The following is a 57671-nucleotide window of genomic DNA, read 5'->3' as shown; positions in this document are numbered from 1 at the left end:
AGCGACGGCGCGCTCCATCGCGTCGAAGAACGGCGCTGTGGTCGAATCGCAGCTAAAGATGTAGAACTCAATGTTGACGTGGTGCTTCGCGCTGTCGATCGCCTCGGTCATCGCGGCGAGCGACCCGTTGTAGTCGCCGAGCAGCGCTGCCTTGTTGCCGCCGAGCAACGGAAGCGCACCGAGGTTGCGGTTGAGCTGCACCAGGGACGAGAACCAGGCTTGCGGGTTCGGCCGCAACTCCTGTTTGGGAAGGTTCTCGGAGGCTATTCGAATGAACTCGTTGATGTCCGCCTGCACCTTGCGCCTGTACCTTGGCAGCTTGGGGTTGCCGATCAGGAGAAAGGCGAGCACTCCCACGTATGGGATCAGGAAGATGGCGAGAAGCCAGGCCATCCCGGCTGTGGGCCGCCGATTGCGCGGAACGACGATGACCGCGATAACCCGAATGACGAAGTCGACCAGGAAGAAGAGGACGATGGTCCAGTCATTCCAGAGCCACTCCCAGAGTCGCGTCCAGGCGTCTGACCACAATGACGCAACGTCCACGAACCGCTCCTGTCATCGGGTGCCGCACCCAGCCTATCCGCCGAAGGCGACGCGGCCGGTCACGCTCCGATGCCTAAGCGTCGAACGACGGGCCATTCGCTGCGCCGGCTGCGGGCGGCAGGCCGAGGCGTGCGCGCTCGGAGGCCTCGATCTTCGCGTATGCCGCACGTTCGTTCCGATCCGAGCGGATGATCGAGCGCATGATGACCCAGAAAGCCACTCCGACAAGAACGGTCGGGGCGAGCGACCAGAGCGCGTTTATCCAGAAGTTGTCCATGACATCGTCAAGAGTACCCCCATTTTCCCGAGCGGATGCTGTGGGCTGGCTAGGTAAGAATGCCCCAGATTCCGCTGGCAAGCAGGTAAACGCCAACCCCTCCGACGATGACCCAGATCGCTATGCGGTTTCCGGACGGCTTTTTGGGATCCTTCGGATCGATCACGTCTTTCGGGAGAAAGTCATTCATTATTTCACCAGGGGGAACAGGATGGTTTCGCGGATTCCGAGTCCGGTGAGAGCCATCAGCAGACGGTCGATGCCCATGCCCATGCCACCGGTCGGCGGCATGCCGTGTTCGAGCGCTCGAAGGAATTCCTCGTCGAGTCGCATGGCCTCGACGTCACCGCCGGCGGCCAGCCGCGCCTGTTCGACGAAACGCTCACGCTGCACAACGGGATCGACCAGCTCGGAGTACCCGGTTGCGAGTTCGAAGCCGCGGATGTACAGGTCCCACTTCTCGACGACGCCGCTCTTCGAGCGGTGGGCACGAACGAGCGGTGAGGTGTCGACCGGGAAGTCCATCACGAACGTCGGAGCGACGAGGCCGCCCTTCACGAAGTGCTCCCACAGTTCCTCGATGTACTTGCCGTGAATGGGGTGCGGCACCACGATGCCCTCACGGTCGGCGAGCGCCTTGAGTTCGTCGAGCGGAGTCTCAGGGGTGATCTTTGTCCCAACAGCCTCGCTGAGGCTCTCGAACATGGAGATGCGCGCCCACGTTCCGCCGAGGTTGTACTCGGTGCCGTCGGCCCAGGTCACGGTGTGTGAACCGGCAACGGCCATCGCCGCGTCCTGAATCAGTGTCTGGGTGAGGTCGGCGATGGAGTTGTAGTCGCCGTACGCCTCGTACGCTTCGAGCATGGCGAACTCCGGGCTGTGCGTGGAGTCGGCTCCTTCGTTGCGGAAGTTGCGGTTGATCTCGAAAACCCGGTCGATGCCGCCGACGACGGCCCGCTTGAGGTACAGCTCGGGCGCGATGCGCAGGAACAGCTCGGTGTCGAAGGCATTCGAGTGCGTCTTGAACGGTCGGGCCGACGCGCCTCCGTGCATGACCTGAAGCATCGGGGTTTCGATCTCGAGGAAGCCACGCTCTGTGAAGGTTGCGCGGAGGCTCGACACGGCCTTCGACCGCTGGATCACGTTCTGGCGGGCCTGCTCACGAGCGATGAGGTCAAGGTAGCGGCTGCGGACGCGGCTTTCTTCGCTGAGTTCGTTGTGCAGGTTGGGCAGCGGCAGGATCGCCTTCGATGCGATCGTCCACTCGTTCACCATGACAGACAGCTCGCCGCGGCGGCTGGAGATCACCTCGCCAGAGACGAAGAGGTGGTCGCCGAGGTCGACAAGTTCCTTCCACTCGGCGAGCGACTCCGCACCAACCTCGGCGAGCGACACCATCGCCTGGATGCGGCTGCCGTCGCCGGACTGCAGGGTGGCGAAGCAGAGTTTCCCAGTGTTGCGGAGGAAAACTATGCGTCCGGCGATGCCGACCGTCTCCCCCGTGGTCTCATCGGCTTCGAGGTGCCCGAACTTCGCGCGAACCTCGGGGATCGTCGTCGTGACCGGAACAGAGACCGGGTATGCCCCGCCTGCAGCATCCGATGCGCTCGCGATGAGGCGCTCGCGCTTGGCCAACCGCACGGCCTTCTGTTCGAAGATCTCTTCAGCGGTGGGTTCGGTGGCCTCTGCAACGGGTGGGGCTTGGGTCATTACGGGACGTCTCCTTTTGGGGTCAGTTCAGTTTACTCGGGCGTGGCGGCATCCCCGGTGTGGTTCAGGAAACGGCGAGAGTGCGGTTGTCAATCAGTCGCGTCGTTCCAACCCGAGCGGCGATCAGCAGCACGGCCTGGCCAACGTGTGTGTCGTCGACAGGAGAAAACGTTTCCGGGTCGACGGCCGCCAGATAGTCGAGGTCGATCGAGGTTTCGCCATCGAGAACCGAGTGCGCAGCGGCCAAAGCTGCATCGACGCCCGAGCTCTGCGAGAACTCCGCAGCGTCGAGCGCCGCTGACAGAACAAGCGCCGAACGTCGCTCACCTTCGGAGAGGAACGCGTTCCGGCTCGAGAGCGCCAGTCCATCGTCTGCACGCACGATAGCGACTCCATGCACCTCGACCGGAACGTTGAGATCCTTCACCATTCGCTTCACCAGGAACAACTGCTGACGATCCTTCTCACCGAATACCGCGACATCCGGCGAGACTATGTGAAAGAGCTTCGAGACGACGGTCAGCATGCCGTCGAAGTGACCAGGACGGGTGCGCCCTTCAAACGTGAACCCCACCTCACCGGCGGTCACCCGTGTACTCGCGTCGCCGTCCGGGTACATCTCGGCGGGTGTTGGTGCGAAAACGAGGTGCACGTCGTGCTCGGCGAGCCGAGCGACGTCCGCATCGAGCGTGCGCGGGTAAGCGGACAGATCCTCGTGGGGGCCGAACTGCAGCGGGTTCACGAAGATCGAGACCACGACGATTTCACCGAGCTTCTTTGCTTCGTCGACGAGACGAAGGTGCCCGTCGTGCAGGGCACCCATGGTCGGGACGAGCACGACCCGCGGCGACGAGATCCCGCGAGCCTCGGCCTCACGGCGGGCGTCGGCGATTCGTGCGCGGATATTCGTAATGCTGTCGGTCACTCCCCGATGCTACCCGGTGGTGCGATTATCGATCGTCGGCGTCGAAGTCGAGAGGCTCGATGGCCTCTGGTCTCGATGTCTCGCGCAGCGCATTGTCGACTGACGAACGCACCAGGGAAGAGAGGAACCCGCCCGGGTGCTCCACGCCGATATCCGAGAGGATGCCTGTCGCCTGCGAAACGATGGATCGTGAGAACGCTGTGGCGATTTCGATTGCCTCGGCGTACGCTGCCCTGTCCTCATCGGCGATGATGACCGGCTCTCCACCCATTTCGACAACGAGCGCCTGGCCGATGGGCTGAACGGGTGCCGGTGCGGTGACCGCAAACCAGGTTTCGTGAAGCCGACCGATGTCGATGCTGGTTCCAGTGAAGTCCATGGCCGGGTGGATGGCCAGGGGAATGGCTCCGAGCGCCTGGGCCGGAGCGAGAACCGCTGTGCCGAATCCGGCAGCGGTGTGCATCACAAGCTGGCCGGGCCGCCAGGTCGAGGTCGCGGCGAGTCCGTCGACGAGAGCCGAAAGTTCGGCGTCTGGAACGGCGAGGATCACCAGTTCGCTGCGCTCGATGATCGCTGGGATCTCGAGGATCGGCACCGAGGGAAGGATCGCTTCTGCCCGGTCGCGGCTCTCCTCGGAGACAGCGCTGATGCCGATAATCGCGTGGCCGGCCCCGGCGAGGGCTGCACCGAGAATCGGACCGACGTGGCCGGCTCCGATGATTCCGATGCCGAGTCGACCGGCTCGCGCGCTCACGCGTCGACCTGCTTCTCTGCCCAGCGGTGGGTTCGATCGGCCGCTGACGCCTCGACGGCCGCCAGAGATACGCGCTCGAACAGGCCGATCGCCTCATCCGATCCGATCGCGGGCAGGTTTGCGCTGATCGGACCGGCGACGGTGTGCGCGCGGGCCGTCGCGAGGCGGAAGCCCCGTTCAAGGGGCCCCTGCGACACGGCGATGCTTTGCATCCGTGCGAGCGGCAGCAGGTCGAGTTTGCGCCAGATGACACCGCGCCGAAACAGCAGAAGTCCGTCGTGAACGGCGTAGCCCGTGCGGCGCCAGGCGAATGGGTTGATCCAGCGGGCGCGACGTGGCGCGAGGGTGAACCCGGACCGCTCCGGCTCGCGGAACGCACTGGTCAGTTCGACCAGTGCCGCGTCGGCAGACACGTTGTCGAGCATCAGCTCGAGCACCTTCGCAACGTCGGTGAGGTTACCAACAGGCAGGATCGTTGTGTTGCCTTTGCCGCTCATCGCGGCCTCGGCGCTCAGCCCGGCCTTGTTGATCTTGACCTGCCACCAGTCGAACGGTCGCCAGATCACCGACTGGTAAATCTCGACAGCGTGGATCCGGCCCGGCGGGAGGGTGTCGTTGCTCGTCGAGAGCAGACCGAACCCGACCCGAACGCCGGCTGGTGTCTTGGCGATGCTGTAGCGCAGGGACTTCATCACCGTAGACGAGTAGTAGCTCACAAAACCGATGACGCTCGGCACAAACCAGAGCAGCGACCAGACCTGACCGTTCACAACGGACACGATCATCACAACGGCAAGCACGATCAAAAAGACGGTCCCCGAGCTGAGCACCGTCGACCCGATGAGCCGGCCGATCGAGATGCGCACGACCGACTCAGGCGGCGCCGCGTTGGGGTCGAGCTCCGGGGCGAGGAACTCGTGAACCCGATCGGTGACGAGCCGGTTGAGCGCGGGGTCGTTCGGTGACTCGATGCCATCCGGTCCGACGGTCGGTCGCGCCGCGATGCCGGCCTCGGCCAGTTTCACTCCGGAGGCAAGGGTCAACACGTCGCGGCGAAGGTCGTCTGCGTCCCTCGAGTACAGGTACTCCAGCTTGACGCTGGCGTCCTGGCCCGCGACGCTCACCTCCATTTTGGCGGCGCCGAAGATGCGTGGCAGAAGCTGCCTGTTGATGCCGACGCCCTGAATCCGGTCGAGCTTCGCCTTGCGGTGAGTGCGGAACAGGATTCCGCTTCGCACTTCGACGGCTTCGTCTGTGACGCGGAAGGTATGCATCCGCCAGGACAGGAAGAAGGTTCCGAGCACGACGATGAGAACGATCAGCAGGCCGAGCAGCAGCGGCCCGACGTAACCGTGTTCCCAGACGTAGGTCAGCGGGTCGTACTCTCCCGAGTCGAATTCGCTCGCCCCTGGCAGGAAGATCTCGACGAGCCGCTCGCGCAGGTTGGCGATGAGAAATCCGATGATGGCGAGCATCGCGATACCCCCGCGAAGCAGCGGGGTCGCCGGGTGCAGCCGGTGCCATTCACCATCGGTAAGCGTTCGCGAGGTGCGCTCGTCGTTTGCCATTTGCGCAAGCCCGCTCGTGGCATCCGGAACCTGGACGTAATCCGAGTTCGGCTGCGCAACATTTGGCGGGGGCTCGGCCTGCCAGCGGTCGTCGCTCACAGCCCTGTCCGTCGGCTTTCGGCCACTGCGACGAGGTGGTCGCGCAACGCTTCCGCCTCCTCGATCGGGAGGCCGGGAAGGAGAATTCCGGTCGACGTCGACGCGGTGACGAATTTGAGTTCGGCGAGGCCGAACGCGCGGGCGACGGGGCCGCGGTTGATGTCGATCAGCTGCATCCTGCCGTATGGAACGGCGACGAGGCGCTGCCACATGATGCCGCGGCGGAAGAGGAGATCGTCGTTTCGCAGTTGATAACCGATTGAACGGATGCGACGTGGCGCGAGCGCAGCCGAGACCAGGTCGATGAGAAGGAGCGGGCCGGCCACCCACCAGACCCACAGCTGGTCGAGGACGAAGTGCAGCACCAGGGCGGCGACCAGAATGACCACAGCAGTGATGAGATAGCCGAGCACGTCGACGATGATGAATTTCGGTGACACCCGCCGCCATTCGACGTCGGTGAGATCGAGGTGGCGCGGTGCGGAGCTCGCGGGGCCGCCACGGTCGTCGAGCTGTTCAGGCCGCGCGGTCGGCTGCTCAACCGGCAACTGCGGAATGAGCGTCGGATCGCTGCGCCCCTCACCCGGTCGCGAAGGGTCGAACGCGGTCGCGTCGTACTCGGTGGCGTGATCAGGAAGTGGGAGGTGCTCCGGGTGCGTCATCGTCATCGTCCTTCGGCAGTGTGCACAGGTGTTCGGCAATAAGACCGGCCGCCATGAGGAGCGCGGCACCAACGCATGAGCCTATCGTCAGCCACATCGAGCCTACCCCCGGCAGCACGGGACGGGTCGTGAAATACAGCAACGCTCCGAGGGTCACACCGATGAGCAATGCGCCGACCCGCGACGAGGCGCGGGCGAGTGCGACGATACGCAGGGCCTGGAACGGGTCGACCTGTGTTCGTGATTTGCCGGTGACCGCGCGCCGGATTGGCAGGGAGAAACCGATGAGAATGGCGCCAACCACCACAAGGGTGAGCGGAAGGCTGATCGGCGGAACAACGAGCGCGTTGCCCATCGCCTCTGACCCGAACTCAATGAGGAAGCCGAGCACGAGGCCGAGCACGCCGAGGCCGATGAGCGGCGTCGCGCGGGTGCGGGTCATGCCGAGGCTCCCGCGGCGCGAAGGGACGCGAGCAGGGCGTCGACCCTGCCGTGCCCTGGGAGCTCGGCATCCGGGTCGACCTCGAGCCACGGCGCGAGCACGAAGTCCCGTTCGGCCGCGCGAGGGTGCGGAATGTCGAGGTCGGGTTCGGCGACGATGCGGGTGCCGAACGTCACGATGTCGATGTCGAGCGTGCGGTCGCCCCAGTGCTCGAGTCGAACCCGGCCGAGGTCGGCCTCGACGGTGTGGATGACGTCGAGCAGGGCTCGCGGGCTCAGGTCGGTTCGCACAAGCGCGACGGCGTTGAGATAGCCGGGCGCCGACGGGTCGGGCCCGCCCGGTTTCACGGCAACCGATGCCGCGAATGCCGACACCGCGGTGATTCGCACCCCGGCAGCGGTAAGGGCTTCGAGCCCGGCGGCCAGCGTCGCTTCGCGGTCGCCGAGGTTGCTGCCGAGAGCGAGCACAACAGCTGTGTCATGACCGGGCAACTGCGAGGCCCGGCGCACCGGCGGGTGGATCGACGGCTTGGGGATCGGCGTCATGATGCGGCCTCGCTCCGGGCCTTCCGGTCGGCGGCTGTCCTCACGATGGTGACGGCAACATCGCCGAACGGGACAGGGATGGGCGCGTCTGGTTTGTGCACGGTCACCCGCACGTCCTGAGCGGCCGGGTACGACAGCACCAGGGCGGCGATGCGTTCGGCGACGGTCTCAATCAGGTCGACCGGGTCGGACGCAACGGCAGCGGCGACACGTTCGGCCAGTTCGCCGTAGTGGATGGTCGTCGTCACGTCATCGCTTTCGGCGGCTCTGCGGAGGTCGATGCCGACCGTCAGGTCGATCACGAAGTCCTGGCCGTTCTCGCGTTCGAAGTCGTAAACACCGTGGTGAGCGCGCACGCGCAGGCCGGTGAGGGTGAGAGAGTCGCCGAGGGTCACGCTCCAACTCTAACGGCGGTTCCAACGCCGGCGCGTTAGTTCAGTCGGCGCCCCTGGCGATGAGGGCGTCGGCCAGGTCGTCGGAGTGCCGCAGCGAGAGAACGAGCAGCGGAACCACGAACGCCCGGATACTGACCCGCCCGCCCCGGGACCGCTGGGCGTCGCGCAACTGCTGTGCGAACCCGGCGATCACCGGAACGGTGCGGATGGACAGGGCAAGAACGAGGCTGATCCGTTGCGGGTTGATTCCGGCGAACCGCAACGGTGACAGCGCGACCTCGAAAGCATCGAGAAGAGCAGACGTGCGTGTGGTGAGCGTGACCAGCCCGGCGAGCACGATCACCAGCGTCATCCGGGTGACGTTGGCCAGGGCGACATCGAGCGGCAGGAAGAGCAGCCCGGTGACCGTGACCAGGAGTATCAGCCACCGAATCATCAGGATTTGCCGCGCGAGTTCGCGAAAGCCAAGCCCGGCCAGCAGGTACAGCGTGACAACGAGAACCGACAGCCCACCGAGCAGCCAGATCGATGGCGGCGGCACCGATGCCGCAAGCGCCAGCACAAACAGGCTGATCAGTTTGACGCCTGCGCCCGCCCGGTGCAGAACGCTCGACCCCGGCCGGTAGAGACCGAGAGGCTGCATCAGGCGAACTCGCGTTCGTATCGACCGACCACATCAACCGGGTCGCCCTGCTCAACGAGCCTTCCGCCGTCGAACCGCAGAGCGATATCGCATCGCTCGGCGAGCCGGAGGTTGTGGGTGACGAGAACAATCTGTTGCTCGAGGGCCGAGAACAGGTCGGCGATCCGGCGGGTGTTTGCCGCGTCGAGCAGTGTCGTCGGCTCGTCGGCGACGAGAAGGTCAGGTTCGCCCACAAGCACCGAGCAGAGGGCCAGAAGTTGTTTTTGCCCGCCGGAGAGGGTGTGGGCAGGCGCATCGGCGTGGTCGCCCAACCCGTTTTGGGCGAGAACGGATGCCACGCGGCCCGCGATTTCGGACTTGGACAGTCCACGCCCCCTCAGCGAGAAGGCCACGTCCTCAGCGACCGTCGGCATGACGATCTGCGCGTCCGGGTTGGTGAAGACGAAACCGACGTGGCGACGGAGTTGCTTGCCCTGCCGAACGGGGTCGAGGCCGTGCACACTGAGGCTGCCTGACGTCGGTGCTTCGAGCCCGTTGAGCAGCCGGGCGAAGGTGGATTTGCCCGACCCGTTTGCCCCGATCACGGCGATGCGGTGGGCGTCGAGCCGCGTGCTGACGTTCTCAAGCGCGAGTCGGTTGCCGTAGTCGACCGACACCCCGTTCAGCACGATTTCGCGGGTACTCACCGCACCACCCGAAAGAGTGCTGCGACGCCCATGCCGCCGCCGATCGCTGCTGTCGCCAGCCCGAGGGTGCCTGCGGGACGACCTGAACGCACCAGGCGCGAGAAGAGCCGCACCACGCTGACCGCGCCGCTTGCACCCCAGGGGTGCCCGAGGGCGAGTGCTCCGCCGTCCGCGCACACCCGGTCATCCACGGTGTTCGCCGACGCTAGGCCGATCTCCCAGAGCACAGCGAGTGCCTGCGCGGCGAAGGCCTCAACGATCTCGACAGCCTCGATATCGTCGAGGCGGACTCCGGTTTGTTCGAGCAGGGACTCAATGGCGAACGCGGGACCGAGCCCAGGTGTCGCCGGGTCACAGCCGACGGTGGCACTGCCGATCAGCGCGAGCCCCGGCGCGCTTCCGCGGTCGGCATCCGGAACGAGTGCGACGGTTGCCGCACCGTCGCTGACGCGGCACGAGTTGCCTGCGGTGACCGTTCCGCTGGTGTCTGTCGCAAAGACCGGCGCAAACCGCGCGAGCATCGCCCTGCTCATCGGGCGTGGGCCGTCATCGGTGGTGACATCGCCGATCGTCACGAGTTCGTTGATGAACCGGCCGGAGTTCCGAGCGTCGACCGCCCGATCGTGACTGCGGAGGGCGTAGGCATCCTGCTGGTCACGTGAGATCCTCCGCGTGCCCGCGAGGGCTTCGGCCGCAGGCCCCATATCCGGGTCGGGGAACCCCTCTGGCGCGAACGCGGCACGAGCGTATGCCGTGTTCTTCGCAATACGGGTCGGCGCGGTCGACGCGCTCTCAGCACCTCCGGCGAGCCGCATTGATCGACTGCCAGCCGCAATCTGCTCGGCCGCAACCAGCACTGCTGCCAGGCCCGAGCCGCACTGGCGGTCCACCGTCATTCCGGGAACCGTCACGTCTATCCCTGCGGCGAGGGATGCAACCCTGGCGGTGTTGCCGCCGGGGCCCATGCAGTTGCCCAGGACCACGTCGCCGATTGCTGGCTGGTTGCCGAGCGCCAGCTGCGCGTCGGTCAGCGTCGCGCAGAGGCTCGACGCCGCCAGGGAGTCGACGGAGAACGCCGCCAGACGCTGGCCGACCGTCGCTATCGGTGTTCGCCGCGCGGCGATGACGGTGGCGACGCTGTTACGCAAGTCGGAGCATCCGCTCGGCGAGTGCGTCGCGCGCGATAACCGCGCGTGCAGGTTTGCCGCTCGACGTCAGCGGAAGTTTGGGTGCGAGGTACCAGCGCCGAGGGATCTGGGCGACACCCAGGCGGTCGCGGCAGGCAGCGCGCAGTGCGGCCGACGTCGGCGGGGTGCTGGCATCTTCCGGCTCAATCACGGCACAGACCAGCGAACCGAGCCGGGGGTGGGGTGCGCCGAAGACGACGGAATTCTTCACTCCATCGAGTGTACGCAACACGGCCTCGACGTCTTCGGGAACAACGGTGGCCGCTGCTGTCAGGATCGCTCCGTCGCGTCGGCCCTGGAGGGTGAGGATGCCGTCGACGCTGAGGGTCGCTGAGTCACCGACCGAGGACCACCCGTTCGCGTCGGTGCGGAACGACCCGGTTTCGCCAGGGAGATAGCCAAGCGCCGCGTATGGCGACCGACTCCAGAGTTCACCATCGACAACCCGCAGCTCGACTCCGTCGAATGCGCGCAGACCGTGACCGGCTTCGTCGACGGCCACAAACGACAACTCGGCTGCGCCGTAGTAGCTGACCACGCGAATGCCAGCCTTCTCTGCCCTCGAGCGCAGGGTCGCGTCGAGGTGCGCTCCGCCGATCAGCGCCAGTCGGAGGTGCGTGCGCGCGCCGGCGTCGATGCGGTCGAGGATGCTTCCCAGTGCGCCCGGGGTTCCGTGCAGGGCGGTGGCTGGTTCGCACTCGGCGGCGGACACCGCTGAGTTGGCGGGAAGCATCACCGTCGCACCAGCGTCGAGCACGTGTGCGATCGAGAACATCGACAGGGACGACACGAGGGGAGACGGCAGGAGCACGACGTCGTTTGGGGTGAGGGCCATCAGGCGGGTGAGTGCTGGGAACGATGTCGACCACGAGCGAGCGTCGCGCACAATGACGCGCGGTGACCCTGTGCTGCCCGAACTGAACGTCGCCCACGCGGCGCCTGGGGGGAGCTCGGCGTCGTTGACCGACCGGGCCAGCTCGGCCCAGTGCCCCTCGCTCCAGCGGATGTCGCCAATGGCAGGCACTCCGCCCCGCTCTCGAACGGCAAGCGCTGCGACCACGAGTTCGATCGGATCAACCGACCGCAGCGGGACGAGCTGGCCGTCGACGATGTTGCCCGGCCAGGATGCAACTCGTTCGCGAAGGTCGCCGTAGGTCAGCCGGGCATTCCCGACGACGAGCGCGACCGCGTCGGAGTTCACGGCAACGGTGCGAACTCTGCTGCTCGGGGTTTCCTCGAGAAACTGAACGCCCGGGGGTACGCGCGCCACACCGCCATCACCAAACCTGTCGAGAGGGCGACCTTGACCAGGTCCCCCGGCAGGAACGCCGTGCTGGCGATCGCGGTGACCGAGAGCGGAATTCCGGTCACGAGGGCCTGAAGCGGGATGCCGAAGAGGTAGACGGTGAGCACTCCCCCGACGAACGACCCGACAGCGACGCGTAACCACGTCGGCTTCGTTGCGCCGGCGTGCACGATCAGCCCGGTCACCGCTGCGCCGAAGGCGAAACCGATGAGGTATCCGACCGAGGCGCCGAAGAACACGCCGATACCGCCGCGTCCGCCCGACAGAAGCGGCAGGCCAGCAGCAACAAGCAACAGGAGCGCGAGCACCGAGGCGGCACCTCGCCACCAGCCGAGGATCGCGCCGGCGAGCATCACCCCGAGTGTTTGCAGGGTGATGGGAACGGCGTTGCCGAACAGCGGAATCGCGCCGGGAAGCCCGAGTACAGCGATGATGGCCGTGAAGGTCGCGATACGCGTCAGATCACGAAGGGACGTGTTGTTCTCGGGAGTCACATTCCCAGAGTGCCATCAAGTGGCGACGCGCGCGCTGCTGACCGTCCAATGTGTCGGGGCCGACTTTGTGGACCTCATCCAAAAAGTCCGGCAAGGCGGTCAGACCAAACGACGTCGAGCGGCGAGAGCGATGGTTGTGGCCGGCACATTGTGCACGCGCACTCCCCACAGCCCCGAGTCCGCAAGCAGCGCACTGACGACGGCTGTCGGCAGGTCCCGGTCCGTCATCGGAGCACCGTCGGGAAGCAGCGCGCCGATGAAACGCTTGCGTGAGGCGCCGACGAGCACGGGGAGGCCGATCGACTGCAGTTCCGAGATCCGGGCGAGGATCTCCCAGTTCTGCTCGGCCGTCTTGGCGAAGCCGAGACCCGGGTCGAGAATGATGTTTTCCCGATTCACTCCCCCGGCCTCGAGCGCCGCGAGCCGGTCGACCAGCTCGGCGCGCACGTCGGTCACGACGTCGTCGTAGTGTGCTCGCGAGTTCATGTCGATGCTGTGCCCACGCCAGTGGCTGAGGATGTACGGAGCACCCGTCGCCGCCGCGACCGCGATCATCCCGGGGTCAGCGAGCCCACCAGACACATCGTTGATGAATTCGGCACCGGCGTCGACGGTTGCCCGAGCCGTCTCAGCGTTCATGGTGTCAACAGAGACGCGGATGCCATCGGCTGAGAGAGCGCGGACCACCGGAAGGATGCGACGCAACTCCTCTGCCGCTCCGATCCGTTCGGCTCCCGGGCGGGTCGACTCCCCACCAACGTCGACGATGTCAGCTCCGTCCGCGACGAGTCGCCGACCGTGGAAGATGGCTGAGTTGTGGTCGAGAAAATGGCCACCGTCACTGAACGAGTCCGGAGTGACGTTGAGGATGCCCATCACCAGCATGGGGTCGCCAGCGGCTTCAGGCACGCGAGTCGTCCGTGGTGCTCGATCCGATCATCGCGAAGATCTCTGCGCGACGTGCCGGTTCGGTCAGTTCTCCGCGACTGGCGACAGTCACGGTCGAAGAGGCGGCCTGGCGGGGGCCACGTGCGGTGACGCACCCGTGCACCGCGTCGAGCACGACCAGAACACCGCGAGCCCTGAGCCCCTGCTCGAGAGCATCAGCGATTTGTTCGGTCAGGCGCTCCTGCAGCTGTGGTCTGGACGCGAGCGTGTTCACGACGAGCGGGAGCCTGCCGAGTCCGACGACGCGGTCGCTCGGCAGATAGGCCACATGGGCGGTGCCGAGGAACGGCAGCAGGTGGTGTTCGCAGATCGACCGGAAGGCGATGTCGCGCAACAGCACGACTTCACCGTTTCCGGCATCACCGACCGGCACCGATTCACGCAGGTGTTCGAGCGGGTTCTCGTCGAGTCCGGCGAAGAACTCGGCGTATGCCTCGGCGACCCGCGCCGGGGTTCGTGCGAGCCCTTCACGAGACGAATCCTCGCCGATCGCCGCGAGCAGCTCGACGACGGCAGCCTCGATGCGAGGCTTGTCGACCCCCGCCATCGTCGCTACGCCGTTGCCGGGCGCGGTTCGGACTGAGGCAGAGGAGGCATGCTGGTCTCGCTCTGAACGCCACCGTCGGTCACACCGGGATTGATGGGAGCCTTGGCGATCGGAACTGCGATCGGCGGGCGCTCGGAGATCGGACGGTTGGTCGACGACAGCCACTGCGGGCGCGGGGGAAGCTTCTGAATGTCCTTGAAGATCTCGGCCAACTGGTTGTGGTCGAGCGTTTCCTTCTCCAGGAGTTCGGAGGCGAGCCGGTCGAGGATGTCCCGGTTGTCATTGAGAACCTGCCACGCTTCGTCGTGCGCCTGCTCGATGAGCACGCGCACCTCGGCGTCGACGGTTTCGGCGATCTGCTCCGAGTAGTCACGCTGGTGACCCATGTCGCGGCCGAGGAACACCTCGCCGCTTGACTGGCCAAGCTTGATGGCTCCGACGTTCGAGCTCATCCCGTATTCGGTGACCATCTTGCGGGCGATCCCTGTCGCCTTCTCGATGTCGTTCGACGCACCGGTTGTCGGGTCGTGGAACACCATCTCTTCGGCTACGCGACCGCCCATGGCGTAGGTCAGCTGGTCGAGCAGCTCGTTGCGGGTGACCGAGTACTTGTCCTCCAGCGGAAGGACCATCGTGTAACCGAGGGCGCGGCCGCGCGGAAGAATCGTCACCTTGGTCACGGGGTCTGTGTTGCGCATCGCCGCTGCGGCGAGAGCGTGTCCACCCTCGTGGTACGCGGTGATGAGCTTCTCCTGGTCGCGCATCACCCGGCTGCGGCGCTGTGGGCCAGCCATGACACGGTCGACGGCTTCGTCGAGAGCGCGGTTGTCGATGATCTGCGCGTTCGAGCGAGCGGTGAGCAGTGCTGCCTCGTTGAGGACGTTGGCCAGGTCGGCACCGGTGAACCCAGGAGTCTTGCGAGCGAGGACCTCAAGGTCGACGTTCTCCGACATGGGCTTGCCCTTGGAGTGCACCTCGAGGATCTTGTTGCGGCCCTTGAGGTCGGGTGCGTCCACACCGATCTGGCGGTCGAAACGACCCGGACGGAGAAGAGCGGGGTCCAGGATGTCCGGGCGGTTCGTCGCGGCGATCATGATGACGTTCGCCTTGGGGTCGAAGCCGTCCATTTCGACGAGCAACTGGTTGAGCGTCTGCTCACGCTCGTCGTGTCCTCCACCCATGCCTGCACCGCGGTGGCGGCCGACAGCGTCGATCTCGTCGACGAAGATGATGGCCGGAGCGTTCTCCTTGGCCTGCTGGAACAGGTCGCGGACGCGGCTCGCACCGACACCCACGAACATTTCGACGAAGTCGGATCCGGAGATCGAGTAGAACGGCACGCCGGCTTCACCGGCGACAGCGCGGGCGAGCAGGGTCTTACCCGTTCCGGGAGGGCCGTACAGCAGCACACCCTTCGGAATGCGAGCACCGACCGCCTGGAAGCGCGCTGGCTCCTTGAGGAAGTCCTTGATCTCTTCGAGCTCTTCGATGGCTTCGTCGCTGCCAGCGACGTCTTCAAAGGTGACCTTCGGCGATTCCTTGGAGACCAGCTTGGCCTTCGATTTGCCGAACTGCATGACCTTCGAGCCGCCGCCCTGCATGCTCGACAGCATGATCCAGAAGAACACACCGATCAGAAGCAGTGGGAGGAGCAGGCCGAGTGCCGAGAGCCACCAGCTGGGCTGCGGAACCTTGTCGTTGAATCCGTCAGAGGGAGTTGCCTCATCGACAGCGGCAACGACATCATCTGCACGAGCGGTGATGTAGTAGAACTGCACCATCGTGCCGTTCTCGCCATCGGCCTTCTCAAGCGTCAGGTCGGCACGGTTGTCACCTTCGGTGAGCGTAGCTTCAGCGACCTTGCCGTCCTGCAGAAGTTCAAGCCCGTGCTCCGTGGTCACCTCTTTGTAACCGTTGATGTTGAGCAGGCTGGAGCCGACGAAAAAGACGATGACCGCGATGAGGATGTACGGCAGAGGGCCTTTGAAGATGCGCTTGAAATTCATAGTGCGGATGAGCGAATGCCCAACACCTTTCTGAAGGTTCGTCCGAGACGCCTCGCGACTCGTGGCCTCAAGGTTATCGCCAGAAAGCTGGGCGGCGCCTCTATGTTCGCCGCAAGGAGAAACGTCGGCGTTTGCGGGAGGTTACGAGTAAACGTGCGGTGCGAGAACTGCGACGTCGCGGAGGTTGCGGTAACGCTCGTCGAAGTCGAGTCCGTAGCCGACCACGAAGTCGGTGGGGATGTCGAAGCCAACGTACTTGCAGTCGATCTGAACCTTGGCGGCCTCCGGCTTGCGAAGGAGCGCACAAACCTCGATGGATGCCGCTCCGCGGGAGGCGAAGTTCTCGAGCAGCCACGACAGCGTCAGACCGGAGTCAATGATGTCTTCGACGATGAGAACGTGGCGACCGGTGAGGTCGGAGTCGAGGTCCTTGCGAATCTGCACCACACCGCTCGACTTCGTACCAGCACCATAGGACGAGACAGCCATCCAGTCGATGGAGACGTGCTTCTTCATCGCACGGGACAGGTCGGCCATCACCATGACCGCGCCCTTGAGCACACCGACGAGGAGAAGATCCTTGCCTTCATAATCGGAGTCGATCTGAGCGGCGAGCTCGTCGAGCTTGTCGTGAATCTGCTTCTCGGTGACGAGAATGTCCGTGAGGTCGCCTGCAATATCGCTCGATTCCATGGATTTATCCTACCTCCGGCGCCCGGGCCGAAAATTCGAGCAGCCCGCCGTTCCTGCGGACCGAGATGCCGGGAACATCGATCGGACCCTGCCCGCGCCAGTCGGTCACCAGCGCGGCGATCGCGATCGTGTGCATCCTGGACAGTGACTGGCCGAATTCGCTGAGGGCGACCATCCGGATGATCCGGTTCCGGAGCGCGGCAGGGTTCGCTGCGAGGGCAGAAATCGAGACGGCGATTCCCGCTTCGGCCGGCTCGCAAATTTCCTCGATGAACTCGTCGATCATGGAGTCGAACGCTTCGGTGTCCTCGCGAAGCTGTTCCGCGGTGCGAGCGAGCGCTTCGGCAATGCCTGGACCAAGCTCGCGTTCGAGGACGGGCAGCACCTTCTCGCGCACCCTCACCCGGGTGAATGCCTGGTCAGTGTTGTGCGGGTCGATCCACGGCTCGAGCCCCTCTGCCGCGCATGCGGCGTGGGTACTTTCCCTGCGCACCCCGAGAAGCGGGCGCAGGTACCGCCCGCTCACCGGCGCCATACCCATGAGACTTCCCGATCCTGACCCACGCGCGAGCCCGAGCAGAACCGTTTCGGCCTGGTCGTCGAGAGTGTGGCCGAGAAGAAGAGCGGATGCTCCGGTGCCGGCAAGCGCGGATTCGAACGCTTCGTATCGCGCGGTTCGGGCGGCCGCCTCTGGCCCGCCAGCGTCGGCGACCTGCACCCGCGTTTCGATCACCGGGTTCAAGCCGAGAGCTCGCGCCTGGTTCGCCGCGTGAGACGCGACATCCGCTGATCGTTCCTGAAGACCGTGGTCGACGATCACAGCACCGGCGGAAATCCCCTGCTTGACTGCCTCGAATGCGGTGGCCGCCGCGAGGGCGAGCGAGTCCGGGCCACCGCTCAGCGCGACGAGCACAGTTTCGCCCTCGTTCACGTTGCCGGAGAGCGACTGGCGCACCGCGAGGCGCACCTCGGCGACCGCTTTGTCGAGCGGGGGGCGTCGGAGGTTACTGTTTGTGGGCATCAAGTAACGTTATTCCAGACTTTCACATGGAGGAGAACACACTTATGGCCGAATATGACGTCGTCGTAGAAATCCCCAAGGGCAGCCGCAACAAGTACGAGGTCGACCACGAAACCGGTCGCGTCTACCTTGACCGCGTTCTGTTCACCGCTTTCACCTACCCGGTCGACTACGGCTACTTCGAGAACACCCTCGGCCTCGACGGCGACCCCGTCGACGCTCTCGTGTTGCTCGAGTACCCGGTCTTCCCCGGTGTCGGCATCAAGGTGCGCCCCGTTGGCGTGCTCAACATGAGCGACGAGGCCGGTTCGGACGCGAAGGTTGTCTGCGTTCAGTACAAGGACCCGCGCTGGGCTCACATCCAGGACATCACCGATGTTCCTGAGCAGACCCGCAACGAGCTCGAGCACTTCTTCGCCCGTTACAAGGACCTCGAACCCAACAAGTGGGTCAAGATCGAGGGCTGGGGCGACGCGAAGGAAGCGGAAGCGATCGTCGAGGCTGGAATCGTGAAGCTCCGCGAAGAAGGCGGCCACTAGGCATCCGTTTTTCTGATTGAAAACCCCGCGTCCAAATCTTTGGACGCGGGGTTTCGTCACTTCGGCCCCGGAATTCCGCGGTTTTTGACGCGGGCACGCTCTCGTTTTGCAAAAACCTATCCGAGCACCGTATGCTTACTTCTCGGTAGTTAGAGAGCCCCTCAAAGGCTCGCCGGCCCCATCGTTTAGTGGCCTAGGACGCCGCCCTTTCACGGCGGTAGCACGGGTTCGAATCCCGTTGGGGTCACATAACTACTACACTGAATAAAACTGAATAAGTAAGGCCCTGTAGCGCAGTTGGTTAGCGTGCCGCCCTGTCACGGCGGAGGTCGCGGGTTCAAGTCCCGTCAGGGTCGCTGAAGTGAAGAGCCCTTCCGAAAGGAAGGGTTTTTCACCTTCCAGCGGCATTCTCGCCGTTCGGCTCTGTAGCTCAGTTGGTAGAGCGCACGACTGAAAATCGTGAGGTCACGGGATCGACGCCCGTCGGAGCCACTGAAATCCTCGTAAGGCTTCTACTTGCGGGGATTTCTTTATGCCCTTTTCCGGGCCGTCGACGAGCGGACAATCAGTTTCGGCCGAACGACAAGATTCAGAGTGGGGTCTTCCCGCTCGTCCAGGCGCGACATCACCGATGCCACCGCCGCTCGCCCCAGTTCGGCGAAAGGCTGCGCGATCGTGGTCAGCGCCGGCGTGCAGTACGCGGCCAGCCGAACATCATCGACGCCGACCACCGAGACATCTTCGGGAACGCGGCGTCCGGATTCGTGCAGGGCCCGAATCAGCCCAAAAGCCATTTCATCGCTGGCGACGAACACCGCCGTGACGTCTGAGCGGTCAGCGAGCCACCGTCCGGCCTGATAGCCGGACTCAGGGTCCCAGTCACCGTGGATCATCGGCGGCACCGTTAGCCCCGCGTCCGTCAGCACATCGCGCCAGCCCGCGGTTCGCTCGACGGCGTCAACCCAGTCGTTTGGCCCGGCGATGTGCCAGACGGTGCAATGCCCAAGCGACAGCAGGTGCTCGGTGGCCAGGCGCGCCACCTCGCGCTGGTCGACAGCGAGCGAACGAGCGGTGCGCACGGGTGAACCACCGATTGTCACGGTCGGCACCCGTTTGGTGATCTCCTCGATGCGCCTGTCCTGGGCGCGCAGCGGCACCGCCAGAATGATCGCCTCTGATCCCAGTTTCTCGAGGCGACGCAGCGCCGAGAGGATTGCGTCAACGTCGAGAGTGGAGATCTGCGCCCCCACAACGCTGTAGTCGGCCTCATCAGCGGCCCGCTCGATACTCGACTGCGTCATCGCGCCGGCGTACGATTCCGTGGCCATCGAAACGACACCGATCGTGCGGGTGCGCCCGGACGAAAGCGCCTGGGCCGCCGTGTTCATGCGATAGCCGAGCTGCTCGACCGCGTCGAGAACGCGGCGTCGCTTGTCGTCGGTGACGTAGGGGTGGTTTCGCAGAACCCGGGAAACGGTCTGGGTGGACACCCCGGCGACGCGAGCCACATCCGTCATCGCGGGCGGCCGCGAAACGCGGTTGTTGTGCGGGACCTCCGACACCCTGTGTTGCTCCTCCGCCTTGGCCCCCACCATTGACACAGCATAACGACCGCCCCTAGGTTATGGCTGCCGTATGTTATCGATGCCATACGACGTAGAGCCCGCTATCGGACAACGTCAGTCTGAGAGAGAAGGTCCACGTGAAGTCCTCCATTCCGAGCCGCACAGGACGGGTCCGAAAGCGGATCATTGCCGGCCTCACCGCTGCCGCGTTCGCCTTTGGAGGCCTCACAGCCGCCACCCCGGCGACCGCAGCCGTGACGATGCCCGCCGTCATCCCCTCGATTGACGGCTGGGCCGCAACGACGGGAACGTTCACCGCGGCTGACAATGTCCGAATCTCCGTCGCCACCGCGAACGAGCGGTTGACCTCCATCGCGGGCATTCTCCGCGACGAACTCGCCGTCGACTATCCCGCCGCGTCCGTCGGCTCGGGGGTCGCACCCGCTGGCGGTATCGAACTCCGGCTCGACGCCTCCCGTGCCGACCTCGGCGACGAGGGCTATGACCTCAAAATTGGAAGCAAAATCGTCATCACTGCGGCAAAGCCCGCTGGCGCGTTTTATGGCACACGGACCATCCTCCAGATGCTGACGCAGCAGGACTCCCTTCCCCAGGGTTCGCTCGTCGACGTGCCCGAGTACGTCGAACGCGGCGTCACCGTGTGCGCCTGTGTCATCAACATCTCGCCCGAGTTCATCGATCGCCTGATCGAGGAGATGGCGTTCCTGAAGCTCAATACGATGCTCGTCGAACTCAAGGTGAAGGTTGACGCCTACCCCGAGACGAATACCTGGTCGTACTACACGAAAGACGACATCGAGACCCTCGTCGAGAAGGCGAACGCGCACGGGATCGACGTTATCCCGGAGATCAACTCCCCTGGTCACATGGAGATTTGGCTGGAGAACCTGCCGGAACTCCAGCTCACCAACCAGAACACCGGGGTGAAGGACGAAGTCCGGATGGACATTACCCAGGATGCCGCCTTCAACTTCTACACGGACCTCATCGACGAGTATTCCGAGGTGTTCACCTCCGACTACTGGCACATGGGCGTCGATGAGTACATGCTCGGCAGCGGATACGCTAACTACCCGCAGATCAAGCGCTTCGCCGAAGCACAGTTCGGTGCGGGAGCGACCGAGAACGATGTCGTCGCCTGGTACGTCAACAAGGTCAACGACTACGTGAAGTCGCAGAACAAGAAGTTGCGCATTTGGAACGACGGCGTCATGACCACGAACCGTTTCGTCACCTTTGACACCGACATCATCGTCGAACACTGGAACCCATCGGGGTCGGCCGTGAAACCACAGCAGTTCCTCAACTGGGGCCACCAGATGTCGAACATCTCGAACTCGCTCTACATGGTGCGCGGAAGCTACGGCGTGAACAGCCAGCGGCTGTACGAACAGCGCTGGACTCCCGAGGTCTTCTACGACCAGACCATCACGAGCCGTGGTGACCAGATTCGGGGCGCACGGATGAGCATCTGGCCCGACGGCGGCACACCGAACGAGGCGGAGAATACGACAGAGCAGCGGATGTTCGAACCGCTTCGCTTCGTCGCCCAGGCGACCTGGTCCGGCTCTCACCCCTGGAGCACCTTCGCCCAGTTCCGCACGGCCATGGACACGATCGGACATTCCCCGCTGTGGGATGACGTCGTCCGTCAGCCGCTTGCCAATGGCACGTTCACGCTGACCGGTGCGGGCGGCGAGGGCGCACTCACGGCCGCCGCCGGGAATTCGCTTTCGGTCGCGGCTGGAGTCGGCGAGCGCCTGAACTTCACCCGAACCAATGACGGCTACTACACGATCCGTTCGTCGAACGGGCGATGCCTCGACCTCGCTCGAGACGGCACCATGCGCCTCGACGTTCCGGTGGAGATCGGTGCCAACGTCACGCTCAGCGCGTGCGCCACCACGACACTGCAAAAGTGGCAGGTACGCCAAGTCGCCGGTGGATACACCGTCGCCAACGCGGCGAGCCAGCAGTTCCTCTCGGTCTCGGCGGGGCTGGTCAACGTTCCTGTCGCCGGCGAGGGATTCAAGTCGGTACCGAACGGTCGCGTCGTCCAGACACCTGCCGACTGGGGAAAGACAGTGTGGCGGGCCACATCCACCGCCGGTGGCGCATGCTCGACCAACGACATCCGCCCGACCGCAATCAGCGGCGTATCCAGTGAACAGCTCACCGGCGAACCTGCGCCGAACGGGCCGGCCGCCGCCGCGATCGACGGCAACCCGGCGACATACTGGCACACCCGCTGGGCACCGGCCGCAGCGACTTTCCCGCACTCCATCGTCATCGACCTCGGGTCAGTGACGTCGACGTGTGGCCTGCTGTACACCGGGCGCACCAGCAGCGGTGACGGAGGCACCAACGGTCGCATCGCGAACTATGACGTATACGCGTCGACGACGGTATCAACGGTCGCCGGAGCGTGGGGCGGACCCATCGCGAGTGGGACCTTCCAGAACAACGCAACGGAGCAGCTCGCCGCGTTCCCGACGCAGAACGCGCGTTATCTCAAGCTCGTCGCCAAGACGGAGGTTCGCGGTAACCCGTGGGCATCGGTCGGTGAGCTTGCTGCAGCTCGTCCCACCGCGGGCTGACGGCACTCGCACACAAAATCACACGTTCACCCTGTGAACAGGGAGGGCCCCGCTACATGCGGGGCCCTCCGTGCGTGCACGGACGTATCACGGGCTCCCTGTCGACAAGAGCAGAGGCGGAGTTTATTTGAACGCGACGATCGCTGCGTCGTCGAACCGCTGCCAGCGCCGTCAGTAGACCTCGCGGAAACTGCCAATGACGGTGATCGTCTTGGCGCCGTTGTGATGGGGTTCTTTCTGCTCCTGGCCGGTACTGGAGTCATCCCGTTCCGTCGCAACAGCGCTCACCGCATTTGACGCAGCCGACCGCGATCGAGCACTCGCTAGTGGCTGTCGTCGACGAGTTTGAGCCCGACGATGCAGCCGATCAATCCGAGCAGCAAGAGGACTTTGACCCACGAAACGCTGGTGTCGCCGGTGAACATCGACCACGCGACAGTCAATGATGCTCCGATCCCGACCCAGACGGCATAGGCAGTCCCGATGGGAATGTCCTTCATCGCCCAGGCGAGGCCGCCCATGCTGAGGACGAGTGCGCCGCCGAAGATCACCGACGGCCACAGCTTGGTGAATCCCTCGGATTTGCCAAGCGCGGTTGCCCAAACGGCTTCGAGGACGCCGGACGCAATAAGAATGACCCATGACATGATTGCCTGCTTCTGGCCAGTCTTGTCGCAGTCCGGGTACTGATCCCTCGTCCGGGGCCGGCGGGTAGCCAACCTGAGTACAGCGTAGCGAAGCAACGTGGGCACACCCTGTGCGCCCCGCACCGTCGCTGCGCCCCGTCTCGCCACCCTCCATACCTGAACATGAGGATTCCTCACCCCTCTATCTGGGGGGAGGCGCGGCTGGCCTGCACCGCTACTGTCAATAGTGCACCAAACATGAGCCAACCTCGCATCTTGAATGCGAAATCTTCTTGCTGGGAATCCCGGCGCGCTTCGGCGCCCCGCCCCAGCGGCTTCCGGTGCGCCCAAACGGACCGGGGAGGACGCCATGACATCGAGCATCACGCGCGAGCCGGTGCCCACTCCCCCACACATCGACACTAACGAGCGCGGCAGGTCATGACTGAAGTCAAAACACGCATAGCCATTCCCGGACTCTCCCGCCCCCGCGTCCGCACTCGCATCGACTCCGAGGCGAGGGATCACACACTCCGCCAGGCGTCCGAACGGGTCTGGGCCCGCAACTATCGCCGCAAACTTCGCCTGACCGACATCGCCACCATTGTGCTCGCAGTGACGGTGGCGTTCTCGCTCCGCTTCGGCATCGAGGCGATCCCCACAAGCGCACGCATCGAGGACGCCCAGTACCTGCTTATCTCGGCGACGATCGTGATCTCGTGGTTGATCGCGCTCATCGTGTTCGGCGTTCACGACTCCCGAGTGATCGGTGTTGGCGCCAGCGAATACAAACGCATCATCAACGCAAGCGCGACAGCATTCGGCCTCCTGGCCATCGTCTTCCTCGTGCTCAAGGTCGACATCGCCAGGGGCTACTTCATGCTCGCCCTCCCGCTCGGCACCGTCAGCCTTCTCGGAGCGCACTGGCTCTGGCGCCGCTGGCTCATCTCCCAGCGCAGCTTTGACCACTACCTCTGCCGCGCTCTTGTCGTCGGGGAGCTCGACGACGTCGGTTACGTCATCCGCCAGATCCAGCAGAAATCCGGGGCGGGATACAACGTCGTCGGCGCCGTCGTCTCCAACACAGACGCTCACACGGTCAGCACAGGCACGAAGCCCGTCCCAGTTCTCGGCATGACCGACGTTGCCCAGGTGGCACGCAACGTCGGCGCCGACACGGTGATCATCGCTGGCCAACCCAAGGGCGGCGCCAGATTCATCCGCAATCTCGGCTGGCAACTCGAAGGAACGGCGACGGATCTTGTGCTTGCTTCCCAGTTGACGGATGTCGCTGGGCCGCGAATTCACTTCCGCCCGGTTGAGGGCCTCCCGCTCATTCACGTGGAAATCCCGCAGTTCGAGGGTGGCAAGCACGTTCTCAAGCGCGCTTTCGACATCGCATCGTCCGCGGCGGGAATCCTCGTCCTCACCCCCGTCTTCCTCCTCGTGGCCCTGTTCATCAAGCTCGACGACGGCGGACCGGTCTTCTTCACTCAGGAACGTGTCGGCCGCGGCCAGCGCACCTTCCGGATGGTGAAGTTCCGCTCAATGGTGACCACCGCCGAGAGCGACCTGGCGAAGCTAGCCGACAAGAACGACGGCAACGGTGTGCTGTTCAAGCTCAAGGCTGACCCACGCGTCACCCCCGTCGGGCGGGTCCTCCGCAAGTTCTCGATCGACGAGCTGCCGCAGCTCTGGAACGTGCTGCTCGGCGACATGAGCCTTGTCGGCCCGCGCCCGCCGCTCCCCCGCGAGGTAGAGGCATATGAGGACCACGTGCACCGCCGCCTGTACATCAAGCCAGGGCTCACCGGCATGTGGCAGGTCAACGGCCGGAGCGACCTCAGCTGGGACGAAAGCGTCCGGCTCGACCTCTATTACGTGGAGAACTGGTCACTCACCGGTGACCTGATGATCGTCTGGCGCACCGTCAAGGTGCTCCTCAAACCGGTTGGGGCGTACTGAACATGACCATTCCTTTTCCTGTGCACGAAGCATCCGATCGCCCGGGTCGCCCACCGCACATCGCTGACTCCGCCGACATCGATGGCCTCGCCCGCATCGGCGACGGCACCCAGGTCTGGCACCTGGCGCAGGTCCGCGAGCACGCGCAGATCGGTGCAGGCTGCATTCTCGGCCGCGGCTCGTACATCGGCCCTGGCGTCGTTCTCGGCGACAACTGCAAGGTGCAGAACTTCGCACAGATCTACGAACCCGCCGTTCTCGAGAACGGAGTTTTCGTCGGGCCAGCCGCCGTCTTCACCAACGACGTATTCCCGCGAGCCATCACCGTCGACGGCAAGCGCAAGAACGCTGACGACTGGGACGCCGTCGGCGTGACCGTGCGCACAGGCGCCTCCATCGGAGCGCGCGCCGTCTGCATCGCTCCGGTCACGATCGGTGCATGGGCGCTCGTTGCCGCCGGTGCCGTCGTCACCCAGGACGTGCCAGACCACGCACTGATGGTCGGGGTTCCCGCACGCCGCATCGGTTGGGTCGGCCGCGCCGGGGTGCCACTCGAACCCATCGGGGATGACCTGTTCCGCTGCCCGTCGACGGGGGAAGAATACCGCGAGCACAACGGAGTGCTTACGGCAATCCCCTCGCAGGCGGTAAGAACGGGTCATCTCCGGTCGGCTCATGCCCTGCCCCCCTCGAGGGCAGACGAATGACGGGCCGGGCCTCACGACTCGCACTCGTTGCGATCGTCACGACACTCGCCCTCGCTGTCGCCATCCTGGTGATCTCCACAGTGCTCGACACTCTTCCGGGGTCAGGATCGACCGCGAAGTCGCCGTCGAACTCCTCTGTTTCGAGCGAGAGCACAGCGGATGCCACGCCTGACGATGGCGAGGCTGAGTCACCGTCCGAATCCACCGAAGAGAACTCGGCAACCGAGGAGTCGGGAACCGGTGCACCGAGCGAACGGGAGTCGTCTGAAGTCATGCCTGCGCCGGACGGAAAATCCCCAATCGGGCTTCCTCCTTCGCCGCCGCTGCCCAACCTCGTGTCAACGCCGCTGCCTCCAACGGCGAGCGCAGCCGGTGGCCTCGTCGAAGGTTTTCCGGCCGCCGTTATTCCGTTGAACCCGAACACGGCTGTTCAGTCCAGCTCCGTGGCATCCGCTGAAAATCGACTTCAGGTCACACTCGCCGCGTCGACACCATCAGCCACAGACGCCGTCCTGGAGTTCTACCGGGTCAGCTTCGCCGCCCTTCACCTCGTTGACAGCGTCGCTCCTGCGGCGTCGGGATCGACGGCTCTTCTCTTCACTCGGGGCGGCCCAGACACCGTTCTTCTCACCGTGACACCCGACGGGTCAGGCGGAACAACCTACAGCGTCTTCGGCGCATTCACCGCAACGAAGTAGAGCGAAGCAAGGGGCTATGTACATCTCACTTTCCGACGCGAAGTCGGCGCAAAACACGCCTGAAACACCAGGAAAGCGACCGACGCAGTCGGCGACAACACGAGTGTCGTCTGTCGTGATCGCCCTCGGCATCGTCAGCATGTTCACGGACATCTCGACCGAATCGGTGTCTGCGATCCTGCCGTTGTACATCACCGGCGTGATCGGTCTCTCGACCGTGGCATACGGGGTGATCGACGGTCTCTACCAGGGCATCAGCGCCGTCGTGCGAATCGCAGGCGGATACGCGGCCGACCGGGGAGACCAGCCCAAATGGGTGGCGTTCTTCGGCTACGGTGTCTCGGCGGTTGCCCGTATCGGATTACTGTTCGCGAGTGGGTTCGCCGCACTCAGTGCCGTCGTCGCTGTGGACCGGCTGGGCAAGGGGGTGCGCACAGCTCCACGCGACGCGCTCATCACGGCTTCATCCGAGCCGGACAACCTGGCGCGCTCATTCGGCGTTCACCGGATGCTCGACACCGTCGGAGCCGCGATCGGCCCTCTGCTCGCGTTCGCCATCCTGTTCTTCATTCCGGACGGCTACAGCACAATCTTTGTGGTCTCGCTAGCCTTCGCCATCCTCGGCGTGATCATTCTCGGCATCGTCGTGCCGAACAAGCACCCGCGTGCCGAGCGCGCCACAGCCACAGCTGAACCGAAAGCGCGCTTTCGCTGGCGTGACCTCAACGATCGTCGGCTGCGTCGGCTCCTGCTCACTGCCGGCCTGCTCGGGCTTGTCACCGTCGGCGACGGGTTCATCTACCTCGTGCTGCAGAGCAAGAGCGGATTCGCGGCCGAGTACTTCCCCCTGCTTTACGTCGGGACAAACGTTGCCTTTCTCGCGCTCGCCATTCCCCTCGGCAGGTTCGCCGACCGCTTCGGTCGAGCGCGCGTCTTCATCCTCGGCCACGTCGCCCTGCTTGCTGCCTATGTCTGCGCGGCGGTTCCAGCGACCGGCTGGCAGCTGACGCTCGTCTGCCTGCTTCTGCTCGGGGCGTTCTACGCGGCGACAGACGGCATCCTCGCGGCGCTGGCTTCGCAGGCCACTCCCGTCGAGACACTGGCAAGCGGCATCGCGGCCGCGCAAACGGCCGTCGCCGTGTCCCGGCTGATCGCGTCCGTCGGCTTCGGCCTGTTGTGGTTCTCGCTCGGGCGAGACGCCGCGATGATCGTCGTGGCCTGCGGCCTTGCCGTGTTGATCCCGGTGACAGCATTCATCATGCGCGACTTCCTCAGGTCGGCGAGGCACGCATGACGTCGCGACGACAATGGCTCGCCCTCGCCATCGTGTCAGTACTCCTGCTCGGCGGAGCAGTGGCATACGGCGCGACGGCGTACGCGCGGTACCAGGCTCGTTCCGCAGCACCGAGCGACGTGCGCACGACGAACGCGCTCACGACCACCTCGGAGCCGCACATTGTGTTCCGAAACACCGCTCAGGGTCAGGGCTACGGCAAGGTGGCAACCGTCCCCGTCGAGGCCCCTTCGGCTGCGCGGGCCCTTACGGACCAGGCCTGTGACCGCGTCTATGCCACCGGCGAGGTGCTTTCGTGCCTGCGCATTCAGCGAGGCGTCCCGACCACATTTCGGGCCAGCGTTTTCGACAGGGCTGGAGCCGAGGTGGAATCGTGGCCGCTTCCTGGCATCCCGAGCCGAACGCGAATGTCGCAGGACGGTTCGCTCGTCGCAACCACGTCGTTCGTGACAGGACACTCATACGCGACGACCGGGTTCTCTACCGAAACCGTGGTGTCCCAGATCGGTGGCGAGAGCTTCGGCAACCTCGAGGACTTCGCCCTGTGGATTGACGGCGAGCACCTCACCGCCGCCGACCGCAATATCTGGGGCGTCACCTTCGCCGCAGACGACAACACGTTCTACGCGACAGCGGCATCGGGCGGACGGACCTGGCTCGTGAACGGCAACCTCGCCGAACGCACGCTGACGGCGATCACGAACAACGCCGAATGCCCCTCGCTCTCGCCAGACGGATCGCGGGTCGCCTACAAGAAAAACTCCGGAACACCGGATAACCCCCACTGGGGAATCGCAGTACTGAACCTGACAACCGAGGAGGAAGTCGTGCTTCCAGAAGTCAAGAATGTGGACGACCAGGTGGAATGGCTGGACGACTCAACGTTGCTGTACGGCCTGGCTCGCGAAGGTGCGGTCGGCGACAGCGACGTGTGGTCGATCGCCAGCGACGGCGCCACGGAGCCATCCCTGTTCATCGAGCACGCCTGGTCGCCATCGGTGGTGACCAAATGACTCTCGTGCCCGAACGCCGGATCACCCTCGGCGGGGTCCCCGTTGATGTAAGGGGATTCGACGAGGCTGTCGACCTCATCGCGTCACGCCCGCTCGCCCACGAGTCGACACCGCTTGCCGTCGCGTCGATCAACCTCGACCACATCCACCACTTCGGCACCGGATCGAAGTGGGGCCAACACCTCTCGGCCCAGTCCCCCCAGCCCACCGCGCATCCGACGGTGGAGTGGCTGAACCTGATCGATGGCGCACCAATCGCGGTGCGCGCTCGCCAGATCGTCGGCGAGGACTGCCCCCGGCTCGCGGGAAGCGACCTCATCACGCCCCTTCTCGATCGTGCCGAGCAAACCGGTGCCTCCGTCGGATTCCTCGGCGGCTCACTCGAGACGCAGGCTCTGCTGCGCGACTACCTTCGGCTCGCCCGCCCTGCGCTGCGCATTGCCGGATTCTGGTCCCCCTCGCGAGAGGAATTGTCGGATCCGGATGCCTGTGGCCGGATGAGCGAGGACATCAGCGCCGCGAAAACTGACATCCTCATCGTCGGACTGGGCAAACCGAGACAAGAACTGTGGATCGCCGAGTACGGACCTGCCACTCACGCCCAGGTCCTCCTTGCCTTCGGAGCCGTCGTCGATTTCCTGGCCGGGCGGGTTCGCCGCGCACCGCACTGGATTTCCGAGGCCGGGCTGGAGTGGGCATGGCGGCTCGTTCTCGAACCGCGCCGCCTTGCCCGTCGATACCTCGTTGAAGGGCCGAGTGCCCTGCTTCGCATCATGGCGTCGCGGGTCGAACCGGGTCTTCCTTTGACAACGGATGCCGCGTTGCCGGCGGTCGGAGGCGATACGTGACTCTCATCGAGGGTGCAGCTCAGCACGGTTTCACAGCCGGAGCCGCATTCGTTGGCCCGGACACCGCAGCTGAGGTTGCCGTCATCATCGTGACCTACAACAGCGCCGCCGACATCGACAGCCTGATTACGAGCCTCAGACGGGAGGCGAAACAGACCCGGCTTCGCGTGATCGTTGCCGATAATCACTCGGCCGATGGCACGCTGGAGATCGTCGGGTTGCACTCGGATGTCATCGGCTTCTCTACATCGGGCAACATCGGCTACGCCGCTGGAATCAACGCGGCCCGTCAACACCTTGGTGATGCCGAGTCCGTCCTCATCCTTAACCCGGACCTCGTGGTGGAACCCGGAGCGGTCCGTGCCCTGCTCGACCGCGTCGAATACTCAGCAGCGGGCGTCGTCGTCCCGCGCATTCTCGAAGATTCCGGCGCAACGTATGAGTCGCTGCGCCGCGAACCAACGTTGACCCGAGCCATCGGCGACGCACTTTTCGGCAGCAGGTTTACCTCCCGGCCCGGGTGGCTTTCCGAAATGGTCTACGACGAAGGCGCCAGCTACGGAACCGCTCATGTCGTGGAGTGGGCGACGGGTGCCGCTTTGCTCATTCGACGCGACGTGGCAGACCTCGTCGGGGGCTGGGACGAGCGCTTCTTTCTCTACTCAGAGGAGGTCGACTATTTCCGGCGGGTCCGTGACGCCGGAGAAGTGGTGTGGTTTGACCCGGAGGCCGTCGTCCGCCACAGCCAAGGCGGGTCAGGAACGTCGACCGCCCTCATGGCCCTCATGACCGTGAACCGTATCCGGTACATCGAGAAAGGGCACGGTGCCGTCTACACAGCCGCATACCGGGCCGCCGTCGTCCTGCATGAGCTGCTGCGTTCATATCAGCCGGCGCATCGAACGTCACTCGGCTTCGTCGCGAACAGGAAGACCTGGCGGTTCCTGCCCCGAGCGACAGGAGCGGTCGAGTGAAGCTGCTCACCTGTTTCCCGCCAGGGGCAATACTTATCCCGGCTCACAATGCTGCGCCGGTGATCGACCGCGCATTGCGCCGCCTCGCCCCCATCGCCGAACTCGGCACCGCAGAGATCTGCGTCATCTGCCACGGCTGCACCGATGACACCGCCGAGCGCGCACGCAAGTACGCCGGAGTCCACGTCATCGAACTTGAGACCGCGTCGAAAACCACTGCCCTCAACTCCGGTGACGTTTGGGCAACGCTGTGGCCGCGACTCTATCTCGACGCAGATATCGAAATCGACCCGGATGCCATCGCGCGCGTTTTCCAAACGCTCCAGGGTTCAATCCCTGCTGCGCGCCCGCTCTACCGTTACGACACGAGCGGGGCATCCGCGCTCGTTCGCGCCTACTACCGCGCCCGCCGCCGCATGCCGTCCACTCGTTTCGCCCTCTGGGGCGCCGGCGTCTATGCGATCAGCAAAGTGGGCCACGAGCGGTTCGATTCGTTCCCCACTGTGACGGCAGACGATCTCTTCGTTGACCATCTGTTCTCCGCGAACGAGAAACACATAGTGACGACAGTGCCCGTGCGCGTGCGCACACCCCTGACGACCGGGGCGCTCCTCACCATCCTGCGTCGCAACCATCGAGCTCTGGCCGAGATGCCTCACGCCTCGACATCAGTGTCTGCCAGCGAGATCGTGCTGAGCGTTCGCGGCCTCACCAGCGCGCTGGACGCTCTCGCTTACACCGTCCTGGCTGTGGCCTCCAGGGCCGCACTACCGGGACGACACCCGGGAACATCTGCTGAAACGGGCCGAAACGCGGGTACACGAATCGTGATGACAAGGAACACACAGTGACAGCAATACCCGACATCGACCATGTTCTTCTTACGAGGTTCAACGTTCCGTCGCCGGGTTCCGAACGGTTCATCCGGACCAAACCTGGCTGGCTCGAACAACGATCACTCCTCTTTGAGCAGTATTGCCTTCCATCGGTTCAACATCAGACAGTCAAGAACCTGCACTGGATCATCTATTTCGACCCGGAGAGCCCCGAGTGGTTCAAGGAGAGGGTGCACCAGTGGTCGGCCACCGGCGACTTCATACCGATCTACCGCAGCTCCGTGAGCCGGGAAGAGCTGATCGCTGATTTACGAAGCACAGTAGGCCGCAACAGGTCGCAACGGCTCCTCACCACGAACCTCGACAACGATGATGGGCTCGCAACGGATTTTGCCGCGCGATTACAACACGCCGCCGCGCACCCGCGAAGGACCGCACTGTATCTATCCGACGGGCTCATCATGGCGCGCGATCGCGCCTACCGTCGAGTGGACAGGGACAACGCCTTCTGTTCCGTCATCGAATCGTGGCAGGACCCAATCACGTGCTGGGCCGAGGCTCACAATATGCTCGGACAACTCATGCCCACCACTTCGATTGAGGGTGATCCGGCCTGGTTGCAAGTCGTTCATGGCAGAAACGTCAGCAACCGCGTCCTGGGGCGAATGGTGTCTCCTGAGCGGTTCATGCACCTGTTCCCTGGAATGCTGGATTCCCTGCCCTCCCCGACCGCAATGACGCTCCTCCGTGAGAACGTGGTCGCCGCCCCCGCGCGCTCGGCAGTCAACCTGATCCGGACGACGACTCGGAAAGTCGTTGTTCGGCTCTTCGGACGGAACGGGTTGAATCGGCTCAAGAACACTCTCGCTGCGTGGAAGAACGTTCGAACAGAAGCCAACTGAAACGGACAAAAGCATGAGCGTTCCGACATCCCAACCGACAAACCGCCGCCGTTTTGGCCGAGCAGCCACGGTTGTCTCGATAACGATAGCCCTGGTGCTCAGCCTTGCCGTGGTCGCCATCGTGCGTGGGGACCGGCCTCAGGTCGATGGTGGCGAGACCGCGTTGAGCCCTCGCGCGACACCGAAAATCGTCACCGTTTCCGATCCAGAGCCGGTCGAGCTGGGAATGAGATTCAGCAGCGCCAGGGATGGGACGGTCGACAGCATGCGGTTCTATAAGGGACCCGAGAACACGGGAACCCATACCGGTTCGCTCTGGGATGAGTCGGGTTCTCTACTTGCTCGAACCACCTTCACGGATGAGTCCCCGTCCGGCTGGCAGACGGCGCAATTTCGCACTCCCGTTCCAATTCGCGCCGGGAAAAGCTACGTCGTGTCCTACTACTCCCCCGCTGGGCAATACTCAGCAGACGCGCAAGGGTTCGACTCGGCGCTCGCCCGCGGGAATCTGTCGATGCCCGCGGGCGCGGGGGTCTACACGTACGGAGGCGGTTTTCCCGAGGACAATCATCTGAACGCGAACTACTTCGTCGACATCCATTTCACCGAGGGCGAAGTTCCGTCGTCTCCAGCTCCGAGACAAGCGACAACGACTCCTCGGGCGAACAGCGACAAGACGCTCCCGCTCCCTCGGATTCCGTGGGAGGGCGGCCCTTCCTATTGGAAGCAGTTCCCTGCAGCAGACGCCGCTGGCTGGGACGAACCGGATTTCTTTCCCATCCTCGCGTGGTTCAACAGCTTCTCGAACGATGAAGAGGTGCAATACGACAAGACCCTCGGTATCAACACGTACAGCGGCATGTGGGAGGGCACGCCATACAGCCTGTTCGAAAACAACGGGGTCTTTTGGATCGGCGGACCCTTGAACGACACATTCTCCGAGTCCAGCAAGAACTGGGTGGGAAATTTCCTTGACGATGAAGTCGACGGTCGATTCACCCCAGAACAAGGCCGCGATCGTCTTCAGAAAAGTGTGGACGAGAACGCTGGCAACGGGCGGTTCAACTACGCGAACTTCACTCAAATGGTGATGGGCACGGACCTTCCCACCTCGGACGCGGAAGCATTCATCAACGACTACACCGATGTCGTGTCCATTGACATGTACTGGTACACAATCCCTTACTGCAGCCTGCTCCCTTATCGGGACGTCTACATCACGCCGGTCAAGCAGAGCAATTGTCGGACCGCGTCGAGTTACGGGAAGACGATGGAGTCGCTTCGGACTCGCGATGCTGCTGACGGCAAACTTCAACCGATGTGGCAGTGGATCGAGAACCTCAACGGTGGCCCCGGCGGTGGAGAATTCACGGCGCACATCACCGGGGGGCAGCTTCAGGGGGCAGTGATGAATTCACTGATACATGAAGCTCGAGGGATCGCCTACTTCAACCAAAGCTTGAATGGTCCCTGTCAGAGCGGCAACGTCTTCCGTCAATCGCAGGTGGTGGAGAACTTCTGCGGCGCCGAGCAGATCGAGGCAGCGAAAACCATCAACACCCGAATCGCCGAACTCGCTCCCGTATTGAACTCCCAATCGTATGACTACTCCTTCGGAGCTGGGACGGACACCATGCTCAAGACGCACGATGGTGACGCATACATCTTCGCGATGATTGACGGCAAAACCCAGCCGGGCGAACGGACCTTCACCGTGCCGCCTGGCGTCACGGGTACAACTCTCGATGTGCTGTTCGAGGACAGGACGATCGAGGTGGATTCCTCCGGACGGTTCACGGACACCTTCGCCGATGAATACAGCTATCACATCTACCGCGTGGCCCAATAGCTCGCGTCGCAAGGTTGGCGAACGCGCCGTCCGGCGCACACACCCGAGCGCTCCCCCCTTATTGGGACGCTTGGTCACAGAGCATCTCTGTCAGAGTTGTGAGGAAAGCTCGACTTTTGGATACGCCGGAGGGGAACACGATCGACATGACCCGAAATTCTCCCTGCGGCGGCGGGCCAGCGACCGCTGCCTGCACGAGGCGTTGGACATCGCGACTCTCTGTCGCGTGGGATCAGAACACGTCGTGGGAAGCAGGCACAATTCCGCTTCCTCGAAATGACGAAGCACCAGGACGCCAGACGGCCAGAGGATTGCCAAGAGCGATGGAAATGGGACACAACTAATGCGACTTGCGGAAACGTTCTCAGTACTCAAACGACGCTGGTATCTGGTCGTCGCCGGCCTGCTCCTCACCGCCACCGGCTGCTATTACATCTATGCGCAAGTGCCAGCCACCTATGAGGCCAAAGGAAGCGTCGTCCTCATGCCCCCGTCGGCGACCGTAGGCGACGAGGGAAACCCGTACCTTTTCCTTGGCGGCATGGGACAGGCTCTCGACGTCCTCACACGGCACGTCAACGCCGCAGAAATCGTCGACCCCGTTCTAGACGCCCACCCTGGCACCAGCTACACAATCGAACCGGATCGAGACACGAGCGGGTCCATCATCCAGGTAGTGGCAACGGGGCCAGCTGCAGACGAAACCATGGACGTTCTGGCCGCGGCACTGGATACCATCCCAATCTCGCTCGACGCGATGCAGGATGAGCTCTCGATCGAGGACTACCTGCGTATCGGGCTCATGACGGTCGTGGTTGACACCGAACCAACCATCGAACAGAAGCAGCGCGTTCAGCTACTGATCTTCGTCGCCGCCGGCGGAATCGTGGGAACTCTTCTCCTCGCAGGCCTGATTGACGGAATCCTACTCAGCAAGCGACGACGTAAATTGCATCCGGACGACGCAGAGCCCCAGTCGAAGACTGAACACACCGAGCCCGTCGACGGCTTCGGCCCTCCGAGGAATCCAACGTTGACAGAGCTGGCAGGTGTCACAGAAGAGGTCCGGTCGCCCGTCAGCGTGCCGCACGCTGACCAGCGGGACACCAGCCCCGTCGGAGCGCTGCCAACCAGCCAGATCCCCCGCAAGAAACGTAAGGTTCGCGTCCAACAAGTACCGAGCGAACAAGAGGATCCGTCGACCTCACCGGAGAGCGTTGGTGCGTCACGCTCATGACCGTCCTCGCACTCTGGAGAGTGTTGCTCGCCAGATGGTACGTGGTCCTCATTGGACTTGCGTGCACCACAGCGGCATTTCTCGCCCTCGACGACAGCCCCCGCGTGTATTCGGCCCAAACCGACGTGTTATTCGTCCTCCCCGGGAACGTCGGTATTCGAGGATTGAATGACGGATTCGCTGAAACACTGATCAACTTCACCGGTCTGGTGGGAGAGAAAGTCAACGAAGGACGCACCTCCTTGAAATTGTCGTCGCCTTCGGCCCCCCTGTTCGGAACTGGTGTGCGAGAAGGGGCTTCCATCTCCCTCGTCGACGCCGGCGGCCAGTGGCAGCGCTCTTTCAACCGACCCGTGATTTCCGTCCAGGTAGTGGACTCGTCTCCAGAGAACGTCGAAAGCGTGATGAAAGGGATCGTTCAGGATATTTCACGAACCGCGGAAAACGTCCAGGCCGAGAGCGGTACGGACGCGAGCAAGTACATCACGATTGAAACCGCACCCGAGAGCATTGAGATCACCTCATTCGGTGCAACACGCATGAGCACAGCCAAAGGGCTCATCGCCCTCACGATTGTCGGAGGCGGGCTCACCATCGGGACAGCGGTCTACCTTGACCGCAGAGTCGCCAACCGTCGTAACCGACAGGGGAGGTCTCATGTCCCTGCGGAGTAGCCCCTTACAGTCGACTCTGGATCGGCGGGGCGGCAAACGTCCATTCGACGCCGTCTCATTTCTGACGCTCTATCTTGTCCTGACCTGTGCAATCCCTTCTTACCTGGTCATCCCCGCCCTGGGCTCTTTGGGGCGGCCGTCCACCCTGTTTGCCTTGGCAGGGCTCTTGTGGTGGGCCCTTCACCGAGTCAGCACGCCGGTTCCCGTGACGTCAGGTTCAGCACCGGTCCGCATCACGTTGCTCATTTTCACCGGTGTCGTCCTCGTGAGTTACGCGCTTGCAAGCTTTTTGGGGATTCCCTCGTCTGAGTCGAGCCCCGCTGACAGCGGGGTGCTCCGCATGGTCGGATGGGTGGGTGTTGCGCTCATCGCTAACGACGGAATACAAACCCACGAACGACTCGATGCGCTCCTGCGGCGAATCGTCGTCATCGGCGGGTTGATGGCAACGCTCGGGCTTGCGCAGTTCTGGACGGGCGTGTCGCTTGTCGACTGGATATCGCTGCCGGGTTTCATTCGGGACGGCAACTTTGACAACGTGCAAAGCCGGGCAGGGTTCGTACGATCCGCCGGAACTGCGTCACACCCGTTGGAATACGGAGTCGTCTTGTGCATGGCACTTCCGCTGGGGATAGCGATAGCACTGACAGAAAGCCGGAGGTCACCCTGGCTTCGCTGGCTTCCGGTCGCGGTCATGGCGTTCGCGTCCATGCTTTCCGTCTCTCGGTCCGCGCTGATCGGCGTAGCTGTTGGGGTTCTCATTCTCGTGCCCGGGTGGCCACGGAAAATCCGGCTCGCAGCCCTCGGAGCGGTGATCGCTTTGATGGGAGCCGTCTACGTGCTTGTACCGGGCATGGCCGGTACGATCAGGGGCCTGTTTCTCGGCGTCGGCAGCGACTCGAGCACCGTTTCCCGCACCAATGCCTACGACCAGGCGCTGGAAATCGCCTCACGAAACCCACTGTTTGGTCGCGGATTCGGCACTTTCCTTCCGCAGTACCTCATACTCGACAACCAGATTTTGCTCTTGATTATCGAGCTCGGTATCTTTGGCCTCGTTGCCGGCGCAGTAATGGTCGGAACAGCGATGGTCGTGTCCTGGCGTTCCGGCCGCGCGATGACAGACTTCGCGGCTGCGCAGAAGCGATTCGCCATCGCAGCGTCAATCGCGGCGGGAACTGTCACCTTTCTTTTCTTCGACGGCCTGAGTTTCCCCATGGCTGCAGCCATTTTCTTCACGATGCTCGGCGTCGCTGGCTCTGCCTCGTGGATCGCAACCAACGAATCCCGCGCCCTGAGGTGACCTTCCCTCGATTCACGCATGCGGGAGCGATCGCGTGGAGAGTTCCCGTGAACACGATGGTTGACTCTGCCACATGAAAACGCATCGACGACCGTGACCAGCACGGCCGTCGATGCGGAACGGTTACGCGGTTCGGCTGGGTTCCCGCCCTCCGCGAAGGTCGAGGTTTGGATGGTGCGCGGCGCTGTTCCCAGCCATCGGGTTCGTACCCGCTGTAGCCGCGCGCCCGCTGTGGTATTCGTCCCCGCTTAGATGCTCTGCCCGGCTCAGTTCATCCCGAACCACATCAGCGACCACCTGCTGCGCCTTCCCCCACCCTCGACGAACGTGACGCGCAGCGTCGGCTGGGCGAGCCGCGTCGACCGACTGGCGGACAATCTGTGCAAGACCCTCCGCCAGCCCGCCGGGCGTCGGTACCGCCCACACGGCTTGCGTGTTCTCCAGGTCCGCTCGCGCGAGCGAGGAATCGTTGATAACCGGTCTGGCCCCCGCTGCAAGCATCTCCTCGGCGACGAGTGAGATATTCGTGAAGGAAAGGGCAAGTCCGCCGATCGTCTCGTTGTAGAGATCGTTCAGCTCATCCGGCGTTAGGCGGCCGTGCCTGATCACAGGAATCTCCCAATCCGCAACCGGATCCCCGTAAATGTGGATGTCCACTTCGGGATGTTTTTGGTGGAACAGTTGCAGTGTCGCCTTCCCCAGTTCGTAGCCGCGGCGATCGTTGCCGGGCTTCGCGTAAAACACAACTCCGGAGCGACCCGCGACGTTGTGAAGCGAGTACGTTTCGGTGTCGCATCCGAACGGCGCGACGTCGACGGTCACCCCTTCGTTCTGGACGAGCGCTGCAACCATATTTCCGAGGGCGATCGTTCGAAGACCAAAGCGGTAGCTGTCTTCGGCGTAGGTGTACAGGGATCCTCGCGGATAGAAATACGGCTCGTAATCCTGCACGAAATAGAGTCGCGCTGGCGGCAGGTCAGACCTGGACGCGATCACATGGGCCGATTCCCATGAACTGGCGATAACGGCATCTATGCCGTCGAGCCCGTCGTCGACATTTGCCACCTTCGCTGAAAGCCAGGGCCAGCCATTTCGAATGACCGCTTCCCTCCGGGTCATTTCACCACGGTGTGGGTCATAAAGAAACAAGGTGCAGGCATATCCGCGCTCCTCGAGACCTTGCACCATTCGAAAGAGAGTCGTGTGCCCACCAGAGCCTGGCCCAGGGGCAGTACACACGATGCCAATTCTCTTCGGCCCGTCGGTTGGCGACGCTGCCACCCGATTCCGTTCGGGAAGCCGGGTTGAATCGGCGAGGTCTTCTGGCCGAATCGTGAAGTCGATCGAAGGAACGTCGAGTCGCCGATAGAGTGCGCGAACGCTTCTTTGCGCAATCCCCTTCAGCCCGGCTGACTGAAGCCGCCGAACGATCTCGGTAACGCGTATTTGCTCGCTCACCATGTCAATACACTCCTTCCTTGTGCCACCTGTGCCACCTGATGTCTGTTTGAACCCGTCCGCGCAACCGGCGTGCAAAAGAGCCAAGAGTCGGACGTGTTGATGAAGCTCGGCGGGCCTGAGTCCGAAGAATGCGGGCCCATTCCGGTGATGAAGTAACTGTCCCGTCGAGAGTCCTCGCCATGGCGAGGTACGCTTCGAAAATCGCCGGATCCGGCAACCCCTGATCGAGCTCGTGTTGCGCAACCGACACAGCTTGCCTCGCGAGCGTTGCTGCTGCCACCGGCGCAAGGCTGCGCACCGCAGGGATCGAACCAGCGGCCCCGGCGAAGAGCGTCTCGAACGCGTCAATCCGCCCACGCATATCTTTCAGGGGATCCACCTGCGTCGCGGAGAGGCTCGCTGAATGCTCGCGATGCCACGCCTGGTCCGCTCCCCGCACGTACGCGACGTCTGAAAAGGCGGCGAACCGAAGCCAGTACTCCATATCGTGTGTGTGGCTGAGGGGCGCCTGGACTCCGATCTCCGTCAAGACGGACCTACGCATGACCACCTCTGGCGAGGTGATGACGTTGGAACCCGACCGACACCGATCGGCCAGCCACTCGCGTCCCGGCCACACGGTCCACCCGGTCGGGTTCAACCTCGGCGTCGGCAATGTGGTGCCCTCAAAGTGCAAGGGGTGACCGTAGATCAGGCCCACCGATGGGTATACGCGCCCCACCTGGGTTGCCCGATACAGCGAGCCTGGGACAAGTACGTCATCGGCATCGAGCCTCACCACAAACTCGCCTGTGGCGAGAGCAGCACCGTTGTTGAACGCCTGAACGACGCCCTCGTTTTTGTCATGCGCCAGGACCTTGACGCGCTGGTCCTCTCGTTCGAGGAACCGCGCAGTCGCCAGGCTGTCGTCGGTCGACGCGTCATCGACAATGACGACGTCGACGATCACGCCTTCCTGCGCCACGGCGCTTCGCACTGCCTGTGACAGAAACCGTCCGTAATTGAAGCAGGTGATGACAACTGACACCGTGGCGGGAGGTCCGCCGGCATTACGTGGGCGAACTTTGATCCTGGCGTCCAGGCCTTCAGTTTTGCCTACCAGGGTCATCGCGAACTCACCGCCCGACGTAATGTGTCGGCCACGTACTGCACCTCATCCATTGAGATTCCCGGGTATAGCGGCAATGAGATGATCTCTCGCGCGAACTGCTCCGCTCGAGGGAAGTCGCCGTTGGAATAGCCGAGCCCCGCGTATGCCCGGTGGATGTGGACGGGACGTGGATAGTGAATTCCGGCTCCGATCCCCGAGGCGTTAAGTTGAGCCACAACGTCATCCCGCCGGGGAACCCGAACGACGTAAAGGTGATAAACGTGCTCATTGCCCTCTGCCACCTGCGGAAGAACAATTTCTTCTACATCTGAGAGCAACTCGGTGTACCGCTCAGCTGCCCGCGCCCGTTGAGCGTTCCATTCGTCGAGCAGCGCCAGCTTCGCTGAGAGCACGACGGCCTGGAGGCTGTCCATTCTTGAGTTGAATCCAACCTCGGGGTGCTCGTATTTCGCAGTCCCGCCATGGTTACGGAGCCGCCTGACCGCGTTCCCGATCTCTTCGGAATCGGTCATCACAGCGCCGGCGTCGCCGTATGCGCCGAGGTTCTTACCCGGGTAGAAGCTTGTTGCACCGACCGTCCCTAGCGAACCCGCACGTTTTCCGTAGCGTCGGGCTCCCTGGGATTGTGCAGCATCCTCCACGAGAACAATGTCTGTTCCGATGCCCGCGCGAAGCAGTTCTATTGGTGCCGCCTGCCCGTAGAGATGAACACCAATCACCGCCCTGGTGTTTGGGGTTATCTGTCGTTGAACGTCGTCGACGGAGATGAGGTAGTTGTCGTCGCAATCAGCGAGCACCAGCGACGCTCCGGTGCGCATGACCGCTCCTGCCGTGGCGACAAACGTGTTCGCGGGGATCAGGACATCATCGCCGGGCCCGATGCCTGCCGCTCGGAGCGCCAATTCAATCGCATCGGTACCGTTCCCAACTCCGACCGCCTGCGTAACTCCGCAGTAGTTTGCCCACAGCTCTTCGAATTCTTCGACCTGCGGCCCCAGAATGAAACTGCTCTCGGCGATCACCCGGTTGAATCCCTCCCTGATCTGATCGGCGATTTGAGACTGCTGACGGCTGAGATCAACCAATGGCACCTGCATCATGACGTTCCTTTTCCTGGTTCAACAACAAGGGGTGAAAAACTTTCGGTGGTGGGAAGAAGTGGCACGGCGGGTGCGGAAGTCCACTCCCGGAGAACCGCAACGCGCCGTCGGAGCCATCGCCACATGACAAGGCCGTAGAGGAGGGTTCCGACGAAACCGGCCACAACGAACCCGGTCACCGGATCGGGGATCGCGGCAAGCAACAGGGCGGCAGTGAGTCCCGCGGGAGCCGCTGCGAGGATCGGGGGCCAGAGAGCGCCAAGCGCGGCACGAAGGTCAGCGCCGTTGCGGACAAGCGCGACGCCATAGGCAGGACACACGACCAGGAGCGCAACGGCGAGGTGCGCGATCCCAACACCGACTATGCCCGCGACGTTCACCCCGACCAGCGTCGCCGGAATGAGCGCGACTATCCACACCACCTGCACGATGAACGTGACTCGCGACGCCCCACGGGCGAGAAGGAACGACGCGGCGAGGTCGAAGACGGTCCGCAGTGCCCCGAACATACCGAGCCAGACGAGCACTGTCGCGGCTACTGCCCACTTGGAGCCATAGAGAACGTCGATCAGCGGCGCTGCCAGAACGGCGATCATCAGCCCGGCAAGGAGTGCCACCGCCCACACCGGACCGAGCGCGATCGAGAATGACCTGTCTGTTCCACGGGACTTCAGCCTCGCAAAGGCGGGGATGGAAACCGACCGAACAACCTGCCCGATTGCGCTCATCGGCCAGTTGGAAACGTTGAACGCGAGGTAGTAAAACCCGAGGGATAACGCTCCGGCAAATCGTGAAATCACAACGCTGTCCACGTTTAGCAAGGCCCAGGACAGCATGTTCGCTCCGGCCACGGGAACACCAAATGCGAGGATCCCGGGGGCGAGCCGTCGATCGAATCCCAGCCGCACCTTCTCGCCGGATAACGCGTACTGCAGGAGGAGAACAACGCACTGGGCAGCCAGCCGTCCGATGGCCAATGCCATGACTCCCCACCCGAGCAGGATGAGGACGATTGTGATCGATGTTCCGACAACAAAATCCGCTATTGCGATTCCGAACAGTTTCTTCTGGGCAAAAGCTCGCTGGAGTGCGGCGTATGGCACGACGCCGGCGCCAGCCAGAAAGAGGGATGCCGACATCACGGCGATGACAGGGCCCGCCTCTGGGCTCCCGAGCAGATCGGCGAGACTCTGCGCAGACAAAGCCATCCCGAGCGCAAGGAACGCCCCAGCCACAAGAGCCAGGGTTGCGACGGTTGGCGCCTTCTCCCTGGGCGACTCAGACCTGATGAGGTCTGTACTCATGCCGAGGTCCGCGAGAGTCATCAGTACCGTCTGCACCGTGAGGGCAACCGCGAAAACACCAAACTGCTCCGGCGCGAGGAGCCGGGCCAGCACGATTCCAACAGCAAAGCTGCCCATTCGGAGGAGGAGGCTGTTCACGCTGCTCCATGCGAGGCCGCGAGCGATCTGTCCGTTCAGTGAGGAGTTGTCAGCCACGAGCGGACTCCTTCTCCAGGTCGCCGCGCAGTGATTGCAGGCGCATGGCCGTGCGAAACTTCGCGAATTCGTAGGTTGTCGTGGCAAGGGAGCGAGCCGCCCGTGATCGTTGCCCGCCTGTGTTGGACGCCGTCGCGTAAATCTGCGCAAGTCGCCGTCCGGCCAGCTTGACGTCGAAGCGTGATTCGACAAGATCGCGTCCGAAAGCGCCGAGTTCTGAGCGACGACGAGGATCCGTGAGAAGTGCTTGCAGTATCGGGTTGAGATCCGTCACTCCCCCGCCACCGTGACCGAAGAACCCGTCGGTGAGGAACTGTCGCTGACTTTCGGGAGTCAGCAGCCGCCAGAAACCACCGGCGCCTTGAACGACAAGAGGCTTGGCGAACGCCATTCCTCTCAGCGCTGATCCCCCCATCCCCAGGACGACGTCTGCGGCGGCATATGCCGGGCGAGGGTCGAGAAGGTTTCCCATCACGCGGATGACGTCAGCTCCATGGCGCGCATTCACGTCTTCCGCTCGGGAGCGCACCTTGACCATGCCCTCTCCGTCACCGGCAATCACCAAAGTCACCCTGCTCGTGCGCGCAAGCTCGTCAACGACGGCAATCGCTTCGAGCACGCCGAAATACTTTTCGTGTTCGACGGACAGCCGACCGACCACGCTGGTCACAAACGCATCCGCGTTCAGGTTCAGATCAGTCCGAGCGTTCTCACATGCGTCCGGATGATTGGACGTGACGTCGATGGGCGGCTCGATCACATGGGTGTCGCGACCGCGGCCGCGCGCTTCGGCAGCCAGTCCTTCGGTACCGACGATGATGGGCAAGTGATGCGGGAGGAAGTCCGGAACATCCATCGACAACACAGTCATGACCGTCGGGATACCAAGCGACCTCGTTGGCCCGTAGGCCGCCTCAAGACTGGGCGGCCACTCGTAGGTGTGCACGACGTCGACTCCGAGCCGGCGAGCTGTCTGCGTGAGGGCGTTGATGGCCCGAACGTCGAGAGGGTGCTTACGTGGTGGAGCGGGAATGTAGTCGAGCCCGAATTCTTCGATCGTTGACACGAGTACATCCGGCGCGGCGTATATCGTCACTCGGTGGCCAGCGTCCCGGACTTCCCTCGCAAGCTCGAGAGCATTGATCTGACTTCCACCGACGGTGAGCTCGTGTGGGCAAACGAGGATGTGCATCGGATTCACCCCTGGATCTCTGCTGAACCGACGATGGGCGCGTTGTTTTTCTGTCGCGCGGGAACTCCGATCCAGGTTTCTCCTGATGGGAGATTGGTCAGGAGCGCTGCAGACATTCCGAGCGTGGCCGACTCTCCGACGACGACGTGTTGCCGGACTGAAGCGTTCATGCCGATATAGGCGCCGCGGCCGATATGAACGCCGCCGCCGAAGACCGCGCCGGCGGCAACGGTCACGAAATCCTCAAGGACATCGTCGTGGGTCAATGTCACGTTCGGCATGATCACGACGTGATTCCCGATGGCGACCGATGCGGTGACAGCAACGTTTGCCAAAACGATCGAACCGTGGCCGATCGAGCTGCGAGAAGGATTCCGCACGGTCGGGTCGACAACGGTGGTGTAGCCGGCCGGCCCGACCCCAAGCTCGGTCAGCCTGGCGACGATCCGTTCCCTGGCGACGCCCGATCCCACGCAGACCAGCAGTTTGGTGTCCACGTAATCGAGCGCACGTTCGGTTGGGCCGAGAACGGGAACACCATCGAACTCGTCGGACATGTCAGCCCACCCGTCGTCCAGGATGCCGAAGACAACGTGGGTCTGCCCTTCCCGTATCACCGCGAGCACTTCGCGCGCGAGCCCGCTGGCTCCGACAAGTAGCGTCTTCTCCATCCGGTCAGCTCCCGGCTGCTGCGAAAGAGAGGTCGACCCGGCGAGCGGTAGCCGCCTCCCGAATACAGGCAACGACCCTTTCGAGTTCGCCAGAAGTGATCTGATGAAATACCGGCAGGATCAGGGTGCGATCCGTGAGGAGCTCGGTGACAGAGAGATCCGCCGTGCCGGTGTTCCGGCCCCGGTACGCCGGCTGCCGGTGGGATGCCATGATTCCCCTGCGTGCGGAGATTTCGTTGGCGGCGAGGTGCTCGAGCAGCTGATCGCGGCTGAGGGCAAATTCAGGCGACAGCTCGATCCACAGGGATTGAAAGTTCGTGGTGCCCCATACCGGGTCACGCACGACGCGAATGCCCGCAACATCGCCGAGGGACTCGGTGTACGAAGCGGCGACTTCTCTCCGCCTGTTTACGATGTCGGCGAGTCGTCCCAGCTGGACGATGCCCACAGCGGCCTGCAGATCGGTCATCCGGTAGTTGAACCCGATCTCGCCATATTCCTCCGGAGCTGCGAGCACGCTGGCGTGACGGTCGGTGGCCGAGACGCTCATCGCGTGCTCCCTGAGCCGCCTGGCCCTGTCAGCCCATTCCTGGTTGTTGGTGGTCAGCATCCCGCCTTCACCGGTCGTCAGGATCTTCCGCGGGTGAAACGACCATGCCGTGACGTCGGCACCGGCACCGACCGGCCGGCCCCGGTATGTCGACCCGGCACCGCACGCGGAGTCCTCAATCACCCGGATACCTCGGGGATCGCACAGCGCTCGAATGGGTCCGAGATCTGCCGGCATCCCGCCCTGGTCGACAACGATGACCGCGGTGGTTCGATCGGTCAGCGCCGCCTCGATCGTCGCGGCGGTCACGTTGCCCGTTTCGCGGTCGACGTCGGCGAACACGGGGCGTGCAACTACGTAGGTCGGTGCGTTTGCCGTTGCGATGAAGGAGAACGACGGCACGACGACGTCGTCACCTGCCTGAATACCTGCGACGACGAGGGCGAGGTGCAGTGCTGTTGTGCAATTGGAGGTGGCCACAGCGAACGAGGAGGCCGTGGCATCCGCAAATAAAGATTCGAACCGTGCCACTTGCGGACCCTGAGCCACCCAGCCTGACTCGACGACAGCCTCGAGCGCCGCAATTTCTTCGGAACCCATCCAGGGTTTCATCACGTTGATGCGGGACATCAGGCGGTCACCGGCTCCCAGTTGCGTTCTTCGACACGGGTCAGCATGTCGTCGACTGCGGTGGATCCGTTCTGGAACCACCGGACGAGATCGACTACGCCGTCTTCGAAGGCCACGCGGGGTGCGAATCCGGTGAGCGCGTGCATCAGAGACGGATCTCCGAGCAGCCGTCGAACGTCTCCCGGCCTTGCGTCATCGTGAATCGGTTCCAGATCCGGGCGACCGACAGCTCGCGCGACCGCCGCGCACAGGGTGTTCATCGTGACTTCGGTGCCAGAACCGAGGTTGATGGTCTGGCCGGCAACGCCTTCTGCGGTCGCCAGGAGAGCCAGAGCCGCAGCCGTATCTGACACGTGCATGAAGTCACGGGTCTGTTCACCATCACCGTAAATGACCGGCCGCATGCCACCGAGCAGGCGCACTATTGTGCGCGGGAGAACCTCGCCGCTGTCACCCTCGAAGTGGCTTCGAGGGCCGTAGGTGTTGAACGGCCGGACGACGACGGTGTCCATTCCGTAGGTCCGAAAGTGAGCTCGTGTGTACGCCTCACCGGCGAGTTTGCTGCCTCCGTATACCGTCTCGGGCCAGGTTGGGTGCCGCTCATCCATTGGCGCCACCTGCGCGGTGCCGAAGACTTCGCTTGTGCTCGCGTAGACGAACCTGCCGACCGCGTTCTGTTTTGCGGCCTGAAGCAACTGGAGTGTGCCCTCGGCGTTGACGCTGTGGTTTTCCATCGGATCGTGGAGGCTGTGCCGAACGCCGAGGCAAGCCAGGTGGAAGACGATGTCCGTGCCCGCGAGCGCGCGCTGTCGAGCATCGTCGTCCCTGATGTCGCCCTCAAGAAGTTGCACGCGGGGGTCATCCTGCAGGTGGGCAAGGTTGTCGCGCTTGCCGTTCACCAGATTGTCGAGCACGAGGACCGAATCGGCACCGTCTGCGAGAAGTCGATCGACGAGGTGACTGCCGATGAATCCTGCTCCTCCTGTGACGAGAACCTGCGTCCCGCGTAGTTCGCTCATCGTGCTGTCTCCATCTGTCGGTCGTTTCGGGTTGGGACGACGGCGCTGCCCGACTCCGCCAGGCTTCGGGTTGCCGCTTCGAGAACGGAGAGGACCCGGAGTCCGGCTTCTCCGTCGGTCCGCGACGGCTGTCCGGAGCGGATGCTGGCGGCGAACTCCGCGGCCATGGTCGAAAGCGCCTCACGTTCAGGCAGCGCAGGCGACCAGGTGTCGCCCAGCCGGTAGGAAATGTTCGCGTCCCTGCGATCAGCGCGAGCGGCCGATTGTTTGCCGAGGTCGACTCCCCTGTCATACACGCTCAGTCGTTGTTGCGGGTTGAGGTCGTCCCACACCAGGGTTCGCTTGCTCCCGCCGATGACCATCTGCCGAATCTTGGTGGGGCTCAGCCAGTTGACGTGCACATGGGCGATAGCCCCGCTTTCCAGCGGCAGCGTGAGATAGCCGATGCACGAACGCCCAGCACCGAGCGGGTCAGCACCCTGCGCTGCGACCGCTGTCGGCCGCAGGCCGCCGGGCAGAACGAAGTCGAGAATAGAGAGGTCGTGCGGGGCGAGGTCCCAGAACACGTCCACATCGGGCTGGATGAGTCCGAGGTTGATGCGCACGGAGTCGATGAACAGGATCTCGCCGAGCGCACCCTCTGCGATGAGTTCGCGAATCTTCAACACCGCCGGTGTGTAGCAATAGGTGTGGTCCGCCATCAGGATCAGTCCGCGCGTAGCCGCTTCAAGAACCATGGCTTCACCGTTGCTGCCCGAGTCGGCGAGTGGCTTCTCGACAACAACATGCTTTCCAGCGGCGAGCGCCTGCATCGCAATCGGGTAGTGGGTTCGAGCTGGCGTCGCGATGGCTATGGCGTCGAGATTTTCGGATGCCAGTAGCTCGGTCAGCGACGTAACTACCGGTACCTGACCGACCTGGCTTGCAACTTTCTCAGCGCGTTCCCGGTCGAGGTCACAAACCGCGACCAGATCCCAGTCGGGGCTGGCTGAGAAGTTCCGGGCCAGGTTCGGTCCCCAGTAGCCGGCGCCGACGACGGCGATCCGAAGTTTCTCGAGTGTCATGTTTTTCCTCACGGTGAAGACGTGCTGGTCGTGGATGGTGGGCGTCACGGGGTGGGTCGGAAGATCACATCTACCCAGTAGTTGTGCTGAGAGGTGAATGACGGGAGACCGGTCGAGTAGGTGTACCTGCCCCCTCCGGCGACGGTTGTGAGCGGTCCAACGGTTCTCGCATTGGCCAGATCGTTCGCGGTCACGGAATAGCGACCGACCGGCGCCGTGTAGCTGACGATGTATTGGGCGCCAGAGCGGATGAGGACGGGGTTGCTGAACAGGGCGAACTGCCACCCGCTTGCACTTTCATTCACGAACGTTGCGGTGGCGAGGGCCTGGCCTTCTGGACCCCAGAGCGTGCCAACGTGAGCACCGACGTCCTGCGTGCCCTTGTAGAAACGAACACCGAGGACTTCACCGGCAGCCGATGAGGTGAACGCCATTCCGACCTGCACCGATTTCCGGTCATCCCAGTTGGTATTCGCGGGTGTTCCCGTTGGTCCAAAGACTGAGACCACTCCTGGCTGGGCGAGCGGGTCGCCAGCCGGTCCCGGGGTCGGCGTGGGCGTCGGGGTTGGAGTCGGCGTCGGCGTCGGCGTCGGCGTCGGGGTTGGGGTCGGCGTCGGCGTTGGGGTCGGCGTTGGAGTCGGCGTCGGCGTCGGCGTCGGCGTCGGGGTTGGAGTTGGAGTTGGAGTTGGCGTCGGCGTTGGGGTCGGCGTCGGCGTTGGGGTCGGCGTCGGCGTTGGGGTCGGCGTCGGAGTCGTCGTGGTCTGCGTGAACTCCACGTCGACGAAGTAGTTTGTCGACTCGTAGGAGAAGGTCGGCAAGCCACCGCCACTGCCATATAGATAGCGTCCGGTGATTCCTGTCAGGGGTCCGGAGACCCGTGGTGTTGCGAAGAATCCGGAGGTGTAGGAGTAGTGCCCCTGCGGAGCGTAGTAGGACACCACGTACTGAGCGCCGACGGTCAACGGAACCGGAGTGGACAGTCGCGCCGTCTGCCAGCCCGTCGCCGACTCGCCGGTGAAATTCACCGTCGCCACACGTTGACCGGCCGCGTTCCACAGCGAACCGGTGTGCGCTCCGTTGTTTCCGACTCCCTTGAAGAATCGAATGGCGGTGACCGAACCGGCCTGGCTTGCCGTGAACGCCATCCCCAGCTCGACCGGTGCTGAATCGTCCGTTGCTGCGGGAACGACAGGTGTCACGTTCCCGAGCACCGTATGCGTTGTCGTCGACTGGCTGGTCGCAGCGGTGCGGAAGGACCACTGCTGGTTTGCGAGTGCCGTTCCTCCCGTCGATCTGATGCCTGAAGCCGTGACGTTGATCGACGCATCAGCCGGCAGAGTCCCGGTCGGGGTGAAAGTGATGGTCCTCTGGTTCGCGCTCAGCCCGAGCGTTCCGGCGAGGCGTGTGCCGCCCGATGAAACAGCGAGGTCGTACCCAGCGGCGATCGCCGTCGAGAATGTAATCGATACCGCCGAGTTCCGTGCGACGTTCACGGCGTTGGCCGCGGGCGTCGTGCTCACAACGCTGAGCGGCGCTGGAGTGTTCTCGAAAACGACGTCTACGGAGTACCCGGTTGTTGTTCTCGTGTTCGGGAACACATTGGCGTAGCTGTAGACACCGGAGTTGGCCGCGACCTGGAGCGGTCCCCTGCTCATTCCACTCGCGTATTCATCGAGGGTCACCGAGTAGTGACCAACCGGCGCTCGGTAGGAAGCCACGTACTCGGTTCCTGCGGTGACGGCGACGGGCTGCGCAAAGTAGACGGTCTGCCATCCTGATGTGCTCTCGCCGCTGAAGACCGCTGTTGCCAGTGACTGACCCGTGGATGACCACAGGGTCCCGACGTGGCTTCCGGTGTTGCCAGCTGCCTTGTAGAAGCGGACACCCCGGATGACGCCATTCTCTGTGGATGAGAATCGCACGCCGAGCGTCACAGCTTCAGGATCGCCGACCTCTAGAACACCGGGAACTGCTCCGTCGTCGTAGAGACTGCACGGGCACACCCCTGGCTGCGCCGGCGGTTTGACTGTCGTGAACGACCACTCGCCCCGGGCGACCGGCTGCTCACCGGTTGTTCCCGCGATAGAGAGTGACACGGAGTACTTCACAAAACCGGCGAGGGCAGTTGCCGGCGTGAATGTGGCGGTGCGCGTGGTGGCGTTGTACGTGGTCGCTCCGGTCACCACGGCGCCGAGGCTGTCTTTGACAACCATGCGAATGGACGCGGGAGTGACGGCCTGCGACAGCACGGCACTGATCACCGTCGTTGTCGAAACACTGGACGAGTCAGGAAGCGGCCACTGCTGCGATGCTCCAAGAGGGGAAGCGTCAGCTGTGTCGAAGATCGGGTCGACGAAGTAGTTGCTGCGCTCGTAGCTTTCACTCGGGAATCCCTGGTTGGTGTTGTACACGGCCGCAGCTGGTGACCCGAAACCGCCCGTAACTTTCAGCGGATGACGAGTGACGTCTGCATAGGCGGCGAAGTCTGTATCGATCGCGTAGTGCCCTCGTGGAGCGAAGTATGAAACGACATAGGTTTGCCCCGCTGTGACGGAAATCGCACTGTCGAATTTCGCCGTCTGCCACCCTGACGCGGTCTCCTGCGTGAACGTAGCCGTTGCCAGGCGCACGCCATCGCTTCGCCACAGCGAACCGGTGTGGGTTCCGGTGTTTGCACTGCTCTTGTAGAAGCGGACGCCGGAGACGAACCCGTTGACAGCCGGTGTGAAGCGCAGCCCCAGTTCAACCGGTTGCGCGTCACCGCTATCCGGTCGCGACGGTGTGATGTCGCCAAAGAAGGAGTACGGACCGGTGACGTTGAGCGTGCGGGTGACAGGCGTTGCGGGATAGTTCGCGCTGTCATCGATGGCCCGAGCCATCACATTCGTTGCACCCATGCCCGTCTGCACGTAGGAGTATGACCACGCGGTGGTGCCGGTTGCTGCGTGCCAGGTCTCTCCGCCATCGGTCGATACTTCGACGCCGGCAACGCTGCCGCCGACATCCCGTGCGGTACCAGACACTGTGACACGTTTTCCGTTAGCAGCTGTCGCATTCTGAGCCGGGCTGTCAATGGTCACGGTCGGCGCAGTCCGATCGGCGCTTGCCGTTGCCGGAACAAGCCCCGCGGCGAGAGACGCCGGCTGCGCTCCCATATCTGCGAGGAGGTTCACCTGGGCCTGCTGCATCCGAGGATCAGCGGCAGCACCATTGCCGTCATGTTCGGCGTCGAGCCCCCATGCCCACTGAATGGTTCCTGCGGAGAAGACGAGCGCTCCACTCGGTGCCTTGTAGAGGGTCATGTGGTGGGTGGTGGTTCCGGCCGCCACTGTGTTGCCGTAGTCCTGCAGGTATTCCGGCACCGCACCGGTCGTCGTCGACAGTCGGATGAGTCCATCGGGCCGGAAGCCGTTGTCGACGTCTTCGTTCGACTCATAACCGATGGTGTGCGCCGCGAGGGACGCGGTGGATCCCGCGGCGAGGTTCGTCAGATTGGTGTTGCGCCAGAGGCGAAGCTTGCCCTCGCTCGCGGTCACCTTCATCGCAAGGTCCGAGTAGTTGACCTGATAGAGCGTGCCGATCAGTGCGTTCTCCGGTTGCCCCGCGCCCGCTGACTGGGGCGCGTAACGCGGGTCTCTCCAGGTTCCCGTCCACTGGGCGGACGGGTCGATCTTTCGATAACTCCAGGTCTCCTTGTAGCTCACGAGCGTGCGGTACGCGGTGGCACTCGTATCCGCGGATGGCTCATATCGCGTTCGCCAGTAGCCCTCGTTACCCGCAAGGAATTGCAGGTTCACTCCCGCGTCGCGCGCAGCTTCGATGTTCGCCTTTTGCGCGCCCGACCAATACTCGTCATGACCGACCGAGAGGAAGACGTTGTGGTTCTTCAGCAGCGCGCCGCGCCTGTCGGTATCGACGCCGCTGAAGTAGCTGACGTCGTAGCCGTTCTTTTCCATGAATCGCACCTGGGCGTATTCGCTGGAGAAGTAGAAATCTCGACCGTTGAAATCGGCCCGGGTGTTGAACGGGCGGTTGTAGCTGATCTTGTACGCACGGCCGTTGGCTGCGCCCTGATAGAAGTCGCTTCCGCCGTAGGTGTTGTAGGCGTGCCAGGTGGGGTCGGAGGTTTGGAAAAGAACGTCAGAAGTGCTGGCTTCGTTGCGAACGATGAAGATGATGTGGCTGGATCCACCGGTGTCTGCGCGTTTCAGAAGTGCGACATACACGCCGGAAACGGCGCTTGCCGGAACGTTCCACGAGGCGGACACCCCCCACGTGCCACAGTCGTAGAGCTCTGTGGCCGCTTCGGTTATGCACTCCCTCTGTGTTGCTGGGCGATTTGGCGCAAGGACGGCGCGATCGATGTAGCGGGCACCGAGACCCTGGTAGTAGCCAGTGCGGTAGATGTCGACCGTGTAGTTGAGCACGTCAGAGTCGATCTTGAAGTCGATGCGGTTTCCGACGTTCACACTGATTTCGGTGGCGAAGCCTTGAATAGTTCGGTCGCCGGCTCCGTCGATGTCCCAGACGTCTGGATCGGTGCCTTGCTTCGAGTTTTCGCACACTATCGGATTGGACTCGGGACCGCAGGGCTCAGCGGCATATGCCGCCCCGGCCCCGAGAGGAACCGCGAGGGTGACAATCAGCACGAAAGCTGCGGCGAGCGCCAGGGAACTGCGCGACACTCGACTGCGGAACTGGTGGGCCAGCTTGCTCGATCGGGGCACTTCAGTACTCTTCTCACCTGAGTGCGGCCACGACAATCACCGCCTCCTGCCGTGCCGTGGAGGAGGTGGGATGGGTCGCTGTAGCCGCAGGGCACTAAACGTGATGGATATTCACGTTCTGTGTGAAAAGAGTAGCCCGGGGCACCCCCGGCGCACTCCCCCCTTTTCGGGTGAGAAAACCTCAGGTTATCGGATCGGCTAAACCAGACCCTCACGGTGGGCGAGGATCACGGCCTGCACCCGGTCACGGAGTTCGAGTTTGAAGAGGATTCGGCCGACGTGCGTTTTGACGGTCGACTCCGAGAGGAAGAGACGCCCGGCGATCTCCGAGTTGGACAATCCCTCGCCGACGGCGGTCAGTACTTCCAGTTCACGTTCGGTCAGCGTCGCGAGCCGTGAAGAGGAGCCATCTGCACCGACCACCGGCAGCTTGCCACCGTAAAGGTCGAGCATCCGTCGTGTGATTCGGGGTGAGACGCTCGCCTCCCCCGTCGCCACCGCGCGGACGGCGGCGAGCAACTCTGCCGGCGGAGCGTCTTTCAGCAGGAACCCGCTCGCTCCGGCGTTGAGGCCACCAAACGCATACTCGTCCAGGTCGAACGTTGTCAGGATGATGACCTTCGCGTCTGGCTGCTCCGCCACAATGCGTCGCGTCGCCTCGATTCCGTCAAGCGCCGGCATTCGGACGTCCATCAGAATCACATCCGGCCGAAGTGCACTCGCGCGATCGACAGCGGTTGCCCCATCTGCCGCTTCACCGACGACCTCCATGTCGTCCTCCCCGGCGAGGACCATCGCGAGCCCCATCCGCAACAGGTCCTGGTCGTCAACGATCATCAACCGAATGCTCATGGGTTTTCTCCTGTTTCCGGCATCGTCATGTGGACGCGCCATCCGCCGCCAGACATGGGGCCACTCGTTACGGTCCCGCCATAAAGGGCAGCACGCTCAGCCATGCCGACGAGTCCGCGACCTGTGCCCTCAGAGACCGGGGTTTCTCCGGCCTTGCCGTCGTCTGTGACCGTGACGGTCACCGCACCGTCGGCACATTCCAGTACGACATCCACACGACTCGGTTGCGACGCGTAGCGAAGCGCGTTCGTGAGCGCTTCCTGGACCGCGCGATAGATCGTCACCTGCGCTCCCTGGCCGACGGGAGGAACACCGGTTACGGTCAATGTCGCCGGTAGTCCCGTTGCCCGATAGCTCTCAACGAGCTGCGGAAGTTCGTCGAGCGTCGGCTGGGGAGCCCGCTCCGCGATTTCGTTCTCCTCGTCGCGAAGAATCCCGAGCAGGCGCCTCATCTCGGCGAGCGACGCACGCCCGGTCGAGCCGACGTTTCTGATGGCGGCGAGCGATGCGTCTGGATCCTTCTCCACCATGGCCTCAGCCCCATCGGCCAGTCGAATCATCACCGACAGGCTGTGCGCAACGATGTCGTGCATCTCCCTGGCAATTCTCGAGCGTTCGGATGCCGCGGCCAATTGCGCCTGCTGGTCACGTTCTCGAGCCAACTGGCCTGCACGGTCGACAAGGGCCCCGATGTAGCGCTTGCGGTTGCCGATATTGATGCCGATCAGAACCGCGAACAGCCCGCCAATGATCGTGGAAATCACATCGGCATCGGCCGGGTCGGTTGCTATCCCTGCCGTGGCAAGACCGGCGAGCGCGACCGCCACTGCGGTGGCGCCAAGTCCGATCCACGCCGCCCGAACGCTGTGATGAACGGCAACAGAGTAGAGGGCGATAGTGAGAGCTATCGGCCCCATACTGCTCGAGTTCCAGATGAACAGCGCAGTGACGGCGAGAGTGATGATGAGCGCGGTCATCGGTGCGCTGCGTCGCTTGTAGAGCGCCACAGTAGTGACTGCCCCGAGGAGCAGAGCGAACGTGTTGAGGACGGGCGACAGAGATCCGTCGACGTAGGTGACGATGCGAGCGACTGCCTCAGGGAACGCGTAGATCGAGGCGATGAGGATATCCGCCGTGCGCAAGTGCCTCGCCCAAAACAGGCGGATAACGCCGGGGGGCCGAGGCAGACGAAGCTCCCCGTCCGCACCCTGAGTGGCGTGCGGCGGGGAGCTGTTCGGCGTCTCGGTCAGGCGTCTCTCCGCTTCATCAGGATGGCCCCGGCTGTCAGCGAGGCTCCCACCCAACCGAGCACAACAAGCAGCTGCTGCCAGGGCTCGAGGGCAGGGTTATCCGATTGTAGGCCGAGAGCTCCGAGGCCCGCTTCGGAAATGAGGTACGGAACCGTGTTCGTTGCCCACTCGGCTGGAATGAACTGCAGAACCGTCGGCAGGATGAGAATGATGCCGAGCACCACGGAGATGCCACCGGCCGAGTTGCGAACGACGGTGCCGACGCCGAGAGCGAAGACCGCGATCAGGGCGAGGTACAGCGCTCCGCCGATCACGGCGCGCAACACGTCGGGATGGCTGAGCGGCGCGGCGATTCCGCTGCCTGAGAGGAACGGACTGCCGATCAGGTACGCGCCGACTGTAGAGATGAGCCCGACGACGAACGTTGCCACGAACAGGACGAGCGCCTTGGCCCAGAGCACCGGCAGGCGCCGAGGAACCGCTGTGAACGTCGAACGGATCATTCCTGTGCCGTACTCGCCTGCAATGAAGAGCACACCGAGGACGGCGGCGACGAGTTGTCCGAGGGCCACCGGGAACGAGCTGACCTGCATGACGATCCCCGTCTGCGCCTCGGCCGGGAGCGACCCCTCCATTGTGCTCGCGAGCGTTGCGGCGAGCACAGCCGTCAACGCGAAGGACATCGCAATCAGGATCGCGTATGACCATACGGTTGATCGCAGGCTGCGCAGCTTGATCGTTTCGGAGCGAAGGATGCCGGCGAAACGCACCGGGCTCGCGGTGGCGCCCCGTGGCATCCGCAGTTCTGGCACTTCAAGCGCCCCATTCAGTGAGTCGGTAGTCATCGCGAGACCTCCAGGTTTCGCGCGGAGGCACCTGTGCGGTACTCCACATCGTCATTCGTGAGTTGCAGGTAGGCCTCTTCGAGCGAGGCTGAAATCGGGGTGAGTTCGTGCAGGGCGATCCCTCCTCGAGCGGCGAGGTCGCCGATGGTTCGGGGGTCGAGTCCGGTGACGGTGAGCATGTCGTGCTCAGCGTGGGTGATGGTGACGTCGGGGGAAGCGAGCGTTGAGGCGAGAACGGATGCTTGTGGCGAGCGAACTCGGACGCTTACGAGCGAAGCGCCGCCAATGATGTCCGCGACAGGGGAGTCGGCGATCACGCGTCCCTTGCCGAGGACGATCAGGTGGTCGGCTGTCACGGCCATCTCACTCATCAGGTGACTCGACAGAAGGACGGTGCGTCCCTCAGCCGCGAGGCCCCGAACCAGCGATCGCACCCAGCGCACCCCCTCCGGGTCGAGGCCGTTGATGGGTTCGTCGAGGATGAGAGTCTGCGGGTCGCCAAGCAGGGCAGCGGCGATGCCGAGCCGCTGCCCCATGCCGAGTGAGAATCCGCCGACGCGCTTGCGTGCGACGGACTCGAGCCCGGTGAGTTCGATCACCTCGTGCACCCGACGCTTCGGGATGCGGGCCGTCGCCGCGAGGGCGAGGAGGTGGTTCTCGGCATTGCGTCCGGTGTGAACGGCTTTCGCGTCGAGCAGGGCCCCGACCTCGGAGAGCGGTGAGGTGTGGGCGGCGTAGTACCGGCCGTTGACGGTGACTCGGCCTGCCGTGGGGCGGTCCAGCCCGACGATCATGCGCATCGTGGTGGACTTGCCCGCGCCGTTTGGTCCGAGAAATCCCGTCACGATTCCGGGCCGGACAGTGAACGTAATGTCGTTGACCGCGGTTTTTTGCCCGTAGGTCTTGGTGAGGTTGCGTGCTTCAATCATGCTGCGAGATTACGGGCGACCGGCGCACCGTCGCGTCCTCCCGCAGGGCAGGAAAGAGGGCCCTCCCTCATACCCCGGTACCGTCCCGAGCGGCACCAACAGGCATCCGCTCGGGGTTATGGCGGAAAGTTAGAGCTGCGAGCCGTTCACCGCGAAGGTGTCGCAGTTGCCAGGGCCGCCCTCGCGGCCGGCGTTGAACCAGCGCTGGCGCTGCTCGCTCGAGCCGTGCGTCCAGGCCTCAGAGTTCACGCCCTGGCCTGAGCCGGCCTGGATGCGGTCGTCACCAACGGCAGCCGCTGCGTCGAGCGCATCGGCGATTTGCGCTGCGGTTGGGCGCTCGAGGAAGGTGACGCCGTTTTTGTCCTCGGTCTCACTGGCCCCTGCGACCCAGGCGCCGGCGAAGCAGTCGGCCTGAAGCTCGATGCGCACCGAGTCCGAGTCCGGTCCTGTGCCTGTGCGGTCGGCGGACTCCATGATTCCGGAGATGGCCTGGATGTGGTGTCCCCACTCGTGTGCGGCAATGTACAGCTGCGCGAGCGGACCGCCCGTGGTGTCGAACGGCGGTTCGCGCAGCTGCGAGAAGAACGAGGTGTCGATGTAGAGCGTCTCATCCCCTGGGCAGTAGAACGGGCCTGTTGCACTGGAAGCTGCGCCGCACCCGGTCGTTGTCGATGCTTCGAACAGGTCAAACCGTGGCGTGCGGTACTCGCCGCTCGCCACCGTGCTGTAGTTCTCGACCCAGTACGCGTCCATGGACGCCCCTGCACCCGACATCAGACACTCAACGTTGGCATTCGCGTCTTCACCGGTTTTGCACTGCTCGTTCAAGGACGTTGCAGCGGGCTCGGACCCGCCACCGGCGCCACCACCGATGATCCCGCTCAGGTCGATTCCGGTGAACTGGGCGATGAGGAAAACAGCGACGACCGCGAGTCCACCGCCGCCGACGCCGATCGCGGTTCCGCGACCGCGCTTGCGCACATTGCTGCCGGAAATGTCTGAGTCAGGATTGAACGTCACGGGCCACAATTTACCCGCTGATCAACAAAGGTGACCACGCCTTGCGCAGCCCGGGCCGGGAGGGCTAGGAGGCGAAGCGGTCGGTGGCTTCGATCAGCGCGTCCAGGGTTCCCGGCTCATCGAACGCGTGCCCGGCGTCCGGGATCATCCGGAGGTCGGCGTGCGGCATCGCTTCGGCGAGCGCCCACGCCGTCATCGGCGGAGTACACATGTCGTATCGCCCCTGGACGATCACGGTGGGAATGCTCGCAAGCTTCGGAGCATCCCGAATCAGCTGGCCTTCCTCCCACCAGCCACCGTGCATGAAGTAGTGGTTCTCGATACGCGCGAACGCGACAGCGTATGCCGGCTCGGTGAACCGGGCGACGTTGTCTGCATTGGGCAGGAGAGTGATGATCGACGACTCCCAGCGGGACCAGGCCACAGCGGCTGGGCCGTGCACCGCCGGATCCGGATCGTTGAGCAGTCGTGAATAGGCGCGAAGGAGATGCCCACGCTCGTCGACGGGAACCGGCTCAAGGAACTGTTCCCACAGGTCGGGGAAGACGGCCGACGCGCCGCCCTCGAGAAACCAGTCGAGTTCGACCTGGCGAAGGGTGAAGATGCCGCGCAGCACGAGCTCACTCACCCGGTCGGTGTGGGTCTCCGC

54 protein-coding genes, 3 tRNA genes and 1 riboswitch (2 of these 58 cut by a window edge) are annotated in these 57671 nt (G+C 63.6%); of the genes, 18 read left to right on the top strand and 39 right to left on the bottom strand.

Going from position 1 to position 57671, the window contains the following annotated elements; genetic code table 11:
* The 21 genes from cls to tilS all read right to left on the bottom strand — a co-directional run.
* Positions 1–531 carry the 5' end (the start) of a cardiolipin synthase gene (gene cls, locus D9V28_RS10650; RefSeq protein ID WP_371870002.1) on the bottom strand. The gene continues 957 nt to the left of window position 1, outside the view, so the window shows 531 of its 1488 coding nt (coding positions 1–531); it begins with the start codon at positions 529–531; its stop codon lies beyond the left edge, outside the window.
* Positions 532–619: 88 nt separating this feature from the next.
* Positions 620–823: a hypothetical protein gene (locus D9V28_RS10645; protein ID WP_121659649.1), complete on the bottom strand. Its 204-nt coding sequence runs from the start codon at positions 821–823 to the stop codon at positions 620–622.
* 49 nt (positions 824–872) lie between these two features.
* Positions 873–1013: a hypothetical protein gene (locus D9V28_RS16120; protein WP_183086494.1), complete on the bottom strand. Its 141-nt coding sequence runs from the start codon at positions 1011–1013 to the stop codon at positions 873–875.
* Positions 1013–2533 carry a lysine--tRNA ligase gene (lysS, locus tag D9V28_RS10640; protein WP_121659648.1) on the bottom strand — a complete coding sequence of 507 codons (1521 nt, stop codon included), beginning with the start codon at positions 2531–2533 and terminating at the stop codon, positions 1013–1015. Before lysS ends, D9V28_RS16120 begins: the two co-directional genes overlap by 1 nt.
* A 64-nt stretch (positions 2534–2597) precedes the next feature.
* Complete coding sequence (gene panC, locus D9V28_RS10635; RefSeq protein WP_121659647.1) at positions 2598–3458, bottom strand: pantoate--beta-alanine ligase; 861 nt, start codon at positions 3456–3458, stop codon at positions 2598–2600.
* Positions 3459–3483: 25 nt separating this feature from the next.
* Positions 3484–4212, bottom strand: coding sequence for a DUF2520 domain-containing protein (locus tag D9V28_RS10630; protein WP_121659646.1), 729 nt, complete (start codon positions 4210–4212; stop codon positions 3484–3486).
* Positions 4209–5879: a PH domain-containing protein gene (locus D9V28_RS10625; protein ID WP_121659645.1), complete on the bottom strand. Its 1671-nt coding sequence runs from the start codon at positions 5877–5879 to the stop codon at positions 4209–4211. Before D9V28_RS10625 ends, D9V28_RS10630 begins: the two co-directional genes overlap by 4 nt.
* Entirely contained in the window at positions 5876–6547 is a 672-nt protein-coding gene (locus D9V28_RS10620) for a PH domain-containing protein (RefSeq protein ID WP_229727788.1), read from the bottom strand. Before D9V28_RS10620 ends, D9V28_RS10625 begins: the two co-directional genes overlap by 4 nt.
* A complete protein-coding gene (locus D9V28_RS10615; RefSeq protein WP_121659643.1) occupies positions 6510–6983 on the bottom strand; it encodes a DUF3180 domain-containing protein in 474 nt (157 codons plus the stop codon). Before D9V28_RS10615 ends, D9V28_RS10620 begins: the two co-directional genes overlap by 38 nt.
* Positions 6980–7528, bottom strand: a complete 549-nt coding sequence (gene folK / locus D9V28_RS10610; protein WP_121659642.1) for a 2-amino-4-hydroxy-6-hydroxymethyldihydropteridine diphosphokinase — start codon at positions 7526–7528, stop codon at positions 6980–6982. Before folK ends, D9V28_RS10615 begins: the two co-directional genes overlap by 4 nt.
* The gene (folB, locus tag D9V28_RS10605; RefSeq protein ID WP_121659641.1) at positions 7525–7923 is read right to left on the bottom strand and encodes a dihydroneopterin aldolase; all 399 of its coding nucleotides are present in this window, start codon (positions 7921–7923) and stop codon (positions 7525–7527) included. Before folB ends, folK begins: the two co-directional genes overlap by 4 nt.
* Positions 7924–7963: 40 nt before the next feature.
* Entirely contained in the window at positions 7964–8566 is a 603-nt protein-coding gene (locus D9V28_RS10600; RefSeq protein ID WP_121659640.1) for an energy-coupling factor transporter transmembrane component T family protein, read from the bottom strand.
* Positions 8566–9252, bottom strand: coding sequence for an energy-coupling factor ABC transporter ATP-binding protein (locus tag D9V28_RS10595; RefSeq protein ID WP_220700485.1), 687 nt, complete (start codon positions 9250–9252; stop codon positions 8566–8568). Before D9V28_RS10595 ends, D9V28_RS10600 begins: the two co-directional genes overlap by 1 nt.
* Positions 9249–10400, bottom strand: coding sequence for a thiolase family protein (locus tag D9V28_RS10590; RefSeq protein ID WP_121659639.1), 1152 nt, complete (start codon positions 10398–10400; stop codon positions 9249–9251). Before D9V28_RS10590 ends, D9V28_RS10595 begins: the two co-directional genes overlap by 4 nt.
* Positions 10393–11640: a class I adenylate-forming enzyme family protein gene (locus D9V28_RS10585; RefSeq protein ID WP_229727790.1), complete on the bottom strand. Its 1248-nt coding sequence runs from the start codon at positions 11638–11640 to the stop codon at positions 10393–10395. Before D9V28_RS10585 ends, D9V28_RS10590 begins: the two co-directional genes overlap by 8 nt.
* Positions 11637–12239 (bottom strand): biotin transporter BioY, encoded by a 603-nt coding sequence (locus tag D9V28_RS10580; RefSeq protein WP_121659638.1) that lies wholly within the window; start codon positions 12237–12239, stop codon positions 11637–11639. The genes D9V28_RS10585 and D9V28_RS10580 overlap by 4 nt, the downstream gene beginning before the upstream one ends.
* 99 nt (positions 12240–12338) lie before the next feature.
* Positions 12339–13148, bottom strand: a complete 810-nt coding sequence (gene folP, locus D9V28_RS10575; RefSeq protein WP_308472451.1) for a dihydropteroate synthase — start codon at positions 13146–13148, stop codon at positions 12339–12341.
* Positions 13141–13734 (bottom strand): GTP cyclohydrolase I FolE, encoded by a 594-nt coding sequence (folE, locus tag D9V28_RS10570; RefSeq protein ID WP_121659637.1) that lies wholly within the window; start codon positions 13732–13734, stop codon positions 13141–13143. Before folE ends, folP begins: the two co-directional genes overlap by 8 nt.
* 5 nt (positions 13735–13739) lie before the next feature.
* Positions 13740–15740 carry an ATP-dependent zinc metalloprotease FtsH gene (ftsH, locus tag D9V28_RS10565; RefSeq protein ID WP_121659636.1) on the bottom strand — a complete coding sequence of 667 codons (2001 nt, stop codon included), beginning with the start codon at positions 15738–15740 and terminating at the stop codon, positions 13740–13742.
* A 141-nt stretch (positions 15741–15881) separates the two neighbouring features.
* Complete coding sequence (gene hpt, locus D9V28_RS10560; RefSeq protein WP_121659635.1) at positions 15882–16433, bottom strand: hypoxanthine phosphoribosyltransferase; 552 nt, start codon at positions 16431–16433, stop codon at positions 15882–15884.
* A gap of 4 nt (positions 16434–16437) precedes the next feature.
* Complete coding sequence (gene tilS / locus D9V28_RS10555; RefSeq protein ID WP_121659634.1) at positions 16438–17454, bottom strand: tRNA lysidine(34) synthetase TilS; 1017 nt, start codon at positions 17452–17454, stop codon at positions 16438–16440.
* A 44-nt stretch (positions 17455–17498) separates the two neighbouring features.
* On the opposite strand from tilS, the gene D9V28_RS10550 reads away from it, so the two are divergent.
* The 4 genes from D9V28_RS10550 to D9V28_RS10535 all read left to right on the top strand — a co-directional run bounded on the left by D9V28_RS10550 (position 17499) and on the right by D9V28_RS10535 (position 18485).
* On the top strand, positions 17499–17993 hold the full coding sequence (locus D9V28_RS10550) for an inorganic diphosphatase (protein ID WP_121659633.1): 495 nt from the start codon (positions 17499–17501) through the stop codon (positions 17991–17993).
* A gap of 174 nt (positions 17994–18167) precedes the next feature.
* Positions 18168–18240 (top strand) — tRNA-Glu (locus tag D9V28_RS10545).
* 35 nt (positions 18241–18275) lie between these two features.
* Positions 18276–18349: transfer RNA gene (locus D9V28_RS10540), tRNA-Asp, on the top strand.
* 63 nt (positions 18350–18412) lie between these two features.
* Positions 18413–18485: transfer RNA gene (locus tag D9V28_RS10535), tRNA-Phe, on the top strand.
* Positions 18486–18523: 38 nt separating this feature from the next.
* On the opposite strand, the gene D9V28_RS10530 is transcribed toward D9V28_RS10535, so the two are convergent.
* A complete protein-coding gene (locus D9V28_RS10530; RefSeq protein WP_220700484.1) occupies positions 18524–19588 on the bottom strand; it encodes a LacI family DNA-binding transcriptional regulator in 1065 nt (354 codons plus the stop codon).
* A 107-nt stretch (positions 19589–19695) separates the two neighbouring features.
* On the opposite strand from D9V28_RS10530, the gene D9V28_RS10525 reads away from it, so the two are divergent.
* On the top strand, positions 19696–22176 hold the full coding sequence (locus tag D9V28_RS10525; protein WP_121659632.1) for a family 20 glycosylhydrolase: 2481 nt from the start codon (positions 19696–19698) through the stop codon (positions 22174–22176).
* A 323-nt stretch (positions 22177–22499) separates the two neighbouring features.
* On the opposite strand, the gene D9V28_RS10520 is transcribed toward D9V28_RS10525, so the two are convergent.
* Positions 22500–22823, bottom strand: a complete 324-nt coding sequence (locus tag D9V28_RS10520) for a DMT family transporter (protein ID WP_121659631.1) — start codon at positions 22821–22823, stop codon at positions 22500–22502.
* Positions 22824–22834: 11 nt separating this feature from the next.
* Positions 22835–22900, bottom strand: a riboswitch (guanidine-III (ykkC-III) riboswitch).
* Positions 22901–23243: 343 nt separating this feature from the next.
* On the opposite strand from D9V28_RS10520, the gene D9V28_RS10515 reads away from it, so the two are divergent.
* The 13 genes from D9V28_RS10515 to D9V28_RS10455 all read left to right on the top strand — a co-directional run bounded on the left by D9V28_RS10515 (position 23244) and on the right by D9V28_RS10455 (position 37102).
* Positions 23244–24767, top strand: coding sequence for a sugar transferase (locus D9V28_RS10515; RefSeq protein WP_121659630.1), 1524 nt, complete (start codon positions 23244–23246; stop codon positions 24765–24767).
* A gap of 2 nt (positions 24768–24769) precedes the next feature.
* A complete protein-coding gene (locus D9V28_RS10510; RefSeq protein WP_121659629.1) occupies positions 24770–25474 on the top strand; it encodes an acyltransferase in 705 nt (234 codons plus the stop codon).
* A complete protein-coding gene (locus D9V28_RS10505) occupies positions 25471–26172 on the top strand; it encodes a hypothetical protein (protein WP_121659628.1) in 702 nt (233 codons plus the stop codon). The genes D9V28_RS10510 and D9V28_RS10505 overlap by 4 nt, the downstream gene beginning before the upstream one ends.
* A 16-nt stretch (positions 26173–26188) precedes the next feature.
* Entirely contained in the window at positions 26189–27466 is a 1278-nt protein-coding gene (locus tag D9V28_RS10500) for an MFS transporter (protein WP_121659627.1), read from the top strand.
* Entirely contained in the window at positions 27463–28479 is a 1017-nt protein-coding gene (locus D9V28_RS10495) for a TolB family protein (RefSeq protein ID WP_121659626.1), read from the top strand. Before D9V28_RS10500 ends, D9V28_RS10495 begins: the two co-directional genes overlap by 4 nt.
* Entirely contained in the window at positions 28476–29327 is an 852-nt protein-coding gene (locus D9V28_RS10490) for a WecB/TagA/CpsF family glycosyltransferase (RefSeq protein WP_121659625.1), read from the top strand. The genes D9V28_RS10495 and D9V28_RS10490 overlap by 4 nt, the downstream gene beginning before the upstream one ends.
* Positions 29324–30301 (top strand): glycosyltransferase family 2 protein, encoded by a 978-nt coding sequence (locus tag D9V28_RS10485; protein ID WP_121659624.1) that lies wholly within the window; start codon positions 29324–29326, stop codon positions 30299–30301. The genes D9V28_RS10490 and D9V28_RS10485 overlap by 4 nt, the downstream gene beginning before the upstream one ends.
* The gene (locus tag D9V28_RS10480) at positions 30298–31152 is read left to right on the top strand and encodes a glycosyltransferase family 2 protein (RefSeq protein WP_183086493.1); all 855 of its coding nucleotides are present in this window, start codon (positions 30298–30300) and stop codon (positions 31150–31152) included. Before D9V28_RS10485 ends, D9V28_RS10480 begins: the two co-directional genes overlap by 4 nt.
* Positions 31149–32039, top strand: coding sequence for a glycosyltransferase (locus tag D9V28_RS10475; RefSeq protein WP_229727792.1), 891 nt, complete (start codon positions 31149–31151; stop codon positions 32037–32039). Before D9V28_RS10480 ends, D9V28_RS10475 begins: the two co-directional genes overlap by 4 nt.
* A 13-nt stretch (positions 32040–32052) precedes the next feature.
* Positions 32053–33888: a DUF4082 domain-containing protein gene (locus D9V28_RS10470; protein ID WP_121659622.1), complete on the top strand. Its 1836-nt coding sequence runs from the start codon at positions 32053–32055 to the stop codon at positions 33886–33888.
* A 343-nt stretch (positions 33889–34231) separates the two neighbouring features.
* Complete coding sequence (locus tag D9V28_RS10465) at positions 34232–35125, top strand: hypothetical protein (RefSeq protein WP_121659621.1); 894 nt, start codon at positions 34232–34234, stop codon at positions 35123–35125.
* Entirely contained in the window at positions 35122–35799 is a 678-nt protein-coding gene (locus D9V28_RS10460) for a hypothetical protein (protein ID WP_121659620.1), read from the top strand. The genes D9V28_RS10465 and D9V28_RS10460 overlap by 4 nt, the downstream gene beginning before the upstream one ends.
* A 205-nt stretch (positions 35800–36004) precedes the next feature.
* Positions 36005–37102 (top strand): O-antigen ligase family protein, encoded by a 1098-nt coding sequence (locus tag D9V28_RS10455; protein WP_188422836.1) that lies wholly within the window; start codon positions 36005–36007, stop codon positions 37100–37102.
* A 123-nt stretch (positions 37103–37225) separates the two neighbouring features.
* On the opposite strand, the gene D9V28_RS10450 is transcribed toward D9V28_RS10455, so the two are convergent.
* The 16 genes from D9V28_RS10450 to pip form a co-directional block, all read right to left on the bottom strand.
* Complete coding sequence (locus D9V28_RS10450) at positions 37226–38221, bottom strand: rhamnosyltransferase WsaF family glycosyltransferase (protein ID WP_147440964.1); 996 nt, start codon at positions 38219–38221, stop codon at positions 37226–37228.
* A gap of 343 nt (positions 38222–38564) precedes the next feature.
* Positions 38565–39671 (bottom strand): glycosyltransferase family 2 protein, encoded by a 1107-nt coding sequence (locus tag D9V28_RS10445; RefSeq protein WP_121659617.1) that lies wholly within the window; start codon positions 39669–39671, stop codon positions 38565–38567.
* Complete coding sequence (locus D9V28_RS10440) at positions 39668–40774, bottom strand: DegT/DnrJ/EryC1/StrS family aminotransferase (RefSeq protein ID WP_121659616.1); 1107 nt, start codon at positions 40772–40774, stop codon at positions 39668–39670. Before D9V28_RS10440 ends, D9V28_RS10445 begins: the two co-directional genes overlap by 4 nt.
* A complete protein-coding gene (locus tag D9V28_RS10435; RefSeq protein ID WP_229727794.1) occupies positions 40771–42273 on the bottom strand; it encodes a lipopolysaccharide biosynthesis protein in 1503 nt (500 codons plus the stop codon). Before D9V28_RS10435 ends, D9V28_RS10440 begins: the two co-directional genes overlap by 4 nt.
* Positions 42266–43465: a glycosyltransferase family 4 protein gene (locus D9V28_RS10430; RefSeq protein WP_121659615.1), complete on the bottom strand. Its 1200-nt coding sequence runs from the start codon at positions 43463–43465 to the stop codon at positions 42266–42268. The genes D9V28_RS10435 and D9V28_RS10430 overlap by 8 nt, the downstream gene beginning before the upstream one ends.
* A gap of 5 nt (positions 43466–43470) precedes the next feature.
* Complete coding sequence (locus D9V28_RS10425) at positions 43471–44136, bottom strand: NeuD/PglB/VioB family sugar acetyltransferase (protein WP_121659614.1); 666 nt, start codon at positions 44134–44136, stop codon at positions 43471–43473.
* Positions 44137–44140: 4 nt separating this feature from the next.
* Positions 44141–45286, bottom strand: a complete 1146-nt coding sequence (locus D9V28_RS10420; RefSeq protein WP_229727796.1) for a DegT/DnrJ/EryC1/StrS family aminotransferase — start codon at positions 45284–45286, stop codon at positions 44141–44143.
* Between the two features lie 29 nt (positions 45287–45315).
* Entirely contained in the window at positions 45316–46335 is a 1020-nt protein-coding gene (locus tag D9V28_RS10415) for a GDP-mannose 4,6-dehydratase (protein WP_121659613.1), read from the bottom strand.
* Positions 46332–47399: a Gfo/Idh/MocA family protein gene (locus tag D9V28_RS10410; protein WP_121659612.1), complete on the bottom strand. Its 1068-nt coding sequence runs from the start codon at positions 47397–47399 to the stop codon at positions 46332–46334. The genes D9V28_RS10415 and D9V28_RS10410 overlap by 4 nt, the downstream gene beginning before the upstream one ends.
* Positions 47400–47443: 44 nt before the next feature.
* Positions 47444–52126, bottom strand: a complete 4683-nt coding sequence (locus D9V28_RS16115; RefSeq protein ID WP_220700483.1) for a DUF4082 domain-containing protein — start codon at positions 52124–52126, stop codon at positions 47444–47446.
* 198 nt (positions 52127–52324) lie between these two features.
* Entirely contained in the window at positions 52325–52978 is a 654-nt protein-coding gene (locus D9V28_RS10400; RefSeq protein WP_121659610.1) for a response regulator, read from the bottom strand.
* Positions 52975–54282, bottom strand: a complete 1308-nt coding sequence (locus D9V28_RS10395) for a sensor histidine kinase (RefSeq protein ID WP_425325778.1) — start codon at positions 54280–54282, stop codon at positions 52975–52977. Before D9V28_RS10395 ends, D9V28_RS10400 begins: the two co-directional genes overlap by 4 nt.
* The gene (locus D9V28_RS10390; protein ID WP_121659608.1) at positions 54225–55073 is read right to left on the bottom strand and encodes an ABC transporter permease; all 849 of its coding nucleotides are present in this window, start codon (positions 55071–55073) and stop codon (positions 54225–54227) included. Before D9V28_RS10390 ends, D9V28_RS10395 begins: the two co-directional genes overlap by 58 nt.
* Positions 55070–56002: an ABC transporter ATP-binding protein gene (locus D9V28_RS10385; RefSeq protein WP_121659607.1), complete on the bottom strand. Its 933-nt coding sequence runs from the start codon at positions 56000–56002 to the stop codon at positions 55070–55072. Before D9V28_RS10385 ends, D9V28_RS10390 begins: the two co-directional genes overlap by 4 nt.
* Positions 56003–56131: 129 nt before the next feature.
* Entirely contained in the window at positions 56132–57022 is an 891-nt protein-coding gene (ypfJ, locus tag D9V28_RS10380) for a KPN_02809 family neutral zinc metallopeptidase (RefSeq protein WP_121659606.1), read from the bottom strand.
* Between the two features lie 64 nt (positions 57023–57086).
* Positions 57087–57671, bottom strand: partial view of a prolyl aminopeptidase gene (gene pip, locus D9V28_RS10375; RefSeq protein WP_121659605.1) — the 3' portion only. Its footprint extends 372 nt past the window's final position; 585 of the gene's 957 nt are visible here — the last part of the coding sequence; its start codon lies off the right edge, out of view; its stop codon occupies positions 57087–57089.

Source organism: Mycetocola zhadangensis, from assembly GCF_003668565.1.
Lineage (GTDB): Bacteria > Actinomycetota > Actinomycetes > Actinomycetales > Microbacteriaceae > Mycetocola_A > Mycetocola_A zhadangensis.
The sequence above is the reverse complement of the archived record's forward strand: the minus strand, read 5'-3'. Positions and strand labels throughout refer to the sequence as shown.

What these genes read in the sequence shown, in the direction of transcription:
- D9V28_RS10645 (WP_121659649.1), bottom strand. Translation starts at nt 823, where the DNA reads ATGGACAACTTCTGGATAAACGCGCTCTGGTCGCTCGCCCCGACCGTT.
- D9V28_RS16120 (WP_183086494.1), bottom strand. Translation starts at nt 1,013, where the DNA reads ATGAATGACTTTCTCCCGAAAGACGTGATCGATCCGAAGGATCCCAAA.
- lysS (WP_121659648.1), bottom strand. Translation starts at nt 2,533, where the DNA reads ATGACCCAAGCCCCACCCGTTGCAGAGGCCACCGAACCCACCGCTGAA.
- D9V28_RS10620 (WP_229727788.1), bottom strand. Translation starts at nt 6,547, where the DNA reads ATGACGATGACGCACCCGGAGCACCTCCCACTTCCTGATCACGCCACC.
- D9V28_RS10615 (WP_121659643.1), bottom strand. Translation starts at nt 6,983, where the DNA reads ATGACCCGCACCCGCGCGACGCCGCTCATCGGCCTCGGCGTGCTCGGC.
- folK (WP_121659642.1), bottom strand. Translation starts at nt 7,528, where the DNA reads ATGACGCCGATCCCCAAGCCGTCGATCCACCCGCCGGTGCGCCGGGCC.
- D9V28_RS10600 (WP_121659640.1), bottom strand. Translation starts at nt 8,566, where the DNA reads ATGCAGCCTCTCGGTCTCTACCGGCCGGGGTCGAGCGTTCTGCACCGG.
- folE (WP_121659637.1), bottom strand. Translation starts at nt 13,734, where the DNA reads ATGGCGGGGGTCGACAAGCCTCGCATCGAGGCTGCCGTCGTCGAGCTG.
- ftsH (WP_121659636.1), bottom strand. Translation starts at nt 15,740, where the DNA reads ATGAATTTCAAGCGCATCTTCAAAGGCCCTCTGCCGTACATCCTCATC.
- hpt (WP_121659635.1), bottom strand. Translation starts at nt 16,433, where the DNA reads ATGGAATCGAGCGATATTGCAGGCGACCTCACGGACATTCTCGTCACC.
- tilS (WP_121659634.1), bottom strand. Translation starts at nt 17,454, where the DNA reads ATGCCCACAAACAGTAACCTCCGACGCCCCCCGCTCGACAAAGCGGTC.
- D9V28_RS10550 (WP_121659633.1), top strand. Translation starts at nt 17,499, where the DNA reads ATGGCCGAATATGACGTCGTCGTAGAAATCCCCAAGGGCAGCCGCAAC.
- D9V28_RS10530 (WP_220700484.1), bottom strand. Translation starts at nt 19,588, where the DNA reads ATGGTGGGGGCCAAGGCGGAGGAGCAACACAGGGTGTCGGAGGTCCCG.
- D9V28_RS10520 (WP_121659631.1), bottom strand. Translation starts at nt 22,823, where the DNA reads ATGTCATGGGTCATTCTTATTGCGTCCGGCGTCCTCGAAGCCGTTTGG.
- D9V28_RS10515 (WP_121659630.1), top strand. Translation starts at nt 23,244, where the DNA reads ATGACTGAAGTCAAAACACGCATAGCCATTCCCGGACTCTCCCGCCCC.
- D9V28_RS10510 (WP_121659629.1), top strand. Translation starts at nt 24,770, where the DNA reads ATGACCATTCCTTTTCCTGTGCACGAAGCATCCGATCGCCCGGGTCGC.
- D9V28_RS10505 (WP_121659628.1), top strand. Translation starts at nt 25,471, where the DNA reads ATGACGGGCCGGGCCTCACGACTCGCACTCGTTGCGATCGTCACGACA.
- D9V28_RS10500 (WP_121659627.1), top strand. Translation starts at nt 26,189, where the DNA reads ATGTACATCTCACTTTCCGACGCGAAGTCGGCGCAAAACACGCCTGAA.
- D9V28_RS10495 (WP_121659626.1), top strand. Translation starts at nt 27,463, where the DNA reads ATGACGTCGCGACGACAATGGCTCGCCCTCGCCATCGTGTCAGTACTC.
- D9V28_RS10490 (WP_121659625.1), top strand. Translation starts at nt 28,476, where the DNA reads ATGACTCTCGTGCCCGAACGCCGGATCACCCTCGGCGGGGTCCCCGTT.
- D9V28_RS10470 (WP_121659622.1), top strand. Translation starts at nt 32,053, where the DNA reads ATGAGCGTTCCGACATCCCAACCGACAAACCGCCGCCGTTTTGGCCGA.
- D9V28_RS10465 (WP_121659621.1), top strand. Translation starts at nt 34,232, where the DNA reads ATGCGACTTGCGGAAACGTTCTCAGTACTCAAACGACGCTGGTATCTG.
- D9V28_RS10460 (WP_121659620.1), top strand. Translation starts at nt 35,122, where the DNA reads ATGACCGTCCTCGCACTCTGGAGAGTGTTGCTCGCCAGATGGTACGTG.
- D9V28_RS10450 (WP_147440964.1), bottom strand. Translation starts at nt 38,221, where the DNA reads ATGACCCGGAGGGAAGCGGTCATTCGAAATGGCTGGCCCTGGCTTTCA.
- D9V28_RS10445 (WP_121659617.1), bottom strand. Translation starts at nt 39,671, where the DNA reads ATGACCCTGGTAGGCAAAACTGAAGGCCTGGACGCCAGGATCAAAGTT.
- D9V28_RS10440 (WP_121659616.1), bottom strand. Translation starts at nt 40,774, where the DNA reads ATGATGCAGGTGCCATTGGTTGATCTCAGCCGTCAGCAGTCTCAAATC.
- D9V28_RS10430 (WP_121659615.1), bottom strand. Translation starts at nt 43,465, where the DNA reads ATGCACATCCTCGTTTGCCCACACGAGCTCACCGTCGGTGGAAGTCAG.
- D9V28_RS10425 (WP_121659614.1), bottom strand. Translation starts at nt 44,136, where the DNA reads ATGGAGAAGACGCTACTTGTCGGAGCCAGCGGGCTCGCGCGCGAAGTG.
- D9V28_RS10420 (WP_229727796.1), bottom strand. Translation starts at nt 45,286, where the DNA reads ATGGGTTCCGAAGAAATTGCGGCGCTCGAGGCTGTCGTCGAGTCAGGC.
- D9V28_RS10415 (WP_121659613.1), bottom strand. Translation starts at nt 46,335, where the DNA reads ATGAGCGAACTACGCGGGACGCAGGTTCTCGTCACAGGAGGAGCAGGA.
- D9V28_RS10410 (WP_121659612.1), bottom strand. Translation starts at nt 47,399, where the DNA reads ATGACACTCGAGAAACTTCGGATCGCCGTCGTCGGCGCCGGCTACTGG.
- D9V28_RS10400 (WP_121659610.1), bottom strand. Translation starts at nt 52,978, where the DNA reads ATGAGCATTCGGTTGATGATCGTTGACGACCAGGACCTGTTGCGGATG.
- D9V28_RS10390 (WP_121659608.1), bottom strand. Translation starts at nt 55,073, where the DNA reads ATGACTACCGACTCACTGAATGGGGCGCTTGAAGTGCCAGAACTGCGG.
- D9V28_RS10385 (WP_121659607.1), bottom strand. Translation starts at nt 56,002, where the DNA reads ATGATTGAAGCACGCAACCTCACCAAGACCTACGGGCAAAAAACCGCG.